Annotated in this window: 48 protein-coding genes, 1 tRNA gene, 2 pseudogenes and 1 riboswitch (1 of these 52 only partly in view); of the genes and pseudogenes, 17 read left to right on the top strand and 34 right to left on the bottom strand. The window is 59.3% G+C overall.

Annotated elements, in window-relative coordinates:
* A protein-coding gene (locus HMPREF0326_RS07230) for a sigma 54-interacting transcriptional regulator (protein WP_020990380.1) crosses the window boundary here: on the bottom strand, positions 1–2,952 show its 5' portion. 168 nt of this gene lie to the left of the window's left edge; the window shows 2,952 of its 3,120 coding nt (coding positions 1–2,952); the start codon lies at positions 2,950–2,952; its stop codon lies off the left edge, out of view.
* Positions 2,953–3,451: 499 nt separating this feature from the next.
* Between HMPREF0326_RS07230 and HMPREF0326_RS07225 the strand changes: the two genes are divergently transcribed.
* The 3 genes from HMPREF0326_RS07225 (at position 3,452) to HMPREF0326_RS16725 (ending at position 7,503) form a co-directional block, all read left to right on the top strand.
* Positions 3,452–5,062 (top strand): amidohydrolase, encoded by a 1,611-nt coding sequence (locus HMPREF0326_RS07225; protein WP_008685445.1) that lies wholly within the window; start codon positions 3,452–3,454, stop codon positions 5,060–5,062.
* 64 nt (positions 5,063–5,126) lie between these two features.
* Positions 5,127–6,554: a sodium:solute symporter family protein gene (locus tag HMPREF0326_RS07220; protein ID WP_008685444.1), complete on the top strand. Its 1,428-nt coding sequence runs from the start codon at positions 5,127–5,129 to the stop codon at positions 6,552–6,554.
* A 191-nt stretch (positions 6,555–6,745) separates the two neighbouring features.
* Positions 6,746–7,503, top strand: a protein-coding gene (locus tag HMPREF0326_RS16725) for an IS5 family transposase (RefSeq protein WP_147568388.1) whose coding sequence is annotated in 2 segments (ribosomal slippage) — positions 6,746–7,070 and positions 7,070–7,503 — 759 coding nt in all. Because the reading frame shifts where the segments join, the coding sequence is not laid out codon by codon here.
* 12 nt (positions 7,504–7,515) lie between these two features.
* Here HMPREF0326_RS16725 and HMPREF0326_RS07210 read toward each other — a convergent pair.
* On the bottom strand, positions 7,516–8,175 hold the full coding sequence (locus HMPREF0326_RS07210; RefSeq protein WP_008685441.1) for a potassium channel family protein: 660 nt from the start codon (positions 8,173–8,175) through the stop codon (positions 7,516–7,518).
* A gap of 148 nt (positions 8,176–8,323) precedes the next feature.
* A complete protein-coding gene (locus HMPREF0326_RS07205; protein WP_232221614.1) occupies positions 8,324–9,673 on the bottom strand; it encodes a TrkH family potassium uptake protein in 1,350 nt (449 codons plus the stop codon).
* 297 nt (positions 9,674–9,970) lie between these two features.
* On the opposite strand from HMPREF0326_RS07205, the gene HMPREF0326_RS07200 reads away from it, so the two are divergent.
* Entirely contained in the window at positions 9,971–13,498 is a 3,528-nt protein-coding gene (locus tag HMPREF0326_RS07200; RefSeq protein ID WP_020990378.1) for a response regulator, read from the top strand.
* A 131-nt stretch (positions 13,499–13,629) separates the two neighbouring features.
* A riboswitch (TPP riboswitch) is annotated at positions 13,630–13,764 on the top strand.
* Positions 13,765–13,822: 58 nt separating this feature from the next.
* On the top strand, positions 13,823–15,103 hold the full coding sequence (gene thiC / locus HMPREF0326_RS07195; RefSeq protein ID WP_008685438.1) for a phosphomethylpyrimidine synthase ThiC: 1,281 nt from the start codon (positions 13,823–13,825) through the stop codon (positions 15,101–15,103).
* Positions 15,104–15,846: 743 nt separating this feature from the next.
* On the opposite strand, the gene ahpC is transcribed toward thiC, so the two are convergent.
* Positions 15,847–16,413: an alkyl hydroperoxide reductase subunit C gene (gene ahpC / locus HMPREF0326_RS07190; RefSeq protein ID WP_008685437.1), complete on the bottom strand. Its 567-nt coding sequence runs from the start codon at positions 16,411–16,413 to the stop codon at positions 15,847–15,849.
* 287 nt (positions 16,414–16,700) lie between these two features.
* Positions 16,701–17,612, bottom strand: a complete 912-nt coding sequence (locus HMPREF0326_RS07185) for an EamA family transporter (protein WP_008685436.1) — start codon at positions 17,610–17,612, stop codon at positions 16,701–16,703.
* A 414-nt stretch (positions 17,613–18,026) separates the two neighbouring features.
* Here HMPREF0326_RS07185 and HMPREF0326_RS07180 point away from each other — a divergent pair, with 414 nt between their 5' ends.
* Positions 18,027–18,482, top strand: a complete 456-nt coding sequence (locus tag HMPREF0326_RS07180) for a Fur family transcriptional regulator (RefSeq protein ID WP_009303613.1) — start codon at positions 18,027–18,029, stop codon at positions 18,480–18,482.
* 250 nt (positions 18,483–18,732) lie between these two features.
* Complete coding sequence (locus HMPREF0326_RS17185) at positions 18,733–18,900, top strand: hypothetical protein (RefSeq protein ID WP_020990377.1); 168 nt, start codon at positions 18,733–18,735, stop codon at positions 18,898–18,900.
* Between the two features lie 260 nt (positions 18,901–19,160).
* Here the strand turns inward: HMPREF0326_RS17185 and HMPREF0326_RS07175 are convergent, their stop codons facing one another.
* The 5 genes from HMPREF0326_RS07175 to HMPREF0326_RS07155 form a co-directional block, all read right to left on the bottom strand.
* Positions 19,161–19,463 (bottom strand): Dabb family protein, encoded by a 303-nt coding sequence (locus HMPREF0326_RS07175; RefSeq protein WP_008685433.1) that lies wholly within the window; start codon positions 19,461–19,463, stop codon positions 19,161–19,163.
* 64 nt (positions 19,464–19,527) lie between these two features.
* Positions 19,528–22,482, bottom strand: coding sequence for an excinuclease ABC subunit UvrA (uvrA, locus tag HMPREF0326_RS07170; RefSeq protein WP_008685432.1), 2,955 nt, complete (start codon positions 22,480–22,482; stop codon positions 19,528–19,530).
* 10 nt (positions 22,483–22,492) lie between these two features.
* Positions 22,493–24,580: a methyl-accepting chemotaxis protein gene (locus HMPREF0326_RS07165; protein WP_008685431.1), complete on the bottom strand. Its 2,088-nt coding sequence runs from the start codon at positions 24,578–24,580 to the stop codon at positions 22,493–22,495.
* A 9-nt stretch (positions 24,581–24,589) separates the two neighbouring features.
* The gene (locus HMPREF0326_RS07160) at positions 24,590–25,060 is read right to left on the bottom strand and encodes a cytochrome c family protein (protein ID WP_008685430.1); all 471 of its coding nucleotides are present in this window, start codon (positions 25,058–25,060) and stop codon (positions 24,590–24,592) included.
* A gap of 270 nt (positions 25,061–25,330) precedes the next feature.
* On the bottom strand, positions 25,331–27,445 hold the full coding sequence (locus HMPREF0326_RS07155; protein WP_020990375.1) for a methyl-accepting chemotaxis protein: 2,115 nt from the start codon (positions 27,443–27,445) through the stop codon (positions 25,331–25,333).
* A 473-nt stretch (positions 27,446–27,918) separates the two neighbouring features.
* Here HMPREF0326_RS07155 and HMPREF0326_RS07150 point away from each other — a divergent pair, with 473 nt between their 5' ends.
* Positions 27,919–28,551: a hypothetical protein gene (locus tag HMPREF0326_RS07150; RefSeq protein WP_008685428.1), complete on the top strand. Its 633-nt coding sequence runs from the start codon at positions 27,919–27,921 to the stop codon at positions 28,549–28,551.
* Between the two features lie 127 nt (positions 28,552–28,678).
* On the opposite strand, the gene HMPREF0326_RS07145 is transcribed toward HMPREF0326_RS07150, so the two are convergent.
* Positions 28,679–29,269 (bottom strand): TrmH family RNA methyltransferase, encoded by a 591-nt coding sequence (locus tag HMPREF0326_RS07145; RefSeq protein WP_020990374.1) that lies wholly within the window; start codon positions 29,267–29,269, stop codon positions 28,679–28,681.
* A gap of 267 nt (positions 29,270–29,536) precedes the next feature.
* Here HMPREF0326_RS07145 and HMPREF0326_RS07140 point away from each other — a divergent pair, with 267 nt between their 5' ends.
* The 7 genes from HMPREF0326_RS07140 to HMPREF0326_RS17600 all read left to right on the top strand — a co-directional run bounded on the left by HMPREF0326_RS07140 (position 29,537) and on the right by HMPREF0326_RS17600 (position 35,792).
* Positions 29,537–30,979 carry a sodium:proton antiporter gene (locus HMPREF0326_RS07140; protein WP_020990373.1) on the top strand — a complete coding sequence of 481 codons (1,443 nt, stop codon included), beginning with the start codon at positions 29,537–29,539 and terminating at the stop codon, positions 30,977–30,979.
* Between the two features lie 96 nt (positions 30,980–31,075).
* A complete protein-coding gene (locus tag HMPREF0326_RS17490) occupies positions 31,076–31,708 on the top strand; it encodes a sugar O-acetyltransferase (protein WP_009303607.1) in 633 nt (210 codons plus the stop codon).
* Positions 31,709–32,090: 382 nt separating this feature from the next.
* Complete coding sequence (locus HMPREF0326_RS07130) at positions 32,091–32,918, top strand: phosphate ABC transporter substrate-binding protein (protein WP_008685418.1); 828 nt, start codon at positions 32,091–32,093, stop codon at positions 32,916–32,918.
* On the top strand, positions 32,905–33,861 hold the full coding sequence (locus HMPREF0326_RS07125) for a PstC family ABC transporter permease (RefSeq protein ID WP_008685416.1): 957 nt from the start codon (positions 32,905–32,907) through the stop codon (positions 33,859–33,861). Before HMPREF0326_RS07130 ends, HMPREF0326_RS07125 begins: the two co-directional genes overlap by 14 nt.
* Entirely contained in the window at positions 33,855–34,757 is a 903-nt protein-coding gene (locus tag HMPREF0326_RS07120) for a PstA family ABC transporter permease (RefSeq protein ID WP_008685414.1), read from the top strand. Before HMPREF0326_RS07125 ends, HMPREF0326_RS07120 begins: the two co-directional genes overlap by 7 nt.
* On the top strand, positions 34,754–35,527 hold the full coding sequence (locus HMPREF0326_RS07115) for a phosphate ABC transporter ATP-binding protein (RefSeq protein WP_008685412.1): 774 nt from the start codon (positions 34,754–34,756) through the stop codon (positions 35,525–35,527). Before HMPREF0326_RS07120 ends, HMPREF0326_RS07115 begins: the two co-directional genes overlap by 4 nt.
* Positions 35,469–35,792 carry an AraC family transcriptional regulator gene (locus HMPREF0326_RS17600; RefSeq protein WP_084493620.1) on the top strand — a complete coding sequence of 108 codons (324 nt, stop codon included), beginning with the start codon at positions 35,469–35,471 and terminating at the stop codon, positions 35,790–35,792. Before HMPREF0326_RS07115 ends, HMPREF0326_RS17600 begins: the two co-directional genes overlap by 59 nt.
* On the opposite strand, the gene HMPREF0326_RS07110 is transcribed toward HMPREF0326_RS17600, so the two are convergent.
* Positions 35,781–36,980, bottom strand: a complete 1,200-nt coding sequence (locus tag HMPREF0326_RS07110; protein WP_008685411.1) for an MFS transporter — start codon at positions 36,978–36,980, stop codon at positions 35,781–35,783. The genes HMPREF0326_RS17600 and HMPREF0326_RS07110 overlap by 12 nt on opposite strands.
* A gap of 166 nt (positions 36,981–37,146) precedes the next feature.
* Between HMPREF0326_RS07110 and HMPREF0326_RS07105 the strand changes: the two genes are divergently transcribed.
* On the top strand, positions 37,147–37,494 hold the full coding sequence (locus HMPREF0326_RS07105; protein ID WP_008685409.1) for a winged helix-turn-helix transcriptional regulator: 348 nt from the start codon (positions 37,147–37,149) through the stop codon (positions 37,492–37,494).
* Between the two features lie 457 nt (positions 37,495–37,951).
* On the opposite strand, the gene HMPREF0326_RS07100 is transcribed toward HMPREF0326_RS07105, so the two are convergent.
* From HMPREF0326_RS07100 to HMPREF0326_RS07085, 4 genes are all read right to left on the bottom strand, one after another.
* Positions 37,952–38,926: a hypothetical protein gene (locus HMPREF0326_RS07100; protein WP_020990372.1), complete on the bottom strand. Its 975-nt coding sequence runs from the start codon at positions 38,924–38,926 to the stop codon at positions 37,952–37,954.
* Between the two features lie 494 nt (positions 38,927–39,420).
* Positions 39,421–39,681, bottom strand: coding sequence for a Txe/YoeB family addiction module toxin (locus tag HMPREF0326_RS07095; RefSeq protein WP_008685403.1), 261 nt, complete (start codon positions 39,679–39,681; stop codon positions 39,421–39,423).
* Positions 39,662–39,934 carry a type II toxin-antitoxin system RelB/DinJ family antitoxin gene (locus tag HMPREF0326_RS07090; protein WP_009303602.1) on the bottom strand — a complete coding sequence of 91 codons (273 nt, stop codon included), beginning with the start codon at positions 39,932–39,934 and terminating at the stop codon, positions 39,662–39,664. The genes HMPREF0326_RS07095 and HMPREF0326_RS07090 overlap by 20 nt, the downstream gene beginning before the upstream one ends.
* Positions 39,935–40,174: 240 nt before the next feature.
* Positions 40,175–40,969, bottom strand: a complete 795-nt coding sequence (locus HMPREF0326_RS07085; protein WP_008685399.1) for a DUF3560 domain-containing protein — start codon at positions 40,967–40,969, stop codon at positions 40,175–40,177.
* 449 nt (positions 40,970–41,418) lie between these two features.
* On the opposite strand from HMPREF0326_RS07085, the gene HMPREF0326_RS07080 reads away from it, so the two are divergent.
* The gene (locus tag HMPREF0326_RS07080; protein WP_008685396.1) at positions 41,419–41,973 is read left to right on the top strand and encodes a hypothetical protein; all 555 of its coding nucleotides are present in this window, start codon (positions 41,419–41,421) and stop codon (positions 41,971–41,973) included.
* Here HMPREF0326_RS07080 and HMPREF0326_RS15955 read toward each other — a convergent pair.
* From HMPREF0326_RS15955 to HMPREF0326_RS07000, 18 genes and pseudogenes are all read right to left on the bottom strand, one after another.
* Positions 41,940–42,611, bottom strand: coding sequence for a GNAT family N-acetyltransferase (locus HMPREF0326_RS15955; RefSeq protein ID WP_008685394.1), 672 nt, complete (start codon positions 42,609–42,611; stop codon positions 41,940–41,942). The two genes, HMPREF0326_RS07080 and HMPREF0326_RS15955, sit on opposite strands and share 34 nt — an antisense overlap.
* Positions 42,612–42,777: 166 nt before the next feature.
* Positions 42,778–44,412 (bottom strand): annotated as a pseudogene (gene traI, locus HMPREF0326_RS07070) (TraI/MobA(P) family conjugative relaxase).
* 6 nt (positions 44,413–44,418) lie between these two features.
* Entirely contained in the window at positions 44,419–44,733 is a 315-nt protein-coding gene (locus HMPREF0326_RS07065) for a plasmid mobilization protein (protein ID WP_051149925.1), read from the bottom strand.
* On the bottom strand, positions 44,666–45,229 hold the full coding sequence (locus HMPREF0326_RS15525; protein WP_008685385.1) for a lytic transglycosylase domain-containing protein: 564 nt from the start codon (positions 45,227–45,229) through the stop codon (positions 44,666–44,668). Before HMPREF0326_RS15525 ends, HMPREF0326_RS07065 begins: the two co-directional genes overlap by 68 nt.
* 565 nt (positions 45,230–45,794) lie before the next feature.
* Positions 45,795–46,070: a hypothetical protein gene (locus tag HMPREF0326_RS16720; protein WP_147568386.1), complete on the bottom strand. Its 276-nt coding sequence runs from the start codon at positions 46,068–46,070 to the stop codon at positions 45,795–45,797.
* Between the two features lie 31 nt (positions 46,071–46,101).
* Positions 46,102–48,021, bottom strand: a complete 1,920-nt coding sequence (locus tag HMPREF0326_RS07055) for an ATP-dependent helicase (protein ID WP_198012616.1) — start codon at positions 48,019–48,021, stop codon at positions 46,102–46,104.
* A 29-nt stretch (positions 48,022–48,050) separates the two neighbouring features.
* Positions 48,051–48,911, bottom strand: a complete 861-nt coding sequence (locus tag HMPREF0326_RS17560) for an ATP-dependent endonuclease (RefSeq protein ID WP_332248636.1) — start codon at positions 48,909–48,911, stop codon at positions 48,051–48,053.
* Positions 48,912–48,974: 63 nt separating this feature from the next.
* Positions 48,975–50,180 (bottom strand): annotated as a pseudogene (locus HMPREF0326_RS17555) (ATP-binding protein); the annotation flags it as partial.
* A gap of 307 nt (positions 50,181–50,487) precedes the next feature.
* A complete protein-coding gene (locus HMPREF0326_RS07045; protein ID WP_008685379.1) occupies positions 50,488–51,276 on the bottom strand; it encodes a hypothetical protein in 789 nt (262 codons plus the stop codon).
* A gap of 355 nt (positions 51,277–51,631) precedes the next feature.
* Positions 51,632–51,707, bottom strand: a tRNA-Thr gene (locus tag HMPREF0326_RS07040).
* A 215-nt stretch (positions 51,708–51,922) separates the two neighbouring features.
* Positions 51,923–52,294, bottom strand: a complete 372-nt coding sequence (locus tag HMPREF0326_RS07035) for a hypothetical protein (protein WP_009303586.1) — start codon at positions 52,292–52,294, stop codon at positions 51,923–51,925.
* Positions 52,295–52,457: 163 nt separating this feature from the next.
* Positions 52,458–53,468, bottom strand: coding sequence for a tRNA glutamyl-Q(34) synthetase GluQRS (gene gluQRS / locus HMPREF0326_RS07030; protein WP_008685376.1), 1,011 nt, complete (start codon positions 53,466–53,468; stop codon positions 52,458–52,460).
* 4 nt (positions 53,469–53,472) lie between these two features.
* Entirely contained in the window at positions 53,473–53,985 is a 513-nt protein-coding gene (locus HMPREF0326_RS07025; protein ID WP_008685375.1) for a rhodanese family protein, read from the bottom strand.
* Positions 53,986–53,993: 8 nt separating this feature from the next.
* On the bottom strand, positions 53,994–54,869 hold the full coding sequence (locus HMPREF0326_RS07020) for a C40 family peptidase (protein WP_020990369.1): 876 nt from the start codon (positions 54,867–54,869) through the stop codon (positions 53,994–53,996).
* A 223-nt stretch (positions 54,870–55,092) separates the two neighbouring features.
* Entirely contained in the window at positions 55,093–55,494 is a 402-nt protein-coding gene (locus HMPREF0326_RS07015) for a flagellar basal body rod protein FlgC (protein WP_008685373.1), read from the bottom strand.
* An 84-nt stretch (positions 55,495–55,578) separates the two neighbouring features.
* Complete coding sequence (gene folE2 / locus HMPREF0326_RS07010; protein ID WP_008685372.1) at positions 55,579–56,382, bottom strand: GTP cyclohydrolase FolE2; 804 nt, start codon at positions 56,380–56,382, stop codon at positions 55,579–55,581.
* Positions 56,382–56,801: a nickel-responsive transcriptional regulator NikR gene (gene nikR / locus HMPREF0326_RS07005; protein WP_008685371.1), complete on the bottom strand. Its 420-nt coding sequence runs from the start codon at positions 56,799–56,801 to the stop codon at positions 56,382–56,384. The genes folE2 and nikR overlap by 1 nt, the downstream gene beginning before the upstream one ends.
* A 45-nt stretch (positions 56,802–56,846) precedes the next feature.
* A complete protein-coding gene (locus HMPREF0326_RS07000) occupies positions 56,847–57,581 on the bottom strand; it encodes a class I SAM-dependent methyltransferase (RefSeq protein ID WP_008685370.1) in 735 nt (244 codons plus the stop codon).
* Positions 57,582–57,671 lie beyond the last annotated feature (90 nt).

The following is a 57,671-nucleotide window of genomic DNA, read 5'->3' as shown; positions in this document are numbered from 1 at the left end:
TTCCGGCGCAACCGGGCCCTCCGGGAGAGGCGGCTCCGCCTGTCCGCCTTCCTTGCCCCCGGCGGCTGTCGCCGGGCCGCCGTGCAGACCGAACAGCAAGGGCAATCCGCCGCCCCGGTGCAGGATCACGGCCCTTTCCACAAGACTGCGCAGTTCCCGGATGTTGCCGGGCCAGGCATACGCCAGCAGTTCCCCGGCCTGCGTCTCGCTGAGCGGGGGAACGGTTTTGCCGTAGCGGCGGGCGAAGTGGCGGATGAAGGCGTTGGTCAGCGGCAGGATGTCCTGCTTGCGCCTGCGCAGGGGCGGCAGGGTCAGCGGGAACACGGCAATGCGGTAGAGGAGGTCCTGCCGGAAACGCCGCTCGCGCACCTCCTGCCAGAGATCGCGGTTGGTGGCCGCGATGAGCCGGAAGCGCGAATGCAGCTCCCTGGTGCCGCCCACGCGCATGAAGCGCCGCTCCTGCAGAACGCGCAACAGTTTGGTCTGCACCAGGGGCGACATTTCGCCGATCTCGTCAATGAACAGCGTGCCCTGATCAGCCATTTCAAACAGGCCGATCTTCTGCTTGAGCGCACCGGTGAACGCGCCCCGCTCATGCCCGAAAAATTCGCTCTCAAAAAGATTCTCGACCATGCCCGCCGGATGCACGGGGATGAACGGCCCCGGCCGCCCGCTGGCCGTGTGGATGTGCCGGGCCATGAGTTCCTTGCCCGTGCCCGTCTCGCCGCAGATCAGGATGGGCACGTCCGTGACGGCCCCGCTGGCGGCCTGAAGCAGAAGGTCGTGCAGGCCTTCGCGCAGCACCAGGCAGTCGTCGCGGTCTTCCCGCAGAAAAATCGTGCGCAATTTGTCGTGCTGCTGGGCGATTTCCCGCTCCCTGAATGCTTCCAGGCGCAGGATGGCGCGCAGTTCCGCAGCCAGCAGGCGGCCTCCCCGCAAGAGCTCCTCCGCCGGAGCGGTGTCCGAGGGCGGCCCCGCATAAAGGCTGCTCATCCACAACAGCCAGGGACGGCCGCCGCTCTCGGCCAGGCGCAGCACTAGGCCGTGGCGTTCGTGCCGCAGCAAGGGGCGGCGGCTGCGCCGCGCGGCCTCGGCCAGCCAGTCCAGGCAGGGGCGCATGGCCGGGGAGCGCAGTTCCAAGGCGGACACGTTGGCGATATGCGCAAAGCGCGGCTCTCCTCCCTCGCCGGGACGAAAAAGCCCGCCGCGCTCCTGGCGGAAGGCGTCCATGGCCGCCCGCACGAAGTGCTGCAGAGCCTCCTCGCAGGAATCAGGCAGGTCAAGCCCGCTGAAAATGGCGTGACAGCGTTCGGACACGCTCTTGCCCACCAGGCCCGCTTCGGAGAAGGCCGCCCCGAAAAGCTCGAAAGCCGCCGGGCATACCTCCAGGCAGGCCCGGCAGGCCTCGTGGTATTCCACGCCGCGCAGATCCCGCCCCGTGGCCTCGCGCACCATATCGTGCAGCAACCGGGCTTCCCCGGCGTCTCCGTCGCGCTCCTGGGCCCGGGCCAGAGCGTGGACCGTAAGAGTCAGGGAGTGCGGATCGCCCAGCGTGCGGAATATGTCCAGGCTTTGCCGCAGCAGGGCCACGGCGTCGCACGGCGTCGCTGCCGCATCCAGCAGTTGCAGGGCTCGGATGCGCATGGCCGTGCCCTTCAGATGCCGGTTGGCCCCCTGTAGAAAGCTCCGCAACAGGGCGTCGGCTTCATAGCCGGGAATGGCCGGCCAGCCGTTGCGTGAAAAGACATACAGCATATCCAGCACCAGGGGATCCTTGAACGTCACGGGCTTGTCGCCCCGCGCCAGAAGACGCCGGGTCCGGACATCCAGCAGCGTGTGTGCGCCGCGCGCGTCGCCCTCCATGAAAAGCAGCAGGGCGTGCGCCCTGGTGACGTGGGAATGCACAATGGAGTGTTCCGCATAGAGCGGCGAGGCCTCCAGAGCGCGCAGCACGGCGCGCATGCGCTGCCTGTCGCCCTTGCGCAGGAGCAGAAAGCAGGAATTGCTCCGGAACATGGCCGCTGTGAGTTCGTCCCCGGCCAGCATGGCCTTGCGCTGAAAGTGCTCCACGCTGCCGAGCGCGAAATGGAACTGGTGCAGATAGCCCGCGCTGAACAGGGCGCAGACCCCCAAGGTGTCGTAAAAGCGGCGGTGGCACCAGGCCATGTCTTCGGAACAGCGGTTGAAACAGGCAATGATTTTTTTGAGATCCCCGCGCATATAGGCCAGTTGCCCCTCGAACAGGGGCAGAAGGTTGTCATCTTCCGGCCCAAGGAGCGCCTTGACCGTATTCAGGGCCGCTTCCAGCCTGTCGGCCAGGCGGCTGGAATTGTTGCCCACAAAAACGTGCAGATAGAGACGGGAAAGCAGCAGCATGGCCATGAAACGCTCATTGCCGCTGTTGCGGGCCATGCGGTAGGCGCGCGCCGTCAGGCGCAGAATTTTACGCAGCAGAGAGAGGGAACTCAGTGGGAAGCCCTGCAGGGCGAAGAGCAGATTCAGAAAACCGCCGTCCAGAGCCGCCGGGTCGGCGGCGCGGCGCGCGCACCAGCGCATCAGAAAAGCCACCAGCACTTCCAGCAGGGGCACCAGTTCCACGTCCGCACGACCGCCAGCCCAGGCGCCGCGCAGGATGTCCGTGCACCGGCGCGGTCCGGCCCCCTCGTCGAGCAGACTCAGAAGGGCTCCAGCCCGATGTTCCGGCGGCCAGAGGCCCGCGAAGAGCCGGGCGCGGACAAAGGCACCGGCCGCAGGGCCCGCCCTCCAGCGTGGCGTGCCGCCGGGCACGCGCTCCGCCATGCGCAGGCGCTCCAGCGCGGCCAGGCCCTGTTTTCGGGCCGCATCGTCGGGCCGCGCGGCCTCGCCCGTAAGCCAGCGGAGCTCATCGGCGCTCAGGGGACGTGGGGCAAGATGCAGGGCCAGAACATGGGCCGCTTGGTCGGGCGACAGCATGGCGGGACTCCTTCAGCGCGTATCCGCGCCTCAGACTGATGACAAACCCCGCTTACGCGGTGTTTGCGCCGCCGTCGGCTCGTTTTCAGAAAAACTTGCCGGGCGGAAAGGCACAAAAATCAGTCGCTGCGCTACGGTCCGTTTCCCTAAGCCGCGTTACAGCCAAGAGAAATGCCCGGCGCCGGGCACCCTTCGGACAGCTAACGGCACGGCAACGCCGTGACCTGCTTCTGATTTTTGGCCGCGTTGGCGTTGCCAACGCTCAGAGGCGCGTATCCGCGCCTCCACGGCTTTGTATACAAAGTTATATTTATTCAAAATCAAAGACAAGTTTTGAATAAATTTTCATACAGAGCAGCGTCGCCCTCTCTTCAATTCATAATAATTATCTGTTTTTCAAGAGTATTTTTCAGAACAACTTCTGGCACCTCCCTTGCTCCATACGGAGTACGGGCCGCCCTCCGCGCGGTCCGAAATTCCGCTCCACACGAGGTGCCGTATGCAATGTTGCGAAAAGACCCTGTACCACAATGGCCGCATCGTCATGCTGGACGCCGGGGAACGCACCGCTGAAGCCGTTCTGGTGGCTGGCGGCCGCATTGAAGCCGTGGGCGGGGCGGCGGAGCTGCGCCGCCTGGGCGGCCCGCGCCTGAAAGAAACGGATCTGGACGGGCTGATCGTCTATCCCGGCTTCATCGACACCCACAGCCACCCGGACATGCTTGCCGCCTGGGCTCCCTATGCCTACTGCGGCGGCACGGCCGACCTGGCCTCGGCCTTGGACGTTCTGCACCGGCACGGCCGGGAGCAGGATCAGCCCGTTCCCATGGGTTACGGTTTCGACGACACGGCCGTTGCCGAACAGCGCGGCCCGAACCTGGCCGAAATGGACGCCCTTTTTCCAGACAGGCCCGCGCTGCTGCTGCACATCTCCATCCACGCGGCCTACGTCAACAGCCGCATGTACGGCCTGCTGGGCATTCCCCTGGACCGGCCTTCGGACAATCCAGACGTGGTCTGCGAAAGCGGCCGCCCCAACGGCCTGATCACCGAAACTCTGGCCCTGGAAGCCTTGGGCAAGCTGCCGCCCGTGACAACCACAGCCCTGAAACAGGGTCTGCTCCGCGCCGTGGAAAGCTACAACGCCCAGGGCTTCACGGCCTGCATCGGCGGCGGCGCGGGCCTGGGCGGGCTCACGCCCTGGATGGTTTACGAGGCTCTGGCCGGGCTGGAGATTGAGGGCCGCCTGCACCTCCATGTGCACATGCCCGTGTTCGCGGACTGGTTTGAGCGGGTGCTGGAAACGGGCCTGCTGGCCGGAACAGGTTCGCCCCTGCTGCGCTTCCACGGCATCAAGCTGCTCGTGGACGGCTCCATCCAGGCCTACACCGCTGCCGTGCCCGAGGGCTATCACAGCCGCCCCGAAACGCGTCCCGCCCCCATCATTCCCCAGGAAGAACTGGAGAACGCCGTCTTCAAAGCTCACAGCGCGGGCCAGCAGGCCGTCATCCACGGCAACGGCAACGGCGCTGTCGAAGCCGCCGTCCGCGCCGTGGAAAAAGCCCAGGCCCGCTGTCCCCGCAGGGACCCCCGCCACCTGCTCATCCACTGCCAGATGGCGTCGGACGAACAACTGGCGCGCATGAAGGCCGTGGGCTTGTGGCCCTCCTTTTTCGGCCTGCACGTCTGGAACTGGGGCGACCGCCACCACGACATCTTTCTCGGGCCGAAGCGCGCCGCGCGCATTGACCCCTGCGGCGGCGCGGCGCGCCTGGGCCTGCCCTTCTCCCTGCACGCCGACACCCCGGTGCTGCCGCAGATGACCATGCAATCCATCCACACCGCCGTGAACCGGCGCACGCGCGCGGGCCGCCTGCTGGGCCCGGACCAGCGCGTGCGCGTTTTGGACGCCCTGCGCGCCTACACCACCCATGCGGCGGCCATGTGCTTCGAGGAAGACCGGCGAGGCAGCATCGAACCCGGCAAGCTGGCCGACTTCACCCTTCTGGATGCCGACCCGCGCGCCGTTGCGCCGGAAGACATCAACAAAGTCAACATCGTCTCCGTGATCAGCATGGGCCGCCCGGTTTGGGGCACTCTGAAGGACTGACGGTTTCCACTCCCCACATGAAAAGCCGCCCGGACGGGCGGCGCCACAGCACGAGGAGGATTCCATGGGCTGGTATCTCGGCTACATCATCGTCTATTTCCTGATCATGTTCGGCATCGGCTTTTACTATTTCCTGAAGGTCAAGAACGCCGACGACTATCTTATCGGCGGCTGGAGCATGGGCTTCTGGCCCATTGTGGGCACGGTCATCAGCACCTGGTGCGGGGCTTCGGTCTTTATCGGCACCGTGGGCCTGGGCTTCCAGGTGGGGGCTTCGGGCTATATCCGTTTCAGCCTTGCCAGCGTCATCTTCACCCTGATTCTGATCCTGGCCTTCGGCCGCGCCCTGCGCCGCCAGCGCCTCTACACCCTGGCCGACCTTTTCGGGCAGCGTTTCGGCGTGCGCGCGGGCATCATTCCCTCCCTGCTCTCGGCCGTGGTCTACGCCATTCCCACCACGGCCATGCAGTATCTTGCCATGTCCACCATCTGGTCGGCCTGCTTCGGCATGGACGTGGGCAACGCGCTGGTTCTCTCGGCCGTGCTGGTGCTGGCCTTCACCGTGCTGGGCGGCCTGCCCGGCACCATCGTCACCGACGCCCTCCAGGCCGTGCTGATCATCACGGGCATCGTCATTCTGGCCGTGGCCTCCGTGAGCCTGGCCGGGGGCATGGGGCCCATGCTGGCCGCCACCCCGCCGGAATTTCTCTCGCCCGCGGGACCATACGGAGCCAAGGAGGTCGCCCTGTTCTTCATCTCCGTGGGGCCTTTTTATCTGGTCTGGCAATCCTCCTGGCAGCGCATCTTCGCCGCCAAGTCCGAAAAGGTCTCGCTCAACGCCAATACCCTGGGCGTGCTGATCTGCTGTGGGGTTTTTGTCTGCCCCATTCTCATCGGCCTGGCCGCCCGACAGTTCCTGCCCCCGGACATCAACCCGGATCTGATCTTTTCCACAGTGACGCGCGATCTGCTGCCCCCCTATGTGGGCGGCCTGATCTACTGCGCCCTGCTGGCCGCGCTGGTGACCGGGGCCGACTCCTTCATCCTGCAGGGCTCGTCCAACCTGACCCATGATTTCTACCGCCAGCTCATCAATCCCAAGGCCGACAACCGGCGGCTCATGCTGGCTTCGCGCCTCACCGTGGCCCTAGTGGCCCTGGCAGCGCTGTGGGTGGCCTTCAACTTCACGGGCATCATTGCCATCTACCAGTGGGCTCTGCGCCTGACGGCCACCACCATCGTGCTGCCCTTCCTCGCCACCATGCTCTGGCGCGGCCTGACCCGCGCCGGGGTTATGGCGGGCATGCTGGGCGGCCTGGTCTCCACCGTGGCCTGGCCCTATCTGGGCCTGGACTTCGACCAGACCCTGTTCGGCTTTCTTTTCAGCGCGCTGGGCGTGTTCGGCGTGAGCCTGGTCACCCGGCACCATCCCGAGGAGCATGTGGCCGCCGTACTGTGGGACGATCTGCCCACCGCCACCATGCGGCGCTGAAGAAGACGTATTCCGGACGCATCCTCCGGTCCCAAAGGGAGGCCGCCGCCTCCCCCAACGACAGGGTCCCGCGAATTTTCGCGGGACCCTGTTTTATCAACCTTAGAGCAGTTCACGCATGCAATGCGTGAACTGCTCTAAGTCCTGTTAACACTATTTGACAAAGAGCGAGTATTCCGTAAGAATGTCTTATGCAAATTACTCGCGAACAATATGAGAGAATCGCTGACTGCTTCCCGCGCCAAAGAGGTAATGTCCATTTTGACAATCTCCAGGTGTTGAATGCGATTCTGTACGTTGCAGAGCATGGGTGTAAATGGCGTGGACTGCCGAAAAATTTTGGCTGTTGGCACAGCATCTACACGCGCATGAACCGCTGGAGCAAGAACGGAGTTCTTGACCGTATATTTGAACGCCTTCAACAAGAGCAGATACTCCGCCTTAAAATAGAAGCAGTTTCTCTCGACAGTACTATTGTTAAGGTTCATCCCGATGGAACAGGGGCCTTAAAAAAACAGGTCCGCAGTCCATCGGAAAGTCCAGAGGCGGCTGGACGACCAAGCTTCATATGGTTGCCGCGAATGCTGAATGCGCGTTGAATTTCAGCCTCACTCCCGGCAACGCCGGCGATGCCCCCGAGGGGCGCAGGCTGCTTGTCCAGTTGGGGCCGATGCCAGCGCCGTGCAGCTTGCTTATGGATGGCGCATATGAGGGTAATGAAACGACTCGCTTGGGACGTGAGTTGGGCTTCACTCCGGTGGTGCCGCCCAAACCCAACCGACTGAAACCGTGGGAGTATGACAAAGAGCTATACAAAAGACGTAATGAGGTAGAACGGCTTTTCAGGAGGCTCAAAGGCTTCCGCCGTGTTTTTACTCGGTTCGATAAGCTCGATGTCATGTTCCTGGCCTTTGTCGTCTTTGCGTTAATTGTTATAGCTCTGAAATAGTGTTAACAGGCCCTAAGGTTGCAGATCGCCCATGGAATCCGCGCGCCCGGCCACCACCAGGGTGTCGCCGCGATGCAGCACCGTGCGCGCCGGGGGCACGAAAATGAAAGAACGCTCGCCCACCGGGCGAATGCCCATGACCATCACATTGAAACGCTGCATGAGGTTGAGGTCCACCAGGGTTTTGCCGTCCCAGTGGTCCACGCGCAATTCCTGGATGGCGATGCCCCCGTATTTGGGGATCAGGTCCAGCATGCCCGGATAGGTGAGCTGATGGGCTGCCATGACCGCCGCGTCGGTTTCCGGCACCAGGGCGCGGTCCACGCCCAGGCGCTGGAGAATCTTGCGGTGTTCCTCGTTGGAGGCCTTGACCAGGATTTTAGGGCCGCCCAGTTCCTGCACGTTGAGCGTGACGTTCAGGGACTGCTCCACGCTCTGCCCCACGCTGATCACCACCCAGTCCAGATCCTGGATGTGCAGGGAACGCAGCACGCTGATATTGGTGGCGTCGGCCCGGTAGACCGAGTTCAGGGTCTCTTCGGCCAGTTGCACGCGGGTTTCGGACATGTCGATGCCCACCACGGTATGCCCCAGGGAAACCAGGGTGGTAGCCATGCGCAGGCCGAACTTGCCGAGGCCGATGATCCCGATCTCCAGTTTTTTTTCAGGCATGTGATTTCCTTTCTTCCACATTTGAAACAGGTGGATTTTTCGTCGCTGACAAGGAAGGCAAGTTTTTTATGAAGGGCGTGAACTCTTCGGTTCACAACCGGAATAAAAAACGAGGCCTGACGCGGTCAGCGGCGAAAAGGCCGCCTGTTTAGCCGATGGGGAGCTGGGCTTCGGCTACGGTATACGCCTTCTTCGGCTGCAAACTCTGCACGGCCATGAGCAGGCTGAGCAGGCCCACGCGTCCGGCGAACATATTGAAGATGATAATCATTTTGCCTTCCGCGCTCAAATCCGGGGTCAGGTTCACGGAAAGGCCCACGGTGCCCAGCGCGGACACGGTTTCGAAAAGCAGGCGCAGCATGGAGACTCCCTCGCGCCCGGTGCGGTGCAGAATGCCGTTTTCCGTAATGCTCAGCAGAAAAGTCGAAACCGCGATGAGCATGGAATAGAGAAAAAAGAGGGTCAGGGCGCGGGTGACGTTGCCCCTGGTCACGCCGCGTCCTTCCAGCACGATCTGCCGGTCGCCGCGGAACTGGGCGGCCACGTAGCCAGTCAGCACCCGGAAGGTGACCACCTTGATGCCGCCCGCGCAGGAGCCGGGCCCGGCGCCGATGAACATCAGGGCCATGAGCACCATGAGGCTCGCCTCGCTCAGGGCGGCCATGTCCACGCTGTTGAAACCGGCGGTGCGGGCGATCACGGACTGGAAAAAAGAGGTGATCGCCAGGTCGAAGCCGTCGCCCACGCTCTGCTCGTTGCCCGCCCGGAAAAATTCGATGCAGAAAATCAGCACGGTGCCCGCCACGATCAGAAACAGGCTGGTCTTGACCACCAGGCGGCTGAAACGGCTCAAGCGATGCACAGGGGCGCCGAACCTGCCGCCGCTGAGCAGGCCCAGGAATTCCCGCAGCACGCCGAAGCCGATGCCGCCCAGAATGACACTGCCCGCGATCACCAGGTTGACCACCGGATCATCGCGGAAGGGCATCAGATTGTCGGGGCTCAGGGCAAAACCCGCGTTGCAGAAGGAGGAAACAGCGTGAAAAACCGCGCTGAAGGGGTGAAAAAAGCGGGGATCATGCAGATAGAGCAGCATGGCGGCAATGGCTTCGATACTGAAAACCAGGGCCAGCACCTGGCGCACAAAAGCCGCCAGATTGAAATCGCCGCCCAGCAGGGCCTGGCTGACCGCCTCGCGGTTGGTAAAAGGCACGTTGTTGCGCCAGAGCAGAAAGATGATGCTCGTATAGGTCATGACGCCCAGGCCGCCCAACTGGATCAGGAAGAGCAGCACGCCCTGGCCGAAGGGGCTGAGCACCGAACTGATGTCCACGGGCGTGAGCCCGGTGACGCAGACCGCCGAGGTCGCCAGAAAGCAGGCGTCCAGGGTCTGCAGTTCCCGGCCCGGATGCCAGCTCGGCGGCAGGCAGAGCAGCACGGTGCCCAGGGCGATGGCTCCCAGAAAGGAGAAGACCGGCCAGGTAAGAGGGCTGAACAAACGCTTGCACTGCATTGCAGTGGTGTATTCCAGGCGTGGGGGGATTGCAAGGCGCGCCGCCCACGCCGAAGCGGGTCCAGCCCTTCGGGCCCGGAGGCTTTACGCATGCAGGCCCCTGGGGCGAATCCGTCCAGGAGGCTCCGCAGCGGCCCGAGCCGGTATATTTTTTAGCCCCGCGCGCGGCGGCCTTGCCTGACGCTGCACCAGGGGCTAAAGTAATCGAGCTGTCCTCTCTCATACTTATTCAATTCCACAACGGATGCGCCCCGTTTGGAATCCCCTGTCGATGAGGATGCCATGGCCGTTATTTCCTCGGGCAAGACATGTATGCAGATGGAACGCCGTCGTGTCCTGCTGGGCGCGAGCCTTCTCTGTCTGGGCATTCTGGCCCTGTCCGCCTTTTCCTGTTGGAGTTTTTCCAGCCTGCTGGCAAATCAGACCAGCGATCACGCGGTCAAGCTCGCCCGTTTGTCCATCAGCAAGGACCTGGCCCTGCGCGCCTGGGTGGCCGATCTCGGCGGGCTTTACGCGCCGGTGACCCCGGGCACGCCCCCCAATCCCTGGCTGGCCCCTGAAAACCGCGATTTCACCCTGAGCAACGGCATGGCCGTCACCCGCATCAACCCGGCCTATGCCTTCCGCCTGGTGCAGGAACGCTGGATGAAGGCCTCCACCGGCCAGGGACGGCTGGTGAGTCTCAGGCCCATCCGGCCCGCGAATCAGGCCGACCCGTGGGAGGCCGCCGCGCTGGAGGAACTGATCCGCAACGACGGCGAGGAAATGCTCGGCCCGGACGATGCGGGCGGGCAACAGCGCGTCCGCCTGATCCATATCCTGCGGGCCGAAAAGAGCTGCCTGACCTGCCACGCGGTCCAGGGATACAGGGAAGGCGAGGTCATCGGCGGGCTCAGCGTCAGTCCGCCGCTGGCGGAAATGGCCCATATGCAGGAGGTGCTGAGCGGCAAAATCACCCTGCTGCACGTTCTCTTCGCCCTGTTCTGCATTCTGGGCGTGGCCTGGTTCAGCATGCGGCTGCTGCGGCGCGTTGACCAGCGCAACGCCGCGCGCGACGCGCTCCAGCATCTGGCCGACAGCCTGGAACGACGCGTGGAGGAACGCACCCGCCAGTTGAGAGCCTCCCAGGCGCACAGCCTGCGCCTGCTCAACGCCACCAGCGACGGCATCATCGGCACGGGCAGGGACGGCGCCATCAGTTTTGCCAACAGCGCCGCCCAGGCCATGCTGGGCTATGCGGAAAACGAGCTGATCGGCAGAAACCTGCATGAAACCCTGCATCCCGTCCTCCCTGACGGCTCGCGCAATCCCAAGGAGAGCTGCACGCTCTGCCGGGCGCGGCTGGGGTCGGAAAACATGCGTTTCAGCCTGAAATCCTTTCTGCACAAAAACGGCTCCATCGTGCTGGTGGACGGCAGCATCGCCCCCATTCTGGAAGACGGCGCGGCCACAGGCTCCATTTTGGCTTTTCACGACGTGGGCGCCGCCTACAAAACCGAACTCTGGCAGCGCCTCATTTTCGACAGCGCCGGGGAGACGTTCTTCATCTGGGATGAAAACCACAAACTCCGGGATTGCAACGCGGCCGCGGTCAAGTGGCTGGGCGTGGGCTCCAAAGAGGAGGCGCTGGCGCGCATCAAGGAACTGCAGCCGCCCCTGCAGGAGGACGGCACGCCCACCGCCCGGGCCCTGGCGCGTGTTTTCTCTCTCTGCGATCGAAAAGGCATGGTGCACGCATGCTGGATATTCCGCCACGCCGACGGCAGCCCGCTGCCCTGCGAAGGGGTGATGGTGCGGCTGACCTCTTCCCTGGGCAGGGGCTACTTCGCCTCGGTGCATGACCTGCGGGAGATCCGCGCCTATGAGGCGACGCTGCAAAACGAGCGCCGCCTCTTGAGCGACGTGGTGGAGGCCGCGCCCTCGGCCATGCTGATCTGTACCGGCGAGAGCAACGCGCGCATGTTCAACCCTTCGGCCGCGCTCCTGACAGGCTTGGCCGCGGGGGAAAACTGCTCGGGCATCTGGGCGGATTATCAGGGCTATCTCGATCTCTGCGCCGGAGCAGAGCAAGGCCTCCCGGCGGTCAACGTTCCCATGGCCGTCCGGCGGCTGGACGCTCCGGACGGCCCGTGCCGGGAAACCCTCGCCAGCATCAGCACCATCAATTACCGGGGCAATCCGGCTCAGCTGATCTGGCTTCAGGATATCACCGAGCTCAGGGCCGCGCGCCTGGCGGCGGAGGCCTCCACCCGCGCCAAAAGCGACTTTCTGGCGCGCATGAGCCACGAAATCCGCACGCCCATGAACGCCATTCTGGGCATGACCCATCTGCTGCTCCAGACCCGCGTGGACGAACGCCAACGCCACTATCTGGAAAGTACCCGGCAAGCCGCGCGCAATCTGCTGGGCCTGCTCAACGACATTCTCGACTTCTCCAAAATCGAAGCCGGGCGCATGACCATGGAAAACGCGCCTTTTCTCCTTTCGGAAGTGTTGGAAAATCTTGCGGACCTGCTCGTTTTCAGCGCCGCTGAAAAGGGCCTTGAGCTGCTCTTCTACGTGGGGCCGGACGTGCCCTACGCTCTGGTGGGCGACAGGCTGCGCTTTTCGCAGGTGCTGACCAATCTCGCCAACAACGCCCTCAAATTCACCCATCAGGGCTCCGTGACCCTCAGCGTGCACCTGGAGTCCAAAGACGCGCATCAGGCGCGCCTGCGGGTGGAGGTGCGCGACACGGGCATCGGCCTGACCAGGGAACAGGCCGGCACGCTGTTCCAAGCCTTTCAGCAGGTGGACACCTCCACCACCCGGCGCTACGGCGGCACCGGCCTGGGGCTCGCCATCTGCGAGCGTCTGGTGGGCATGATGGACGGCCGGATCCGGGTGGAGAGCGAGCCGGGCAAGGGCAGCGTCTTTGCCTTTACCGCCGTTCTGGGCCTCGGCGACGGCGCGCCCGTGGACGCCGCCCCGAGGGAATTTCGCGGCAGGCGCGTGCTGCTGGCCGCAGGTTCCCCCGCATGCCGCGACGTGCTGGCGCGCCTGCTGGACGACATGCGCATGACGGTGCGCACCGTGGATTCCGGCACGGCGGCCCTGGAGGCGGCGCGCGCGGCCCTGGCGGAGGGCGCGCCCTTCGACCTGGCCCTGGTGGACCATCATCTGCCGGGAGAGGGCGGCCTGGACTGCGCGGCGGCTCTGGGGCGGCTCAGCAACGGCCTTCTGCCCAGGCTGCTGCTCGTTCCGGCTTCCTATATGGATCAGTACCACGACGCACCCGGCCTGGACGCCGGAACGCGCATCCTGCCCAAGCCCGTCTGGCGGGCCTCGTTGCGCAATGCCGTCGTGGCGGCCCTGGGCCTTGACCTGCCCCCCATCCCCCTGCGCGGGAGCATGGAGCGGGACGAACCCGACGATACGCGCGCCATGGCGGGCGCGCGCGTCCTTCTGGCCGAGGACAATGAAATCAACCAGGAAGTGGCCCTCAATCTCCTGGAAGGCCTGGGCATGCGGGTCGTCCTCGCCAAGGACGGGGCCGAGGCCGTGGAGCTCTGCCGAGGACAGTCCTTTGACCTGATATTCATGGACATTCAGATGCCCATCATGGACGGACTGACCGCCACCCGCAAAATCCGCGCGCTGCCGGGAATAGGACCGTCCGAGCCGCCGATTATCGCCATGACGGCCCATGCCATGAGCGGCGACCGCGAAAAAAGCCTGGAAGCGGGCATGAACGACCATATCACCAAGCCCATTGATCCCCGGACTCTCAGGCGGAAACTGTGTGCCTGGCTGGCGCGCACGGCAGCGTAGGCCTTTCGCCGCGGGGAGGCGGGGCGCGCAAGTCCCCCTGCGGGCAACGATCCTCGGCCAACGGCAGGCGGCGCGGCCCGTTGAGCACGCGCACAAAGTCCTTTACAGCGCCACGGGGCCAAGCTATAGATGACGGGAGCTAGGGGAGCCGCGCGGGATGTGTTTTGCGAAAACACGTCCAGGGCGGCTGAGAGTGGGGAATCAGCCCCAGACCCTGTGAACCTGACGCAGTTCGCACTGCCGGAGGGAAGCTGCAGCCGCACCCGCTTTCCCCGCAGGTTGTGGCTTTTTTTTGCGCCCTGCGTCGCAACCCGCGAGGCACTCATGTCATCTTCGCTCTGCTCGAAAAACGCCGCCCTGCGCGGCCTGCTCGACCGGCATCTGGCCGCCCTGGCCCAGGAGGAGGGCCTGGCCCCCGAAGCCATCACCAGCGCCCTGGAAGAGGGCAGCATGGTGCTTCTGGGCAACCCGGCCCATGAGGGGCTCAGGCCCATCCTGGTGGGACAGCCCTCCCGGATCAAGGTCAACGCCAACCTCGGCACGTCGCCGCTCTGCAACTGCCCGGAAACCGAAAACCGCAAGATCAAGGCCGCCCTGGACGCCGGGGCCGACACGGTCATGGACCTGTCCATCGCCGGAGACCTGGACGCCATCCGCGAGGGCATGCTCAAGGCCTGCCCCCTGCCCCTGGGCACGGTGCCCATGTATGCCGTGGGCCAGCAGATCCTGGACGCCGAGCGCGACATCAGCAGCATGAAGCCGGACGACCTGTTCGCTGAAATCGAAAAACAGGCCCGCCAGGGCGTGGATTTCGTCACCGTGCACTGCGGACTTTCCCGGCGCGGCGCGGAACTGGCCGTCAAGGACAACCGCGTGCTGGGCATTGTTTCGCGCGGCGGCTCCATGCTGGCCCGCTGGATGCTGGAAAACAACCGTGAAAATCCGCTGCTGGAATATTTCGACCGCCTGCTGGACATCTGCCTGCCCTACAACGTCACCCTGTCCCTGGGCGACGGCCTGCGCCCCGGCGCGGGCGTGGACGCCGGCGACGCCGCCCAGTGGGAAGAAGTGATCAACCTGGGGCAGCTCGCCAAATACGCCCTGGAAAAGGGCGTGCAGTGCATGATCGAAGGTCCGGGCCATGTGCCCTTGAACCAGGTGCGCACCCAGATCCAGGGCATCAAGCGCCTGACCAACAACGCGCCCCTCTATGTGCTGGGGCCGCTGTGCTGCGACAGCGCGCCCGGCTATGACCACATCGCCGGGGCCATCGGCGGCGCTCTGGGCGTGGAAGCCGGTGTGGACTTTCTCTGCTATCTGACCCCGGCCGAGCATTTGACGCTGCCGGACGTGGACGACGTGCGCGCCGGGGTGATGGCCTCGCGCGTGGCCGCCCATGTGGGCGAAGTGGCCCTGGGCCGTCCCAGGGCCGTCGAACGCGAAGCCGCCATGAACGCGGCCCGCAAGGCTCTGGACTGGGAAGGCATGTCCAAAGCCGCCCTGGACCCGGCCCAGCTCGCCAAACGCCGCGAGGCCCACAAGAGCGAGGAAGTCTGCGCCATGTGCGGGAAGTTCTGCTCGGTGAAGATGCTGCGCGGCCATTAGGAGCTATTTCTAAATTGTCCTTTCGCCCTCTGACTGCGTTAGGCTCGCCCCGTGCGAAGGTCGAATATATTTGAATATACTCCCTTCGCCCAGGACTCGCCTTCCTTGGCAGAGAACGAAAATACTTATTTAGAAACAGCTCCTAGAGCGGATTCACGTTAAGAATGTACATTCTTAACGTTTAAAGACTCTCACTTCGGCGCTTAACAGCGCAAATAAATTGCATTTACGCCTTCGTGGCGGGCAATTTTAAAGTGAAATTGCTCCAGGGCCTGTTGCCACTACTGGGATTTTGTTTGCCGGCAAGGAGAACAAGCCTTTTATGAAAGGAGTGTACTCTTCTGGTACTCGCTTCAGCCGTTGCGACGAAGGAAGCTACGGATGAGGACAGCAATGAGTTACACAAAACTCCTCTCATCGAAATCACTGTCGCTATCCGTAACACAGCAGAGCTGTGAACGGCTAGCGCGACTGGAATAAAAGGCGAAGTTCGACAAAGCCAGCGGGCAAAAGAATGTAGTGTCAACATGCCCTAAGCTGAGCAAAATGATTAATGAGTAACGAAAAAGCCCGGCGTGATCTCTCACGCCGGGCTTTTTCGTTACACCATGCATCCGGCAGGCGTGATTTTTTGCTCGCCGTCAAGGCAAACAAGCGGCCCGGCGCGGGAACGCAGCTTACTACGTGACCAAACCGGGCCGCGCTGTTTAACGCCGCCAGCGACAAAAAGGCGCGTCTGCCGCCTACAGTTTGCCCACCAGATCCAGACCGGGCTTCAAGGTCGCCGCGCCGGGCTTCCACTTGGCCGGGCAGACCTGGTCGCCGTGCTCGGCGACGAATTGCGCGGCTTCCAGCTTGCGCACCAGTTCGTCGGCATTGCGGCCGATGCCCAGGTCATGCACCTCATAGGCTTTGATTTCGCCCTGGGGGTTGATGATGAAAGTGCCGCGCAGGGCCTGGCCCGTCTCTTCAATGTACACCCCGAAAAAGCGGGAAAGCCAGGTGGCGCTGTCCGAAAGCATGAGATAGCGGATCTTGGCGATGCTTTTGGAGGCGTCGGCCCAGGCTTTGTGCACATAGGCGCTGTCCGTGGACACGGAGTAAATTTCGCAATTCAGTTTCCGGAACTGGTCGTAATGGTCGGAAAGGTCTTCCAGTTCCGTGGGGCAGACAAAAGTGAAGTCCGCCGGATAGAAGAAAATGACCGACCAATGCCCCTGCAGATCCGTATCGCTGACATCCTTCAACTCGCCGTTGTGAAAGGCCTGGACGGTGAAGGGTTCCACTTTCTTATTAATCAGACTTTCCATGATACTTTCCTTTATCCTTATAGTGAAGAAGCGCGGCTCGCTTCCGTTGTTGAGGACTTCTGAACTCGGCCCCTTGACTTAATGAAAATGATATTCATTTCTTATTAGTTTTGTCAAGCCTTCATGCCGGGTCAGACCTGAAAGAATTGTACACCGGACGCTTTCCACCGGCAAGACGCGAAATACTCGGGGAAATCCCGCGAAAAAATGCGGTTTCCACGGGGCCGGGAGCAGCCGCCCTCTCTCGCGGTCGCGGGGCAGTTGCCCATTTTCAATCTGAACATATTCTATTTATTGTGCTTGTGCCAAAGCACGAAAAAAACCGAGCCCACTGTCAGGCAACAGGCCAGGATCATACGGCCTGAAATAGTTTCTCCGCCCAGCCACCAGCCGAGAAAAATGCCGATGACCGGCACCACATACTCATAGGAGACGGCAGTGGCGATGGAAACATGGGTCAGCAGCCAGAAATAGCTGGAATAGGCGATGATGGAGCCGCCGATGGTCATCCAGGCGAAGGCCAGCACAACTTCGGGCCGCAGGTTTTCCCAACGGGTCATGGCCGCCTCGCCGCAGGCAAAGCCCAGCAGCAGGCTTTCCAGGCCGCCGATAAGCAGCAGCAGGCCGCAGGCCTGCAAGGCCGAAAGCCGGGTGGACAGGGGAAAACGCCGTGTCAGCAGAGAACCGGTCACCCAGCCCAAGGTAGCCCCGAAAACCCAAAAAATGCCGCCCAGGCTGCTCTGCTCCGCGCCGGAACCGGCCTGGCTGAAGCCCAGCAGAGCCAGGCCGCACAGGCCACCGGCCAGTCCCAGCCACTGCATGGCCGAAGGGCGCTGCTCGCCGCCGAACAGCCAGGCTCCCACCAGCATGGAAATAGGCGTGGAACCGGTAACCACGGCGGCCACGCCGGAAGAAATGTACTCCTGCCCCTTGCCCAGAAAGCCGCTGGCCATCAAGACCATGAACACGGCAAGCCAGCAGGCGTGCCGCCAGTCGGCGCGCGAGGGGCGTTGCCAGCGGCCCGTGCAGGCGATGGCCGCGCAGAGCAGCAGCCCGGCCAGAAACATGCGCGAACCGCAGGCCAGAAAAGGTCCCAGCACTTCCAGGGTGAATTCAAAGCCGATATAGGTGGAACCCCAGGAAATATAAACCAGAAAGAGGTTGAGCAGAATTTTCAGACTCAGAGGGGAAAGGCGCACGGCGGAACTCCTTGACGCTCGGGCATTCCCGCATTCCGCACGGGAAAGCGCGGGGGACGCCGTGCGCCGCCGGTTTTCAGAGGGGCGGCGCGGGCTGGACAACCTTCGCCCCCGGCGCGGGGGCCGTCGGGAAGAGGCATTCCCAGGCGCTGCTGCCTTTATGTTCAATACGTTGCGCGGTAACTGCCGCCGTGCATCGACGCGGGCTTCGATCGGCGGGGAAGGACCGGCTTTCGCCGCTTCCCCGGCGCACATCCACACGGGCCCGGCGGCGGTTCGCTTTTTCCAAGTTGAAGTGCTCTATCCAGGCGGATATCTTCTGTCAAGCCGCCGGAGCAAAGGCGGCCCGATCCGGCCGCGCGGGCCACTTGGCAGAAAGGCACACCCCGTGCTAAAAGATTATGGGGGTTGGTTATGTCCAAACAAAACAACGCGTCCCTGGCGGACTTCCTGGACTTCATGAGCCGCAAGGGGCTGAACACCACATCCCAGCGACGCGTCATTGCCGAAGCGTTTTTTGAACTCCCCGGCCACCATTCGCTGGAAGAGTTCTATCAATATATTCTGGGACGCGATCCGGGCATCGGACAGACCACGGTCTACCGTACGCTCAAGTTGCTCTGCGACGCCGGGCTGGCCACGGAAATCCATTTCAGCGACGGCATCACCCGCTATGAAGTGGCCCGGCCCGACAGCCACCACGACCACATTGTCTGCCTCTCCTGCGGCAAAATCGTGGAAATCTGCGATCAGCGCATTGAAAAACTGCAGCGCGAACTGGCGGAAAAGCACGGGTTCAGCCTGAACGGCCATGTGCATAATCTCTATGGCCTGTGCGCGGACTGCCGCGCCGCTGAAAGCAAGGACTGAATACGGCCCGGCCTGATCCACCGTGTGAACGGCTCAGGCCGCTTCGGGTGGTGGACAGCCCTGCCGGTTACGGGTCTTTTTTATAGGGTCGCAACGAACTTGACATTCATTTTCATAATAGCCATACTTCAGTCGTGACGGAAAGGCGGCGTCCCACACATCCGCGCTCCTGCCCGTCTGTTCCCACCCGACTCCGCAGGCTCCGCATCCCGGCACGCCTGCACGGGCAAGTCAAGCAAAGGTGAAACTCATGGATATGCAATTGCTGCTGATCATTATCTGCGTGGCTGCCGCGCTTTTTTTCATCGGCCGCCGTTTCTACCGCTGCCTGCGTAAAGGACAGTGCTCCTGCGGCTGCGAAAACGACGGCAAAAAAAACGGCTGCCAGGGCGGCTGCTCCAGCCATAAATTGCCCTGACCCCTATCCAGCGGTACCTCCTCCACTCCCACAGGACAGCAAAGCCTCCCGCTTTTACAGGCGGGAGGCTTTCGGCATTAGAGCGTTTTGCTATTGAAAATATCCCAACGCTCTGTGCGGATTTTCCGTGAAAATCCGTACCGCGAAAGTATCGCAAGGCGAATTTACTTCGCCGTTACACAATAATTTTAAGCGCAAAAAGCTCTACAGTGCCCGCCATGCTAGGGAAAGGCGGGATGGAATGATCTGTCCGAAAAGGCTTACACGGCGTAATCCAGCGCCTGGCGCGAGGCGCTGACGGCCTTGACCAGCCTGCCGAACTCCAGATGGACGGGATGCTCGGCATAGGCCTTCAGCCCGGCCATGTCGTCATGCAGAGATTGCAGCACCACCTGCACGGGCACTGTGCTCGTGGGCTGAATTTCATAGGAAACCTCCACGGAACGCACCGAGGGGATGCCGCTGAGCGGGGCCGAGGCCTCTTTGATGCGCCGGGCGTTTTCCGCCGCCGTATGCCCGTCCGCCTCGTCCTGAAGCGTCCACCAGACGATATGCCGGATCATGCTTTTCTCCTTGGTTGGATGCCGCGCCGCAGTCTTGCGGCCCTGCCTTTCAGAAATCAGCGCCTCAATTCTTGCGGCGCTTGAGCCGGTCCGTGCGCTCCTGCATCAGGAAGCGCCCGGTCACGGACTCGGGATCGGCCACAATGGCCTCGGGCGTGCCCGCCGAAACAATCAGCCCGCCGTTTTCGCCGCCGCCGGGGCCCATGTCCAGCACGTGGTCCGAGGCCAGGATCATGTCCGTATTGTGCTCAATGACCACCACGCTGGCCCCCTTGTCCACCAGGGCGTGCAGCACCTTGATCAGCTTGCCCACCTCATGCATGTGCAGGCCGGTGGTGGGTTCGTCCAGAATGTACATGGTGCCGGGCAGGGAGCGCTTGCCCAGCTCGCGCGAGATCTTGATGCGCTGGGCCTCGCCGCCGGACAGCGTGGTGGCGGGCTGGCCCAGGCGCAGATATTCCAGTCCCACTTCCTCCAGCACGGCCAGCCGTCGCTCCAGGCCGGGATAGTTCTCAAAAAGCTGCCGGGCCTGGCGCACGGTAAGGTCCAGCACTTCCGCGATGTTCAGCCCCTTGTAGCGCACTTCCAGGGTTTCATGATTGTAACGTTTGCCCTTGCAGACGTCGCAGGTCACATAGACGTCGGGCAGAAAGTGCATTTCCACCCGGATCTGGCCGTCGCCGCCGCAGGCCTCGCAACGGCCGCCGCGCACGTTGAAGCTGAAGCGTCCCGGCTTGTAGCCGCGCTTGCGCGCGTCCTGGGTCATGGAAAAGATGTTGCGGATCTCGTCGAAGATCTTGGTGTAGGTGGCCGGATTGGAGCGCGGCGTGCGGCCGATAGGCGTCTGGTCAATGGCCACGATGCGCTCCACGGGCGCTCCGTCGCCCTCATAGCTCAAGCCCCCGATGGCGCCGGGCTGGTCCACGCGCAGGCCCAGGTTCAGGGCCAGATGCTTGTAGAGCGTGTCCACCACCAGCGAACTCTTGCCCGAGCCGGACACGCCGGTCACGCAGGTCAGCACGCCCAAGGGGATGCGGCAGTCAATGCCGCGCAGATTGTTGGTGGTCACGTTATGCAGCACGATTTCGCCCTGGGGCTCGCGCCGGGCGTCGGGCAGGGGAATGGATTCGTCCCCGCGCAGATAGCGGGCCGTCAACGTGTCGGCCTTGCCCAGCAGATCGTCCACCGGGCCCTGGAACATCAGCTCCCCGCCCTGCGAGCCGGAGCCGGGCCCCAGTTCGATGACCGTGTCCGCCGCGCAGATGGTGGCCTCGTCGTGCTCCACCACCAGCACGGTATTGCCGCGCGCCTGGAGGGAACGCAGGGTGCCCAGCAGGCGTTCGTTGTCGCGCGGGTGCAGGCCGATGGAGGGCTCGTCCAGCACATAGGTCACGCCCACCAGGCCCGAGCCCAGTTGCGAGGCCAGACGAATGCGCTGGGCTTCGCCGCCGGACAGCGTGCTCATGGAGCGGCCCAGAGAGATATATTCCAGGCCCACGTTGCGCATGAAGGAGAGACGGAAGGTCAGTTCCTTGAGCAGGGGTTCGGCAATCAGGGCATGGCGGCCTGTGAAGCTCCGCTTTTCCAGCCATTCCAGGCCCCGCTCCACGGAAAGCGCGCAGAACTGGGCGATGTTCAGATCGTCCACGCGCACTGACAAGGCCTCGGCATTGAGGCGCGCGCCCTTGCAGTCCGGGCAGTCCATGGACTGGCGGAAGCGGGCCAGCACTTCCCGCCAGGCTTCGCCGTACTGCATGCCCTTTTCCAGCAGGGGAATGACGCCGGGCCAGCGCTTGTCGCTCACGGCCAACGCGCTCTGGGCTTGCTGGGCCTCCGCGAAATGCTCGCTCTGGTAATCGCCCGCCGCGCCCAGGGCCACATTGCCGCCCATCCAGTTGCGGCGCAGGCCCAGGGAGCCGGCGGCGGGCTTGCCGTGCTCGTCCTCGCCGTAGAACAGGGCGGCCAGAGCCGCGTCCGAAAACAGATCCAAAGGCGTGGATAATGTGAACTTGAAACGTTTGCCCAGAGCCTTGAGCGCCGTTTCGTAGCGGCTGAACATCTTGTCCGTGGCCCAGGGCAGCAGCGCGCCGGTATTCAGCGAAAGGCCCCGGTTGGGCGCGATGAGGCGCGGCTCGAAATAGTCCACGCTGCCCAGGCCCACGCAACGCGGGCAGGCCCCCTGCGGGCCGTTGAAGGAAAAAAGCTGCGGGCTGGGCGCGGGCAGGGAAATATGACAGTGCGGGCAGACCGAGGTAGTGGAATGGACGGTGTCGCGTTCGGCCTCGGGCCTGTCCGGTTCGTGCAACACGAGACGACCTTCGCCGTAGCGCAGGGCCAGTTCCACAGAGTCGGCCAGCCGACCCCGGATGCCCTCCTTGTTCACCAGGCGGTCCACCACCAGATCGATGCTGTGCTTCTTGTTCTTGTCCAGGGCGGGCACGTCGTCCAGGGTGCAAAACGCGCCGTCCACGCGCACCCTGGCAAAGCCTTCGGCCTTGAGCTTCTTGAACTTGTCCAGGTGGGTGCCCTTCTGCAATTCCACCAGCGGGGCCAGGACCATGAATTTGGTCCCCTGCGGCAGGGCCAGAATGTCGCCGATGATCTCGTCGGCGGCGCGGGCCTCGATGGGGCGGCCGCACTGCGGGCAGTACATGCGGCCCAGGCGCGCGAAAAAGACGCGTAAAAAGTCGTGAATCTCCGTCACCGTGCCCACAGTGGAACGGGGATTGCGCGAAACGCTCTGCTGCTCCAGGGAAATGGCCGGGGAAAGGCCCTCGATCTTCTCCACGTCCGGCTTGTCCATCTGGGGCAGGAACTGCCGGGCGTAGGCCGAAAGGGATTCCACATAGCGGCGCTGGCCCTCGGCGTAGACGATGTCGAAGGCCAGGGTGGATTTGCCCGAGCCGGACGGCCCGCAGACCACCACCAGTTCGTCGCGGGGGATGTCCAGGCTGATGTTTTTGAGATTGTGCTGGCGGGCCTTTTCAATATGGATGCGGGGCTTGTTGTCCGTTTTCATGGAGTGTTATCTAAGCAGCTCCGGAGCTCTTGGCAAGGCGTGATTTTTCGGAGCCCGCCGCGCCCTCTTCCCCGGCATCGCGCATGCCTTCGATGATGGCGTCCAGTTCCCGAGCCAGGCGGCTCAATTCGGCCACGGCCTCAGCCGAGGCGCTCATGTTGCGCGCGGTTTCGTCCGAGAGCGCGTTGATTCTGTCCACCGTCTCGGAAACCTCGCGGCTGGTTTCACACTGGCCGTCGGCGGCCGAGGCAATGGCCCGCATGCCTTCGGCCGTGCGCGCGGCCATCTGCCGGATGCGCTCCAGCGCCTCCCCGGACTGCCCGGCCCGGCGGCTGGACTCGCTCATGACATTCACCATTTGCTCCGTGGTCTTGCCGTTTCCGCTGACGCTCCGCTGGATTTCCTCCACGGCCCGGGTGACCTGCCCGGTGGCCTGCATGGTCTTTTCGGCCAGTTTGCGCACCTCGTCGGCCACCACGGCGAAACCGCGCCCGGCCTCGCCCGCGCGCGCCGCCTCAATGGCCGCGTTGAGCGCCAGCAGGTTGGTCTGGTCCGCCACTTCCTCGATAAGCGTGATGACCTGCGAAATGCTTTCGGCCTTTTGGCCCAGCTCGCGCATGTTTTCAGCCAGGACCGAAGTTTCTTGCGCGGCCCGGTTGATGCCGCCGGTAACGCCCTCCACAATGCGCACGCCCTCATCAGCCTCCTGCCGGGTGCTCTCGGCGGTGCGGGCCGTATCCCCGGCCGAAGCCGAGACACGCCCGGCCTCCTCGGCCACGGCGCGCATGGCCCCGGCGGAACGAGCGGAGGCCGCGTCCTGCTCCTGGGCCATCCGGCTGGTGGCGTCGATCTGCTCGGAAATCCGGGCGGCCGCGCCGGCCAGCCTGCCGGAAACCACGCTCGCGGCCTGGGCAACCTGCGCAATGCGTTCGTTCTGCACGCGGATGATCTCACGCTGCCGCACGGACTCGGTGACGTCGGTCATCAGGGTGAAGGCGCCCAGCAGCTTGCCGTCCACATCCAGCAGGCGTGCGGCGTTGACCAGCACATGGCGCGTCCGGCCGCCCACCGTGAAGGTATAAGGCTCGTCCTCAATGTCGGCATTGTTCAGAAGCACCTTTTTGGTATTGGTCATTCTGTCGGGATCATTGAAAAAGGCCTCGCCGCGCAGCCGTCCCTTGTAGTCCTCGGGCCGCCCCTTGAGGTTGTAGATGTCCACAGCCCGCTGATTCATGAAGGAGATGCGGTCATCGGTATCCGTAATCACGCAGGGCAGGCCCATGCCCCGAAGGAGCCCCTGGGAAAAGCCCAGTTCGGTTTTGAGGTGGGCGATCATGGCGGCCAGGCTGTCTCGCAGGCTGCGCAGCTCAAGACAGTTGGGCACGGGGAAGGGCGCGTCGAAATCGCCTCCGGCCACCTTGCCGGAAGCCGCGGCCAGTTCCGCCACGGGCCGGACCACGGTGCGGCGCAGAAAAAGCAGCAACGCGGCGATGAGCAGACACATGCCCGCCAGAGACAAGGCAATGTTGCTGAGCGTGCGCGATTTCAGGTCGTTGATGGTCGGGGTGACATCCTTGGACACCACCAGAGTGCCCAGAATGGCTTTGGACGCGCCGTGGCAGTGATGACAATCCTTGCCGTTGGGAATGCTGGAAACGATCAGGAAGCGACTGAAGCCGTCCGCTTCCACCAGACGGCCGACCTTGAGGGGCGCGCGCAGGGAGTCGGCGGCCAGTTGCCGCGCTTCCGGCGTCCGCAGGCGTTCCCGCAACGGCGCGCGCACGGCCGAGGCATCCGTGGCATAGGTGATCTCGCCGTTGAAGCCCGCCAGATAGACGGACACGTTCTTGTAATTATCCGCCAGAAGGCGCACGACCTCGCGAGTTTCCGCGTCATTGCCCCGCTTCATGGGGGCTTCCACAAGCCTTGCCAGCAGCTCGGCGTCCAGACGGGTGGAGGATTCCAGACTGCTCAGAGTGGCGTTGCGGTTCTGGATACTGTTGAAGACGATCAGGCAGCCGAAGACGACTACGGCCGTGATCACGACCAGCAAAGCGCATTTGCGGACCAACGGCATATTCCGGGTGGAGAAAAGCATGCTGTTCTCCTAATGTGCTCCGCTATGGATCAGCGGCTTGAAGTTGAAGGCTTTGACGCGGCTTTCATTGTGACAGGCGAGGCAATCCTCGTGACGCGGCGTGCGCCGGATGACGGCGGGGTCACCACTTTCGGCATGCGCCGCTCCCGGACCGTGGCAGGTTTCACAGCCCACATCCGCAAGATGCGGCGTGGACTGATAGTCCACAAAGCCGCCCTTGCCGTAGCCTGTGCTGTGGCAGGCGTAGCAGCCCCGCAGCTCTTCCGCCGTCAGCTTGGGAGCCATGGCGCTGATGTGTTTCCAGGTGCCGGCCTTCTTGGAATATTTCCGGAACGTCTCATACTCCTCAGCATGGCACTCGGCGCATTTCCGGGAACCCACATAAGGACCGGCGGCGTTGATGGCTCCCGCGCTGGCCGGAACAGACGTCAGCATGCAGACGGCGACAGCGAGACACAGTAGGCAAAGGCGCATATGCATTCCCCCCATGCATAGAGGATAACGGCGCGGAGCTGTGAAATCCCCGTCGACCGGGACGGCGGTGAAGAGCGCCGGAGCCGGAGCCCGGCACGCGAAGGCGGACTTCAGAAGCAGCTTACCGTTTTCAAAACAGAATGGTGTCGCGTCAAGCGGCACATGCCGCAAACCCGTCAGGAGTTGCGCGCCGCCCCGGGCGGCTAGCCACAGCGGAAACCACGCTTTTTTCGAAGTCGTTTTCGAAGTCGTTGCGGAAGCGGGAGCGTCGCGGGATCAGCGATGCTCTTCGTCCTGGAGATCCCGCACCAGGCTCCCCAGCAGGCGTGTCTGTTCCAGCAGATCCCTGACGGCTTTGGCGGAATGGTCCATGCCCGCCGTATTTTCCACAGCAATGCGGTTGACTCCGGTCACACTTCTGCTGATGTTTTCACTGCTCGCGGCCTGCTGCTCGGAGGCGGCGGCAATGGAACGGATCTGTTCGCTGGTCTTGTCCGACAGGGCCACGATCTCGCGCAGGGCTTCGTCGGACTGATGGGTCAAATCCGTAGTCCGGCTCATGCCTTCCACGGTCTGATCCACAGTGGCGATATTATGGGCCGCGTCCCGCTGAATGCCGGAGAGCACCTCGGCCACTTCCCTGGTGGCGGCCATGGTCTTTTCGGCCAGCTTGCGCACCTCGTCGGCCACCACGGCAAAGCCGCGCCCGGCCTCGCCCGCGCGGGCAGCCTCAATGGCGGCGTTGAGCGCCAGCAGATTGGTCTGGTCCGCGATATCCGTAATCACGTTGAGCACCTTGTCGATGTCCCGTACGCGCAGGCCCAGGCGGGTCATGGATTCCTTGAGTTCTTCGGTGTGGCGCAGCACCCTGGTGATATTTTCGGCCACTTCCGCCACGCTGGCCGAGCCCTGTTGGGCCTGCTTTCCGGCAACTTCAGCGGTTTCGGCGGCGGCCGAGCTGTTTTGGGCCACCCCGTGCACCGTGGCGCTCATTTCCTCCATGGCAACGGCTACCTCGCCCAGTCGCGCGGACTGTTCCTTGGCTCCCTTGTCGGACTGCTCGATCTGGCTGGAGATGCTCTGGGTGGCGGCGGACATGGCCGCCACGGCCGAGGCGATGCGTTCCGCCGCCAGAGCCATGCCGTCCTGGCGGCGCTCTGCCAGGGCACGGGCCTCCTCGGCCGCGGTCGTCGAGGCCTGGGCCCGTTCGGCCTCGCGCTGCGCGGATTCCGCCGCCGCGTCGGCTTTTGCCAACGTTTCCCGGATGGAGACGACCATGGTCTGCAACGCCCTGCCGAGCACGCCGAATTCGTCCTTGCGGACCATCTGCAATTCGGCGTCCAACTCTCCGGCGGCCACTTTCTGGGCAAAAGTCACGGAGCGGCGCAGCGGTCTGGTGACGTTGCCGACCAGGCTGCGGGCCAGCAGCAGCGTGCACAGGATCACCGCCAGGGTCACGCCCAGCGAAATATACAGACTTTGCCGGGTCGCATCGCTCAGCGCGTCCGCCGTCCGCTCCAGATCGCGCGCGGCGGCGGCCTCCACCTCGTAAAGGGCGTCGATATAGGCTGTGGAGGCCGCGAACCAGGCCTTGGCGTCGCCGCTGAGCCGAGGTTCGTCCTGGCTCTCGTAGGCTTCCCGGCGGAAGGTTTCCACCTTCTCCAGCAGAGGCGGCACCTTTTGCGCATAGACCCGCGCCAGTGCTTCGTCCCGCTCCAGAAAATCCTGAAGATAGGCCCGCTGCAAGGCGACATGTTCGATCCAGTCGCGGTACAGAAGTTTATTGAAACGCCGGGACGACAGCGCCACATTCAGCGTGGCCCGCTCCTGCCCGGCGAATTCCTTGGCATAGATGAGATTAAGGAAATTCACCGCCCGCGCGTAGAGCCCGACATCCAGATACCGGTCCAGCACGCCCCGGAGAATATCCTCCATATGGAGGATGAGGCCAGAGTACACGGCGATGGCCTCGGACGGGGCGATATTATAATCGTCGATGCGCGAGCGCAGATCTTTCAGGGATGCAAGTTTTTCCGTCAGCGGGGCGAATTGGGCATTGACCGCGGCCGTGGGATTGGCCGCGCTGAAAACAGCCATTTTTTCGGCCATGGCCTGCCGGGCTGCCTCGGTCTGTTTGCGCTGACCCGGCAATTCCTCGGCATAGGCTCCCCGCCGGGCCACAAAACCGGCGGACAAACCGCGTTCTTTCTGGAGCTCATGGATCAGGGCGCTGCCCGCCGAGGAAAGGTCCACCACGCTTACCGCCATGGCCATGGCGCGCACGGTTTGGTATTTTTCCAGAGCATTTCCGGCGGCCAGGGCGATCAGCGCGGCCACGGGCAGAATAAGCAGGACAAAAAGCTTGGCGCGGACACTGATGTTTTTCAACATGACTTCCCCACCAGAAAGAAATAAAATGTTTATGTATTTTCAGTCTTACATAGGACCATTAAAAAAATCAAGCACAAGCCGCATATTCATCCAGACATGCAACATATTGCAATAACTATTAATGTATTTATTCTTATACCGGACAGATTTTATCAATTTTCATTCAGCAAACACCATGGCGTTGCACACAACAGCGACCATACACATCAAATCAAAATATTCCCGCTCCGCAACAAATCCCCAGCCGTTCACTACGCTCCGCCGCCACGCCGGAATTATCGGATGCCGTTATGCCGTAACCCTTCCCTTTTCTTTACGGACGTTTTGCCGAAGAGTTTATCTATACATGTGCGTGGATATAAGATACGGCCCAAATCCGCAGGGGCACATGGACAAGCGGACGTAAAATCGGTAAAAAAAATTTTACGGGCCTGAAACAGGTCCGCCCGGCCCCGGCCGGAAGGGGGATAGCTATGCACCAGTATATACGGATATACGCGCTGCTGGCCCTGCTTGCCGTGACACTGCCCGCCACGGCCCAGGCGGAGGACAACGGCATGACGGCCAGGGGCATTTTCACCCTGCTGCCCGCCAGCATTTTTGAGAATACGGCTGAAGGCCTTTCCGACGCGGAAAAGCAGCAACTGCTGGCCGAAGGCCATACGGAATTCTGGGAAGTCGCCGGAGAGACCGAAGACGTGATTGTTTTCGCGGCCCTGCCCTTCCGGGACAGCGCCGTAGCCCTGCGACTCTTCCGTAATACGGCGGACGGCTCGGTGGAGGCGGCCATCGGCACCTTGGGCGGTCCCATCTGCACCATGGAATTATGGCGGGTGGACGCTTCGGGCCGTATGGTGCCCATCGACACCCCGCCGGAACCGGACATCAGGGATTTTCTGGACCAGGGGCAGAAGTTGCCGCCGGACATCAATCCCACGGTGCTGATCTGCCTGGGCCTGGGCGGGCTCAAGGCCGAACCCGTCTTCTGGAACAGCTCGGGCATGGCCCATGTGCCCCTGGCCAACGAGGTCAGCTTTCAATGGAACGGCAAGGCCTTTGAGAAGCAGGTGACTCCGCGCAAGGAACAGAGCGGGGAACGCCCCTGATCCGGGACCAGAGCATTTCAAAGGCGATCTGTTCCGGTTTGATGAGCCGCGCCGCATGCGGCGCGGCTTTCAGTTCGTCCGCAAAGAACAGGCCGCCGCAAATCCCCGCCAATCATGCGGCAAAGCGCTACTTCTTCAACCATTCCTCCAGCTTGGCCTCCAGCTCGGCCTCGCTCAGCCGAGAGGAATCGTACATTCCGGCGCCCTCGCGCTGGCGCGCGGCTTCGGCCAGAATGATGGCCGCGGCCACGGAGACGTTGAAGCTCTGGATCATGCCGTACATGGGGATGTAAAGCTGGCCGTCGGCCAGGGAAAGCAGCTCCTCCTCAACGCCGCTGTGCTCATTGCCCATGATCACCGCCGTGGGACGGATGAAATCCCAGTCCCGCAAAGGCCGGGCCGTTTCCGAGCAGGAGGTCGCCAGCACCTGAAAACCCTGGCCGCGCAGAGTGCGCATCAGATCCGCGCTGTTCTTGTGACGCTCGCTTTCCACCCACTTGCGGGCCGAAGCCGAGGTTTTGCGGCCCAGCGTCGGAAACGGGGTGTTCGTATAATAGAGATGCACTTTGGACAGGCCGAAGGCGTCGCAGGAGCGGTAAATGGCCGAAACGTTGTGCGGATCGTGGATGTTGGCCAGCACCAGGGTCAGATCGTTCTGGCGGTGACGCAGCACTTCAAGCAGGCGCGCCCTGCGCCTGGGAGTGGGTTCCTTGGGCATGCTGATGACTTCCTTACTCATGTGTACTTCTGCAACAGGCCTGCGCGCAGCGAAAAAATACGGCTCTTGCTTTACCGCCGCAGGCGGCGTGCCCCGCACGCTGCGAATGACATGGCGGCAGCGATGCAAATGCTTGTGAAAGGTGTGTCAGAAAAAACTTTTTCAGGCAAGCGCATTGCCAAGGGTGTGGATTTAGCCTAAAAAAACGGAAAATATCTGTTTTTTTCGCGGCCCGGGGCCGCGACATTTTCCATTCAGGAGTGCCCAATGTCAAAACTCTGGTCTTTGTCTCTGACCCTGGTTACGGCCCTGTTCTCGGCCCTGGTTCTGCCCGGCGCGGCCCTGGCCGCCGCGGGACATCCCACCATCCCCGGATCCGAGCTCTCGGCCGTCTGGGTCATTCCCTTCGCCTGCATGCTGCTTTCCATCGCCATCATGCCGCTGGCCCTGCCGCACTTCTGGGAACACCATTTCGGTAAAATCGCCGTCTTCTGGGGTCTGGCCTTTCTGGTGCCCTGTCTCCTCGTTTACGGCTTCAATGTGGCTTTGTACGAATTTCTGCATATCATTCTGCTGGACTACATCCCCTTCATCGTCCTGTTGTTCGCGCTGTTCACCGTGGCCGGCGGCGTGCGTCTCAAAGGCTCGCTGGTGGGCACGCCCGTGGTGAACACTCTCCTGCTGGCCGTGGGCACCGTCCTGGCAAGCTGGATGGGCACCACCGGCGCGGCCATGCTGCTGATCCGCCCCCTGCTGCGCGCCAACGCCCACCGCAAATACCGCGTGCATTCCGTGGTCTTTTTCATCTTCCTGGTAGCCAATATCGGCGGCTCCCTGACCCCGCTGGGCGACCCGCCGCTCTTCCTGGGCTTCCTCAAGGGCGTCAGCTTCTTCTGGACCACCACCCATCTTTTCCTGAAGACTCTCTGCCTCTCCGTGGCCCTGCTGGCGATCTTCTTTGTGCTGGACACGGTGCTTTTCAACAAGGAAGGCCGCCCCACCCCGCCGCATGATCCCGATGCCGCGGAAGAGAAACTCGGCCTGGACGGCAAGATCAACCTGCTCTTCCTGCTGGGCGTGGTGCTGGCGGTGCTGGCCTCGGGCATGCTGCCGCTGGGCACCTGGATCGAAATCTTCGGCGTGCCCGTGGAAGGCCAGAACCTGCTGCGCGACATCGTGCTGCTCTGCGTGGCCGGTCTTTCCTGGAAGTTCACCAGCCGCCGCTGCCGCGAGCTCAACGGCTTTTCCTGGGCGCCCATTGAGGAAGTGGCCAAGCTCTTCTTCGGCATCTTCCTGAGCATGATCCCGGCCATCGCCATTCTGCGCGCCGGTACGGACGGCGCCTTGTCCTCCCTGATCCAGATGGTTTCCACCCCGGACGGCCAGCCGGTCAACGCCATGTATTTCTGGCTCACCGGCGCGCTGTCGAGCTTCCTGGACAATGCGCCCACCTACCTGGTCTTCTTCAACACCGCCGGCGGCGACGCCGTTCACCTGATGAACGACATGTCCAACACCCTGATCGCCATTTCGGCGGGCGCGGTGTTCATGGGCGCCAATACCTACATCGGCAACGCGCCCAACTTCATGGTCCGTTCCATCGCGGAAAACCAGGGCGTGCGCATGCCCAGCTTCTTCGGCTACATGGCCTGGTCCGTGGGCATTCTGATCCCGCTGTTCGCCCTGCTGACCTGGGTTTTCTTCATCTAAGCCGGATAAGCTTTTCACCAGTTCAAAAAAACGGCAGGCCGCAAGCCTGCCGTTTTTTTGAGGCACGCTCCCCGCGCGGACAAAGGAGAACTGGTCATGAACCACAAGGAACGCATGCTGGCGGGCCTGCCCTACAAGGCCTGGCTGGACGGGCTGAGCGAAGAACGCCGGGCCTGCCGAGAAAAAATTTTTCGCTATAATCATCTGCCGCCCGACCGGGAAGGCGAACGGGACGCGCTGCTCCGCGAGATTCTCGGCGCATGCGGCAGGCATGTGCGCATCGAAGGGCCGTTTTACTGCGATTACGGCTATAATATCGTCGTGGGCGAAAACTTTTTCGCCAATTACAATTTCACGGTGCTGGACGTGGCCAGGGTCAGCATCGGCCGCTACGCCATGATTGCGCCCAATGTGGCTATTTATACGGCCGGGCACCCCCTGCATCCCGCATCCCGGAATTCGGGCTATGAATACGGCAGGCCCGTCACCATCGGCGACAATGTCTGGATCGGGGGCAATACGGTGGTCAATCCCGGCGTGCGCGTGGGCGACAATGTGGTGATCGGCTCCGGCAGCGTGGTGACCAGGGACATTCCGGACAATGCCCTGGCCGTCGGCAATCCCTGCCGCGTGCTGCGGTTTGTCACCGAGGCCGACCGCTGCTGTTATTTCAAGGATTGCCGCTTTGACGTGGACGACTATGAACACCCCTTTAACGCGGAGGAATGACCCGCGGCAGCGTCGGAAGCTACAATGTCCGCGTTCCCGCATGCCTTGACTCCCGGTTCAGGTCTGCGTACAGAGATTCAATGCTTGCATGCCGGAAATATTCACGCGAAATCTCGCTGAAATGCCAGCGTCTCAGGATTCTGAAGGACGCGGAGGGCATGCGTGCGCGTACCGGCGCCACCTGACCGGCCGTTGGGTGGGGCTGGATGTCTCCCTTCATCCCTTAGCGGCCGAGCTTTCTTTCTCTTTCATGGCCGCATCAGGCATGACGCGGCTCCTTCTCCCTCCTGCAACGGCTCAGTGACGCCGCACTTGCGGCAATGGCCTGGTTCGGACACAGCTCCGGATCGTGTCGCTCACACGGCAAAACAGGAGAACTCTCATGCATCGTTGTCTTATGGCGCTGGCCTGCCTGGCTTTCAGCGCTTCCACGGTTCTGGCCGCCGGTCCTCTGGACGCTTTCAACGGCCTGAAAGGCAACCTCGACATCGCGGGAGGCACCGCCCATATCCCGGTGATGAAGGGCGCGGCCAAACAGATCATGGCGGCCAATCCGGACATCCGCATCACTGTGGCCGGGGGCGGCTCAGGCGTAGGCGTGCAGAAAGCGGGCGAGGGCCTAGCCCAGATCGGCAACACGGGCCGGGCGCTCAAGGAGTCCGAAATCAAGAAATACGGGCTGGTCAGCTTTCCCTTTGCCATCGATGGCGTGGCGGTGGCCGTCAATCCAAAAAATCCGGTCTCCGGACTGAGCAAAGCCCAACTCAAAGATATCTTTGCCGGTAAGATCACCAACTGGAAAGCCGTGGGTGGGGCTGACGCGCCCATTTCGCTTTACGTGCGCGAGGACGGCAGCGGAACCCGCGAAACCTTCGAGGAACGCGCTCTGGACAAGGGAAGTTCCTCTGCCGGGGCCAACGTGGTCAATTCCAACGGGGCCATGAAAACCGCCATTGCCCAGGATCCCAACGCCGTGGGCTATGTGGGCATCGGACATCTGGACCCGAGCATCAAAGGCCTGGACGTGGACGGCATGAAGCCTTCCCAGGAAAACGCCGCCAAGGGTACCTACACCGTGACCCGGCTGCTGTATATGAACACCAAGGGCGAGCCCGAGGGGCTGACCAAAGCCTTTGTGGACTATATCTACTCGCCCGCGGGCAAAGAGATCGTGTCCGGGGCCGGTTATATTCCCTATGAGAAAAAATAAGGACGCTGACGGCCCGGCGGCAGGAGAAGATCTGATCTTCACGGCCGCCGGGCCGACCGCACATCAGAGCGAACCGGGCGACCGGGCGGGCCTGGGCACACGGCTGGCCGCGATCCTGGCCGTCGGCGCGGTGTCCTTGCTCTTCGTCATGATTCTGGCGGCCGCCCTGCCCGCATTGATTCAGCCGGGACCGGGAAGCCCCCTGGACTGGGTCTGGCAGCCCTACCAGGGGCATTTCGGCATTTTGCCCATGTGCCTGGGATCTCTGGCCCTGGCGGGCTCTGCCCTGATCATCGGCTGGCCCTTGGCGCTGGGCTTGTGCTGCTGGCTGCTCACCGAAGAGGCCCGCGCCGCGCGCCCCCTGGTGAAGCTGACAGGAACACTGATCCGCTTTATGACCACCATTCCCACCGTGGTCTATGGCTTTGCGGCCGTGTTCCTGCTGACGCCCTTGGTGCGCACGGCTTTGGGCGGTACGGGCATGTGCCTGCTCTCCGCCGGAATCATGCTCACCCTTCTGATTCTTCCCACCATGGTTCTGGTGCTGGAAGCCGGGCTCGGCCCCCGCCTGGAACGGCTTTGCCCCTGGGGGCAGGCGCTGGGCTTTTCCCGCCTGGACCTACTGCGCTTTTTTGTGCTTCCGAAAGCCCGGCGTAACCTGACGGCCGCGGCTGTTCTGGGTTTCGGCCGCGCCGTGGGCGACACTCTTATCCCGCTTATGCTGGCAGGCAATGCCACGCAAGTTCCCGGCGGCCTGACCGAAAGCCTGCGTACGCTTACCGCGCACATGGCGTTGGTCACGGCCAACGAAGTGGGCGGCGCGGCGTATAATTCCCTCTTTGTGGCCGGTCTGATTCTCCTGCTGGTCAACGGCGGGGTAAGCCTGGCCTTGCGCCGCCTGGAGACGGACGCGCGCCGCGGCAAGGAAATGCGGTCATGCTGATCCGCCGGGCGCCCTCCCTTGCTCCGTCCGGCGCTTTTTTCCGCTGGGCATTGCGCACATGCGCCCTGCTTCTGATCCTGGGAACAGGCACTTTGCTGGCCTTTCTGCTTTTCAAAGGGCTGCCCACATTGGGCGCGCGGCTTTTTTTCGGGGATGTCCCGGCCCTGGACGCGCTGCTGGGGCGCCAAGCCGTCTGGGACGGGCTCTGGCCCGCCTGCGCGGGTACGGCCTGCCTGGTGGGCCTTACCGTACTGCTGGCTGTTTTCCCCGGCGTGGGCTGCGGCCTGTATCTGGCCGAATTCGCGCCGAAACGTCAGGCCGCCCGCATCCGCCTGGCTATGGATGTACTGGCCGGAACGCCTTCCATCGTCATGGGGCTGTTCGGCTTTACGCTGATTCTCTTTCTGCGCAAGACCTTCCAGACGGAAGCGAACACGTCGTTGTTTCTGGCCGCCGCCTGCCTGGCATTGCTGGTGCTGCCCGTACTGGTGACCACCACGTGCGAAGCCCTGGAGGCCGTTCCCAAAAGCCTGAGAACTACCGCCACAGCTCTGGGCTTCACCAGGCGGCAGGCCGCGCGCCACATTCTGCTTCCCGCCGTTGTTCCGGGCATCCGGGGCGGCGTGATTCTCGCCCTGGGCCGGGCCGCCGAGGACACGGCCGTCATCATGCTTACAGGCGTCGTAGCCAATGCGGGCCTGCCCGCGGGCTTATGGGGCAAGTTTGAAGCCCTGCCTTTTTCCATCTTTTACACGGCGGCCCAATACCAAAGTCAGGAAGAGCTGCTCCGGGGCTTTGGCGCGGCCCTGGTTCTGCTTATGCTGGCCTCGGGCCTGCTGTTCTGCGCCCGTCTGCTGGAAAACCGCTTTCACCGACGCTGGCGGGGGGAATCATGAAAATTGCCGCGCGCATTCATGCGCTGTGCGTTTCCTTCAACAAACGGCAAATCTTGCACAATGTGGCTTTTTGCGCCCCGGCCGCCGGGATTACGGTACTGGCCGGGCGTTCCGGCTCGGGCAAGACGACCCTGCTGCGGGCCTTGAACCGCCTTAATGAAACGTTTCCCCACAGCCAAACCACCGGCCGGGTGGAACTGGACCTGGGAAACGGCCTGGAGGCCATCTATGAGGCGTCCGGCCAAGACGGGGAACGGGCGTGTCCTCGCCCCTTGAGCGAACTCCGCCGCCGGGTGGGCATGGTTTTTCAGACGCCCAATGTCCTGCCGGTCAGCGTGGCCCGGAACCTTGCCCTTCCCCTGCAGGTGGTGGCGGGCGTTCCGGCTCCGGAAATACAGAGACGTATGCAGCGGGCTCTCGTTGACGTGCGCCTGTGGGATGAGGTGGCCGACCGGCTGGATATTCCGGCGGAACGTTTGTCCGGCGGCCAGCAGCAGCGCCTTTGCCTGGCCAGGGCTCTGGCGCTGGAGCCCGCCGTGCTTTTGCTGGACGAGCCTACGGCCTCGCTCGACGTACACGCCGCCACCGGTATTGAGGATCTTTTGCTGCGGCTGGCAAAGCGCTATCCGCTGATTGTGGTTTCGCACAGTCCGGAGCAGGCGGTGCGACTGGCCACACGCCTGGTGGTGCTGCATCAGGGCCAGGTACTGCATGTGCTGGAAAAGGGGGAGATCCAGGCCCGAGAGCTGGCCGGTCTGCTGGCGAAGTGAGGACGGAAGGGGTGCAAACTCGCCGGAATGCAAAAGACCCCCCCCGCTATGGTCTGACCCCTGTCAAGTAGACAGGGGTCAGACCATAGCGGGGGGGGGTCTACATACAAATAAATCGCTTGTTCTTTTGAACAATACGACCTTATCCATAAATGAGATTGCTTTAATGCTGGGTTATTCCAATAGTAGTAATTTTCATAAGGATTTTAAAGAATACTACCAGCTATCTCCCAGAGAATATGTGAAGAACAGATTACAAGTGTAAGCCTTCACCACGCATGCGTTTGAGTATCGCTGCCAGGGCCACAATGCACACGCCTATGAGCGCAAGCGGGGACAAGGCCCAGCGAAGGTTCAGGCTTTCCGACAACACCCCAATCATTGGTGGGGCAATGAGCAAGCCGAAGTAGCTGATAGACGCCACAAATGAAATGGATACTTGGGCCGAAAATTTGTCCGATTTACCCGCAAGGCTGAAACAGAGCGGCACGATGGACGCCATGCCGAAACCCACCAGAGCGAAACCGAAGGTGGCAGATGCCAGAGACGGAAAGAGCAAGGCCAGCGAGAGTCCAAGCGCGACGCACAGACCGCTCATTTGCAATACAAAAACCACGTTGAAACGATTCACCAGTGAATCCGCCGTCAAGCGACCGATGACCATAGCTGTCAGGCACGCCACATATCCCACGCGAACCAGCTCTTCTTGTACATTCAAAATCTGCGCGAAGTAAACCGCAGTCCAGTCATACATAGCGCCTTCGATGGCGAAGCTGCCGAATGCAATGATTCCCAACAAAGCAAGATACATGTCTGGATGTATTTTTGACGGATTATGGTTTTCCTTTCGGTTTCCTTTGCCCACTTTCCTCGGCATAATAGAGCGCAACATGATCGCCAGAGTCAAAAGCGCGTAGCAGTATATCACCATAAAGTGCGCCAACGGCGATACCCCCAAGGGAGCGATGATCGCTCCGACAATGCCGCCGATTACGCCTCCGACGCTCCACATTCCATGAAAGGTGCCCATGATGCTTCTGCCGTAGAGAGCCTCCACGCCAGCAGCCTGCGCGTTGAGAGATATATTGAGAATATTGTTGGCAAATCCAAAAAAGGCCAGAGCGGCGAACAGCCATAAACGGCTGGGAGCAAGGCTTAGTGTAACCAAGGCCAGCGGCATGATGCACATGCCCCCTATGATGGCATGGCGACTGCCGAAGCGACCGATGAGCCATGCTGCGGGAGTTATGGCAAGAAGCTGCCCCAGCGGCGCGCCGAAGAGTATGCCGCCAAGTTCCGCGTCCGAAAGAGCCAACGAATTTTTTATGTCAGGAATGCGTATGGCCCATGAGGAAAAAAGTATCCCCATAACAAAGAAAAAATTCATAAGCGCCAGCCGATAGAAGGATTTTGGTCTGGAGGGCAAGAGCACGGAAGGTATGAGCATGTTCATGACATCTGAGCCTGATAGTTAGGCTTTTCAATTGACAATAGTTCTCATGGCTTGTCAGTGGAGGGGGGCGTGTAAGGCGCGGGGCTTGATGCCAGATGTAATTTTGAATATGCATTATGTAAAGTATGCACATTTACTTCATGTACTTACCTTTTGGAGAGTGTCTATGAGCATGGAAGAATATGTCCCCACAGGAACCCCTGTAGCTGAAACCAATTTCGGCTACACGCTTTCTCTCATCGGTGGGAAGTACAAGATGATAATTTTGTTCTGGCTGGCGGATAAAGGCGTCATGCGCCATAATCAGATCAAAAAGGTCATAGGCACCATTTCATTCAAGACGCTGAGTCTTATGCTCAAGGAATTGGAAAAGGACGAATTGATTATCAGAAAAGAATACCCGCAAGTTCCACCCAAGGTTGAATACAGTCTCACCGAGCGAGGCGAGTCCATTATTCCGCTGCTCAATGCCATGTGTTCATGGGGCGAGCAACACAGGCCACCCCGTGGATAGGCTGATGTATTTGGCTTGGGCAGCTCTTGGGAACAGGTGTATTTTGAAATCTTGTAATAGCCTTATATCTTATTCCCCATACATTCATCTCTCCCACGCGGGCGGGAGGGCGGGAACCAGGCACGGCGGTTTCCCGCCGGGCCTTTTGCCTCCTGTGTTTTTTGTGTTTCTGGGCGAACAGCCGGGGTGTGAGGGCGGCTGTTCGCATTGTGTTTGGCATTACTGCGCAGTGCAGAACGTGCGGCCTCTGCTCCCGGCATGGCCGGGAAATTCCAGCCATGCCGTTGTTGCTGGAATGGGATAACTCACGCCGTCACAAGGGCCTTTTCCGGCTTGGCCGCAAGGATGGGTTCAAGCTGGCGCTCCGGCAGATGCAAGAACACGCCGCCGATTTCTTCAAGCTCAATGGCGCGGTCATAACTGGCGGCATCCTAGGCGCTGCGGGTGATGGCGTTGGTCAGGCCGTAGTGCGAAAGGTCGCCGTCCGTAATAAGGTGGCGCAAAATATTGTCCTGTTCGTCCTGGGTGAGACTGTAGGACTTGCCCAGCGCCTTGACGCTCTGTTCCACATGCCCGGTGATGGGGCGGGCATTGGCGGCCTGATCCGGTTGACCAGCTCTTGCAAGTTGTCACGGCTCACCATCTGGCGCACGGCGTCACGGGTCGCCAAGGCAAAGGCGCGGGCGTCCGCCTGCTGCGCTTCCTGCGAAAGGGCGAACAATGAGCCGTTGCCCTGCCTGCCGCCCACATGGCGGGTTGTGAAGGAACCAAGGGAGCGCGGCAAAATCATGCCGTTGGTGCAAGCCAGGGTGTAGGCAAGAAAGTTGATTTCCCGGCATCCATAGCCCACTTCGGAGTTTTTGAGCACAAGTCCTGCCTTGACTACTTCGCCCACTTGCCGCCCCTGACGGTTGACGGGAAATTCGGCCTCCAGCCCTTCAAAGGTAAGCTGTACATACATGCGGCGCTCGGTGATTTCCGAACTCTTCACGTCAACGGTCATGCCGTCGCGCTTTCCGGCTTCCAGCAGCACGGGAAACACCGTCATCAAAAATTCGTGGTTATCAAGGCGCTTGTATTTATCGGAAAGCACGGCGCGGGCCTTGCCGTCCAGGGTACGCACCATGCGGGATACATTTTGTTCGCTCTCCTGCCGCAACCATTCGTTGACGTTGTAAGACAAGAGCGCCGGGGCTTCGCTGCGCATCCGCTCATAGTAGCGGGTGGGGATGCTGAGGCGGCTTGCAAGGGTGTCGTGGCCGGTTTCGGTCATGGGGAAAAGATCGCTCTCGGCCTTGATCGCCAGGGCGGGCGCAAGCTCGTTGTGCGCTCTCATTTCCATCTGGCCGGAGGGTACAATAAGATCGTGCTGCGCGTTGCTCTGCCGTTCCACTTCCAGGGCCAATTCTTGAAGGGTCTTACCGTGAATCATTGTCTTTCTCCTTGGCATTTGTGCCTTCCCGTCCCCGGAAAACCTTTCCCCGGCGGCGGGAGGGGGCATTTGCCCATAGGTGCTGCCCCCTCCCACTCCAGGGAAAGGTCATCTATCAGTTGCGCAGCCTACCGCACGGCTTTTCACGCGCTTGCCGCGCCCTCGTAGAGCGGGCAGCCCGCGCCGCCTGTAGGGGGGAATGGAGTGTGACAAACGCAAGGAGAGAGGCCGCAGGGCGCGGAAGGGAGGAGCCTGCGACGAACCTGCACAAGCCCGGAGGCCGAACGCATGAGGCTTGGCGCACTCCATGCGCGGTGACGCGCACCCCCGGAAGGTGGAAGGGGTGACAATGGTTCTGGCCTGCTGCCTTCGGGTTGCAATCGCCAAAGCGCGAACAGCCGTATGCCCGCAGATCGTATAATCTGCGGGCATACGGCTGTTCGCGGTGCTTTGTTGTGAATCAGGTAAGGCTGCGGCTTATGAACATGCCGCAATCACACTTCATAATGGCCTTTGCATTGAATAATCTGGCAGGTGTCATCAACAATGCGGTACACAAGGCGATGTTCAGCGTCAATGCGCCTGCTCCACCAGCCTTGCAGGTTGCCCTTTAGCGGTTCAGGCTTGCCGATGCCAGTATACCCGTTTCGCTGAATATCCTTGATGAGCATGTGGATACGCTTGAGTATCTGCCTGTCGGTGCTGTGCCAATACAGATAGTCGTTCCAGGCAGTATCATGCCAGAGGAGCTTCATGGGCATCCTCGATCAGTTCGTGAGCCGTGCAGTTTTTCTGTGCGTCCATCTCATGCGCCAGCCGGGCAAGATGCGCCTGATTATGGGGATGATAAAAAGGGTCAAGGCTGGGGGTGAAAGGCAAAGCCTTTTCCCGCACCATCTGGGTAAGAAACATTCGTACCGCTGTTGCCACATCCATGCCCATATCGGCGGTGATGCTCTGGGCCTGGGCCTTGAGGTTTTCATCAATGCGGATTTGCAGATTCGCCATGACGGCCTCCTTGTAATGCATTTCATTACACATGTAATGTCAACTGTAGTTCATGTCAAGATGCCTTGAGGCTCTTGGGATTTTCCCTGATATGTTCAAGTTCTTTCGATTTTGGACTTCACGGCGGCCCTGCCGCCGATGCGGCTTGCGCTCGGCGTGATGTGAGCGCCGGGCGCAAGCCGCGAAAATTTTTAGGGCCGCCCGGTGTGTGCCGGACTGCCCTGGTTTTGATAGAGTCTATCAGGCGGAAAGTTCCGCCAGTCCTTGCCTGACGCATCTTGCCGCAAACAAGGCATTGCCTGTTATCTGGCGAACCCATGCGCCACGGGTGGGCGACCACTTGAAGCCGTGGGACTTCAAAAGCTGGCGGACATTCTCGGCGGGCTTGCCGTCAAAAATGAACATGACGCGGTTTTCCTCCGGGTCTTCCCGGTAGGTGTAGCCCTCGGCTTGCTCTTCCTTATGCTGGCGGGTGGCGGCGTGTTCCAGTTCGGCAATGCGCTCTTTCACGCGGCGCATGTTGGCGTTGTGGTTGGAAAGGGTGAATGGGGCATAGCCCACACGGCCTATATAATCCGGCTTGATTAAATCCAGTGCCTGGGCTTCGGTGAAGCCAAGGGGCACAAGGGCGGCAATACGGGCCTCGTCGGTCTTATGGCGGCGGATTGTCTGATTCGCCGCCTTCATCAGGGCTTGGCTGTTCTCCATTTCTGCCAACTTGGCACGGAGTTTTTGCAGGGCGTCCGGGTCGTCGCTGGAAATGCCGCCGTGACCAACGCTTGCGGCTTTGTCTTTGTAGTGCTCGGCCTTTTCCAGGGCGGCAAAAGCCCTGCCGAAAGTATCGTGTATGCGGCCCCGATAATTGCGGTCGCGCTTTTCGCTGTGATGCCCCACAAGGATGGGCTGCCCGAAAGGGATAGCTTCCGCCATTTTGTGGGCGCGTTCGTGGGTGTCCTCAAATTCCTGGCGGGCCTGATCGGCGCGGTCAAGGTAACGCTGGCGGCGGGCTTCCTGCTTGGCTTCGTTGCTGTTCATCTTCCTTGCTCCTTGGCATTTGTGCCTTCCCGTCCCCGAAAACCTTTCCCCGGCGGCGGGAGGGGGCATTTGCCAATAGGTGCTGCCCCCTCCCACGCCAGGGAAAGGTCATTTGTCAGTCGCGTAGCTTACCGCACGACTGTTCACGCGCTTGCCGCGTCTGGCAGCCCGCGCCGCCTGTAGGGGGGAATGGAGTGTGACAAACGCAAGGAGAGAGGCCGCAGGGCGCGGAAGGGAGGGAGCGTAGCGGACGAACCTGCACAAGCCCGTAGGCCGAACGCATGAGGCTTGGCGCACTCCATGCGCGTTGACGCGCACCCCCGGAGGGTGGAAAGGATGCCAATAACTGCCCTGGTGTTGCGACGGCCTTTGTGTGCAGACAAGGGATGCGTTATGAAGAAGGAGACGATGGGCCTGAAAGCAGCATACATGTCGCCAGGGAGGAGTGCATGATTATTCTGATTGGCGGGGAAAGCCACACGGGAAAAACGTGGCTGGCGCAGCGGCTACTTGAAAAATACCATTATCCGTATATGAGCCTGGATCACCTGAAAATGGGCCTGATCCGCAGCAATTTTCCTTGCAACTTCACTGCGCTTGACGACAATACGTATATTGCCGAGCAGCTAAGGGGAATCATCAAGGGGATTGTGGATACATGCCTTGAAAATCGCCAGAACCTCATCATTGAAGGTTGTTATCTGCCTCCCCACAAGGTGCGTGAGCTGCTGCATCCTGAAATCATAGAGCTGTATCTTATATTTTCAGAAGTGTATATTCGTAACAACTTTGAATTAGTGTTGAATAATGAAAACCTGACTGAACAACGAAAGCACTCCGAAGAGTTAACAGAAGATTTTTTAGTTACAGAGAATGCCATGCTCAAAATGGCGTGTATTGCCGCCAAAACAAAATATTTTGAAATTCAAACTGACTACATAACTGAGATAAAAAGCGTTTTTGACTATATTCATGAGCGAAAAAGCAATGATATTGCACAATAGAATTTAATTTTATATTCATGACAAACTATACATTGATTATTTTTAACGCTACAAGTTTTTTCAATAAAGTGATCATGGTACATGTCCCAATATTTATTGTATACGAATGTACTTCTATTATCAAAGTTGAGCTGATACATTCTGAATGTTACCAGTATATTTTTAGGTTGCCACTGCTCTTTATATGAATATTTGTAAAGCATGCCAATATTTTTCATAACTGCGCCACTTCTCGCATTATTAACGTCATGGGTGGCAGTGATATAGGGAATGTCTGATTTTTCCACCTGCTCAACAACAGCTTTGCAGGCTTCCGTGATAATTCCTTTGTGCCAAAACTCTAGCTTCAGTGCGTATCCCAAGTCATGGCTGTCATTATCTGCAATATTTACATATCCTATTGGAATATTGTCTGATTTTAAGCAAACCGCATATCGAAACCCTATTGGGCTTGCGTAGTGCTGGAAATAATTTTCCTGCAAAAAATATCGAGCCTCCTCTATTGTTTGCAGTGGGAAAAAAGGGAGATAGGTGTTGACATCTTTGTCATTCATGATTGCAAAGAAGGCTTGTACATCTTTTTCGGTGAATCTGCGCAAAATCAAGCGTGGCGTCTTGATTTCTATCGTGTTCTGCATTTTTTCTTCCAGATGTTTTGAGGGAGGCGTATTGCATGTTACACTGCGCACCGCATAGCAATGCTTTCTTCCTGATCGGTTAGCACCCAGGAGGGGCAGTAGTCAATTTCTGTAGCCACTTGATTGACATCATATTCCATTGCCGCATCAGAAAGCAGGGTCTGCCTCAGCGTGACAGGCACTTGCGTGGGCGTTCCTGAATCTTTTCAGCTTCGACATCAAAAACAATGCTGCCCTTGTCCATCCGCACACGCTGTCCCCATTTTTTGCGGGCATAGAACTGCGCCACCTTGACGGCCAGCTCGTCCGAACCTGAAAACAGCACTTCCTTGCCGGTGTCGCGCACCTTGCCGCCGCCGGGCAGGGTGAAGACCACCGCGCCCTTGGCGTCCACGCTACGGGTCATGTCTTCCGGGCGAACAGCCAGGCCGCGCAAGGCTTCCTCCTTGAGCACTTCTTCCATGCGTAAGTAAGCCAGCAGGGTTTTCTTGCCTTTGCGGCTCTGGTCGGTGTCGGCCAAGACTTCCACCTGCTTTTCCGCGTATTCCGCCTTGATGCTGTCCAGCGCGGGTGGCCTGAGGGCGGGGGAATCTTCCACCTCTACAGACTGTTTTCGGGAGCGCAGTACGGCCAAGGCGGCTTCATCGCCCTGGTCGGCATGACGGCGCAAGAAATCGTTCCATGATTCATAGGGTGGCGCGGCTTGTTCCTGCCGCAAGCGGGCCTTTGCTTCGGCCAGTTCTGCCGCTTCTTTTTTGCGGGCGTACTGGATCAGGTTGCGCCGGTTCTGCTTGAGCATGGTGGATTTTTCGACCTCTGCCCGGTGCTGTCGCCATTTTTCGTGTATGGCGGTCAGAGTCTCGACCTGTCGGGCTTTCACCGCGTCGGCCTGCTGCTTGCGCTCGGCGGCTTCGGCCTGATAGCGGGCGTACAGGGCTTCTCCTGCCGGACTGCGCTGTACCGGCCTGCTGCGGTAGCGGGATTCTTCTTTCGTCAGGGTGGGCATGGGGAACTGATAAGCCCCCAGAGCTTTTTCCAAGCGGCTTTTGGACAAGCGCCTGTCCACGTCACTGGCTTTCAGCGCCTGTTTGCCGTGACGATTCTTGATGATAAGGCCGTTGCCCTTTGGGCGGATTTCCAGTCCGTGCCGGTGAAGCTCCTTGTGTAAATCCTGCCAGTTCCGGGCGGCATCCAGTACCGCCAGAATGGGCGCTGTGCGCTCCCGCACATAGCTATCAAAGGATTGCACCCCCTGCTGTGCCTCCAAGGCTATAGCCCGTTCATTGCGCTGGCCGCGCTCCTGCTCCATGCCGTTGTCCACGGTCAGGCCATACTCGCGCTCAATCTCCCGGCACAGGGCATCGCGCTTGTTGTAGTCCCACGGGTGATCGTTGCGGTTCAGCGTAACCGGATGGATAAGATTGTAGGCGATCTGCATGTGGATATTCTGCGTGTCCGTGTGGATGGCGCAATGCCACTGATGCTCAGACAGGCCCAGCGCCTAGGTGAAGCGACGTTCAATGTCACGCAGAATGTCCGGCGTGAGCTTAGCCTCATCCTCCGGGCGAAAGCTGACCACAAGGTGGTAGCTTTTGTTGGACGCAACACGGGTGTTCAGAGCCTGCACGTCCTGCACCTCGGCAATGCCCTCGGCGTAATCATCCCCGCCCACGCACCCGGCGCACCACACCAGCGAGGGCTTTTCCTTGTCCTCGGCATACTCGCCGATACGGGCGATATATCGGGCCAGCCGCCCGTAATTGTCGTTTTCCGGCTCAATGGGGATATGTCGGCTTATCATACTGCCTCAAAGGCGGGCGATCAGATTCTGGATGGCCCGAAGGCAGTTATCCAGGGTGCGCAATATCGGGTAGGTATGCGACTTGTCACCGCTCTGGGCCAGGGCCTGCTTGAGCAGGCCGCCGATGCTGCCCATTTCCCCCTTCATGCGGCGAAGCTCCATGCGTTCGCGCTGGTGCTCAAGGCTTTTGACCGGCTGGCCCTGACTGGTCAGGGCCAGGAAGCGCGAAAGTGACAATCCGGCCCGGCTGGCGCTAGCCTGCACGGCGCTGAACTCCTTTTCCGTCAGATAGGTTGTCACGGCTTTTTTCTTGGTGGGCATGGGTATTCCTCACAGTGGGGGCTTTTGCGGGTATGGCGGGCTGGGGGGCTTTTTGCGCGGCGGTGAACACGCGCCATGCGTATTGCCGCCCGCGCTCTTCATCCGGCGAGTGGTATTTCCCCACGGCCCGCCAGTTAAGGCCGTGCCGGGCGATTTCCTGTTCCAATATCCAGACGCCCCAAGCGCGGTTAACCTCCGGGTCGAGCAAGGAAGCGGGCGGGATATTGTGCCGTTCTATCCACCAGCGGTTGATCTGCATCAATCCCACATCAAAGCTCTTGCCGCTGGCCTGGGCGGCGGCAATGATGGCTTCGGCCTCCTGCCGGGTGGCGGGGTAGTAATCTTTGCCAGCCACGTTGACGGCAAGGGGGTTCAGGCTGGATTCCTGCCGGGCAATGGCTTCTATGAGCCAGGCCGGGGGCCGGGTTTCCTCTGCCGCCGCCGATACCGCCAGCGGCAACACAAGCGCAAGCGCCGCAAGTATTGTCTTGAGCATTTTTTGCCTTTTGGGTTTGAGCGTTGAACACGAAGTGTGAATAAGCCCGCCCTCCCGCGCAGGGAGCCGGTCGGGAAGTCAGGCCGAAGGTACTGTACTTCCCATGTCCGGCCCTCTGAAATGCCGATACTGTAGCATCTGTATAAGCATTTTGAACTGCACAACTAGCTATTATGACAACTTATTCTTAAATATTTTTGTGTACTATTAGCTGCGCTTGCCTATGCTAAAAAATGGATACGCCTCATCTGCACATGCCTAAATATACTTCCGTATTCCTCAGACGCTTGCAGGGCGGCCATGCAGACTTTGCTAATGTGCAAGGATTGGCGGATGAAACGTGATGGAGTGGGAAGCGCAGTCTCACAATTTTGCAGCAGGCTGCTGCAAAATCAGGAAGGTGCAGGTATGGTTGGGGGAAGGGGATGTGTCGGCGTAACCTTGTGGCTTTATCCAACAGCCATTACCCTACTTTCAGGGCAAGTAGGGATTTCATCCGCGCGGAGGTGAGGCTTTATGCAACCCGTCCTCGTCGATAGCGCCAAGGTAATGGCGAAAGGGCAAATCACGCTGCCCAAAGACATACGGGTGTAATATCCACAAAATTATTTTTTGATTGCAAGTCTTCAAGGGAAGAAAGCCTACTTTCGATGTCGCGTAGCCCTTGCCCGACTTCTGCCAGCCAGTCATATTTCCGTTTTTCCAGCGATGGAGTGATCAGGGCCGCAAGCAGTTCGTTTAGAGCCGCACCAGCAACAGGAATGGAGCTAACCCCTGCTTTTGCAGCGGCCAAGGCGTAATCTTTTTTATCTAGGCTTTTCGGCGGAACATATTTCTCCATATACTTCCCCTTGGCATGGTCCTTTGTGCCACTACTGAGCAGCGTCAAGATTAAAAATCCTATCGCTCATAAATAGCTTTTGCGCCCCAGCTAAGACGCTCTGTGAGGGCGAATTGAAAAAAATCGCTAAGTTTTCCCTGCTTCTGGTACAGCAGACATAAAATATCTTCCGCGTCCGCTCCAGAATTCCAGCATCATTCGTTGGGGAGCTCCCTGGGTTGCCAAGCTCGCTAAATAACTTGTCAAAATTATACTGAGACCATTTGCCATTATCCATAACAACCAAGACGTTGTCGAACTCATCACCCTTTGTTTTGTGCTGAGTGGAAAATGGTGTTTGCCCTTCAAGGTAGCGATACAGACTTAGAAATTCTGCATAAGGAACTTGTGATACTCTATCATAAATATACCTGTTTTTCTCAACAAAGCGTCGCAAGGCATCACCTTTTAGACAAAGCCGAAGGGTATGGGCTAAATCAATGACCTCTCCAATGGTTTTCCCAGATTCAGTGTTCAATATTTTTTGTATATGATCATGTAACACCTTTTTGTCTGAAGCTTTTGCTATCTTAAAGTCTGTTATTTTTAAGAATTGACTAAAGTTTCGACTTTCATACAAACTAATAATATTTTGAATTTTGAATAAATGCTTGATCAGGGCATCACGGCTAGAGCCTTTTTTTGCTTCTACTTCTGGCGTCTGTTTTTTGTCGTCGATTAGGTGGTCTTTATCAATATAAATTTTGAAAAACTCTAGAAAATCGTAGCTTTTTGCCGCCTCAAACAGATCTGAATGCTCGTTAATATACTCCTGCATCCCTGCTGTTGGGAGAAGCTTTTTGTTTTTAGGAAACTTTGTTTGCAAGTCATCCAAAACTTCTCCAAAGGTTTTCCCTGCATAAATATCGCGCTCAATGCCATTATCACGCAAAAAATCTTTAACCCTCTTACGATAATCGAGAATTTTATCTTTGTCGTATATTTCCATCAAAGTTGGAAAGTTTGCTTTATCTGCGATCAGATTATGGGTCAGGTTGAGTTCTTTTGTTTTGAGGGCATCGGAAAAATCCCATCTCAGAAAATTACGTACTAAATCTAAGCTTGAAGAGCTTGAGTACAAAAACGTAGCCGTTCCTGGCTTCACGGCCCCAGTTTTAGTATCCATATTGGGCGCATCAATTTGGTCAGAAGGATGCTGAATAATATTGTCAGTTCTCAACTTATTCGCCAATTCAATCACAGCCTGTGGGTTTCGCCGATTCTGTTCAAGCTTGACTTCATGCACCGTGCCAGCACTTAAATAGTCGTTAAGATCACCTACTCTTTTATCGTAAATAGCCTGCATAGAATCGCCAAAAAATCCAATAATGTTTTTCTTTTTACTTTGGGAAGCGTGGCGCAGAAGAATGTTAATAACTTCAATTTGCGTATCTTGATATTCATCAACAAATATAAAACGATATTTATCTTTAATTATATCACAAAGCTTTGAATATTTTTCAAACATTAAATTTGCTAATAAAATTACTTCATCGTGAGAAATTATCCCCTCTTGCAACCGCAATACTTCTTTATACTGTATTCCATATTTAAGTGGTGAAAACAGGTTGTCTGTGACAACAACATCATCAGGAAGGACAAAATTTTTATCTTCATCATCCCTAATCCGCTCTAAGAGAGTTGACTGCAATTCGTTTTGGAATTGCTGCATGTTATCCCATAAAAAATCGTGGATAGTCGAAACTCTCAAGTTATCGTGAGATATCCGCGCCGTAATCTGGTCAACGGCAGTATTCGTGTATGTTATACACGCAATTCCTATATGCGGGTTTTCCTCAATAACTTTTTCCAATACTTTTACCAAAGCATATGTTTTACCACTCCCAGCACCCCCACTAAGCAAGAAATTATGCCCTGTATGGATGTGTTCCAAAACTTTATCAACAACCAATTCGGTTTCAGTTTTTACAGCTTGCGCAGCTATTCCAGCCCCTCCTCAATGTAGTGTGGAACTGACCAGACATTCTTGGGGTTATCATCAGAGGCGGTGAGAACCTCTGGGTCATGGAGGAGGATATCAAGCGCAAAGGCGGATTTTTTCTTGATACCTTTCTGGGCCAAAGTGAAAGAATCTGCTGTCTGCTTAAAGTCAGTAAACCATTTTGGGCGTAAGGATTCAAAACAGTCACCATGCTCAGCAATAACCTGCTTATTTTCCTCAATAAAAGTGTCTTCGAAGGAGCATCCACCATACGCGCCGTTGGCCCCATATTGATACGCCGTAAAAATATTCCCGCCCGCCATTGGCTGCCATGTCCCGGTCTTGGGATTATACCCAACCGTTTTTCCTGTACTATCTAATCCGCAAAAATATTTGCAGTCATTATTTTTGTCGCGGCAATGGAAAAATCTTAGCGAGTCATTCCAGGTGTAAAGCGCATTTGAGGCAGAAGAGGGGCATGAAATATGATCGGGTTTGCCGTCGTCGCCTGGTTCGTCATAATATGTGTCAATGTCAGTGATTACTAATGATTTTAGCCCGATGAATTCAATGAACTTGGCAAATATCTTTGAGTGCGATCCTGCACCATCAACGATAGAAATATTTTGTGACAACAAGGGCAGCCCTTGAGGGTGCTTCTTGTCCATTTTTAACATCATTGACGGCAGCAAAATTCGTTCTGAGCCTCCTTCGACAAAAATAGCTTTCTCTGTAAAAAATAGCTCACTACAATTAATAGTAAGATATTGTTTAAGGAAACGGTACGCAGCTTTGCCCGCATCACCTTCTTTTTCGTAAAGCGCCTGAAGTTCTTGAATATTTTTCGCCTCAACTGCCAATCCTGAAGGTAAGCGCTTCAAATATTTGATATCATCAAAATCGCAATTTGTGACTATGTGTGCTGAGTGAGTGCTTATAAGGCATTGAAGATTAACACTAATGTTGTCTTCTCTGACCAGTTTTTTGGACATTAATTGCTTTATATTTTTAATAAAAACATATTGCATCTGGGGATGTGTATGAGCTTCTGGCTCTTCAATGAAAAGGATATTTACGTCTGACGGTGTTTCCAACTTGTTACGCCGAATGCGATTGAGAGTAGCATCAAGCTCAAATAATATGCTAAATAAATTCATGTATCCCAGGCTGTTATAGTGTTCTGGAAGATTTTACCCTTCATGTTGGTACACTATTGTGGCATTGTTCTTGAGCAAGTCATCCGGCTTTAAATTCGACATGACCTGGATTTGTGTATCACCAGGAACCATGCCGCCAAACTGCTTAATAACATTAGCTATTTCGCTAAATATAGTAGAATATACCCTACCAATTTCATGGTCTGATTCAACAAGTGTTCCGCGTAAATCTTTAAATGCTTCTTTCATAGTATCATTATATTCGTTTGCATTAAATATATTAACTATCTGCTGAGAAAGTGTACTATTATTATATTTATTTGATACATCGCGGCGTGCGCTTATATAATGAAAAGAAATTATATCTTTTATTTGATTTGTTGATTGTATTGGAATAAACATTTTTTCTATCAATGATGATGTTTTTACATCAAATTGAACGGATTTAATTTCAAGTTTGAAATATTTTTTTATCCCAATATCAAAAAATTTATCTACTGCTATTTCGTCAGACAGAGTGCTCCCTCTCTTTTGTTTTATTTTTAGCAATGAGTCAGAAAATTCGTTTTTCATTTTTACTAAATTTTCATAATCAAGAATATATTCATATGAAAGAACAACGATATTGTTTTCTGGATCAAGGTCAACGAACAAACGACTTATTTTGCTAATATCGTCACTGTCTGAATATGATATATAAACTTTCAAAGAAATTTTTATAGGAGTATATTTTTCTTCTTCAGGAAGTGAGGATAAAAAATAGCTTTTTAAATATTTTTGTGTTGCTACATTTAAATCATTAAAAACAAATCCTTTTGCTTCTTGATAGTTAATAAATTTATCTAACACAGTAAGCAAAGATGTTTTAGCAGTATTATTCTTGCCAATGATCAACGACAAATAATTTTCTGGTATCAGCACAAAATTATTGAGCAATCTAAAGTTATTGACCTCTATTTTGCTTATTTTCATAACGCACAGTGCCTCTTTATGTTTGGCTTGAGATAGATATGGGTTATCGAATTGCTGATACCCTAATGCAAAGCTTTGCATTTATCAACGTAGAACACCTTGCCCTGTTTTCAATTTTTGCCTTTTGGTTTTATGCGCGACAGCTACGGGGCAACCATGCGACACGTATTTTTTTTGCGGGCATAGTCGGGTGGGAAGAGGCCCGTCATGCTGAATCATGGGCGGAAAATTCGGTTTTGGTCGGGTAAGCAAGGCAAGAAAGACTCAAAATCCAGAAAAACCCCATGCGGATAGATGGCAGCGTCCGCTAAGCGCGCCTGCCGGGGCTGTAGCCCACTGGCAATCCGAGTTCAGCGTTAGTTCGACATCGGCACTCGTCGGGGTCGAAACCGGCAATCATATATTTTGCGCAAGCCATGTTCCAGCGCCGTGTTTCTTCCATGCGCTTTTCATCGGTTTGGAAAGAGGGCTGTTGAAAGAGCATTCTGCCTGCCTTCTTGAGTGTGTCCCGCATCCGGCCCATAAAGTCAGAAAGCTTGCGGTTCAGCTTCTGAGCCTTGCGCCGTAGCCTCTCAGACGCCTTTTCCCGTTCACGTTGCAGCATGGGGCCAAGGCCCAGCCACTCGAAGAGCGTATCCGTCACCACGCGGATGGCCCGACAGCCGAAGTAGTCCCCTTCCTCGTTCTGGGTGCGCGGCTGCGTCACCTTCATGAATCCCGCTTCCTTGAACAGGGCAATGGCCCGCTCGATCCGGCGCTGACCTATGCCGGAATCCCGCACGATGGTGCGCATGTCGATGTCGATGAAGCCGCTGGCGGGCGTGGGAACGCCCAGGCACATGGAAGCAAGGTCGAGGTGGCTCAGAATCGTTTCCAGCACGATCTGGCAGGCCTCACGCCGTTCTGAGCGGGTCTGACGGTTCGGGTGTGACAGCAGGGGGCATTTCTTCGGATGGAAGTACCACGCCTTGGCCCGTTCCGCCGCCAGGGACAGGATACGCGGCAGGCCGCCCTTGCCCTTTCTTATAGGATGAGCAGGACTCAGCTTCGGCTGCCGGGGATCATGGCCGCAACGGTTGCCGGAAGGGGCGCTCATCGTGCGCCCCTCATGCCCGTAGGGCGGACAAAAAGGGCGAAATTACTCAGGGTATAAATAGGGTAGAAAAATTCTGCCCGCAAACCCGCATGAACACAGGAAATTCTGTATATAGCGTGCCGCAGGGGCGAGGAAAAGAAAGGAAAAATGCCGGGAGAAAGCGGGAACGTCTTCTGTTCAGAATTGCCTGAAAAACTGCCCTCAAAGGCCAGGGTATAAATAGAGTAAATTAAAAATTTCTGTAATACACTAAAAGAAAAGGATATTTTATGTATTTTTCGCCAAATTTTCCGCTGGAGGCCCAAAACGAAGCAAGGGTTTATGTGCTGCTTTTGCACATAAACCCTTGAAATTATGGAGCCGCCTGTCAGATTTGAACTGACGATCTGCTGATTACGAATCAGCCGCTCTACCAACTGAGCCAAGGCGGCGCGGGAAAATTTGTTTGTCGCGCCAGGGTATAAATAGGGTAGAAAAGTCCGAAAAATGCCCTTGTGATGTTCAGGGTAACTTCTTGATTTTTCTAGCCTTAATTCTTCAAAAAGCTCCGCCGCACTTCTTATTACGAATCAGCTGCTCTACCAACTGAGCTAAGCTGGCGACCGGCTTCTATTGCCAAAAAAGAACCGCTCTGTCAAGAAGGGCGTCAGGGCCGTTCCAGCACCAGCGGGATGGCGTGCAGCTCATGGCTGATTTCTTCCGTGGGTTCCAGGCTCCAGCGGCTGGTTTCGGGCCAGCCCAGGCGCGCCGCCACAGCTTTGGCCACACCGGCCACATTGAGCACCGGATGGCGCTGGAAAACCTGGGGCAGGCCGTAGGTCAAATTACAGACCAAGCATTTGCCCGGCCGCCGGCGCAGTTCAAAGGCCAAAACCGCCCGGTCGGGCGTCACGTTCCGGCAGACCAGCCGTATGTCGTAGGCCCCCTCCTCGGCGCCGCCGAACAGCGCGTCAAAAAAATCATCCGTCCGCTGGGCCGGAAAAGCTGCATCCAGAAAATCCTGATCAAGCGTTGCCACGGTTCTACACACTCCTGCTGAGAGATACGCGCCACTGGGGGCCGCTTCACAATACCATTGCTTCTTAGCGGTAAAAATGCCCGGCCATGTTTCACAAGGCCCGCGAGTTTTCCGCAGGAGGGCTTTGCCCGCCGTCAAGCGGAAATCTCAAGCGTACGATGCGTTATGACGCAAGCCGACGCAAATCCTGATCCGTCACGCGCTGGTCCGCGCCGGGCAGGCGCTCCAGAGCAAAATCCGGCAACAATTCCGCCGGGAGCACGGGCCAACCGCGCGGGTTGAGCCCGGCCAGCCGGGCCAGCAAGCCCACAATGCGCCTGGGGTCCGCGCCCCGCTCGCGCAAAACCCGCAAGGACAAACTCCGGTGGCGCTTGGCCAAACGCTGGCCCTCGCCATCCAGAAGCAGCGGAATGTGCGCATACGAGGGGACAGCATGCCCCAAAAGCCGCAAAAGAGCGATCTGGCGCGGCGTGGAAGACAGGATATCCCGCCCGCGCACCACCTGGTTTACGCCCATAAGCGCGTCGTCCACGGCCACGGCCAGTTGATAGGCCAGCACGCCGTCGGAACGCCGCAAGGCGAAATCCCCGCCGCATTCCGCCAAACAAAAGGATTGGGGCCCCAGCAGCGCGTCCACAAAATCAACGCGCTCCGCCGCGCAACGCAGCCGCACGGCGGCCTTGCGCCCGGCCCGGAGCAGGGCCTCCCGCTGTTCCGCGCTCAACTCCCGGCAAATGCCGGGATAGGGCGCGCCCGCGTCATCCACATGCGGGGCCGCGGCCAGCAGGCGCAGTTCCTTTCGGGTGCAGAAACAGGGATAGGTCAGGCCCGCGGCCTCCAGCCGGGCCAATGCGTCCGCGTATACGGCTGTGCGTCGGCTCTGCTCATACGGCCCGGCGGGTCCCCCCACATCCGGCCCCTGATCCCAGTCCAGACCCAGCCAACGCAGATCTTCCAATAAGGCCGTTGCGAATTCCGGCCTGGAACGCTGGGGGTCGATGTCTTCCAGCCGCAGAATAAGAACGCCCTTGCGCGCCCTCACCGCCAGCCAGGCCAGCAGGAAGGCCCAGGCATTGCCCAGATGGGCGTAGCCCGTGGGACTCGGGGCCAGCCGACCGCAAATGCGGTCCGCAGGCTGTTGCGGCGGGCCGCCCTCATGACCGCGAGGCGGCATGGGCTTATTTTTTGTTCCAGGGCATGGCCGAAAGCAGCAAGCCCAGGCCGCAGAAGCCGGTCACTCCGGCAAAGACCAGACCCGCGCCCACAAAGGCGGACAGCCAGATCATGGGCGGCCAGACGAACACTCCGGCCAGGCCCAGCAGCACCAGCGCGCCCGCGCCGATCTGAATCTGGCGGAACAGAGGCATGCTCTGCCGACCGCGCTCCACCGGCAGGCCTTGCTTGGCCCAGGTGCTGACGCCGCCTTCCATCTGCAAGGCGGGTCCTCCGGCCAGTTCTTCCAGCAGGTCACTCTGCTTGGTGGTGCGGTTGCCGGAATTGCAGGTGAAGACAATAGGCAGGTTCGGGCTGGCCGGGGCCAGATGCGTCCATTTGATGACGGAGAGCGGGGCCACTTCAGCGCCGGGCACGCGCACGGCGTTTACTTCATCGGGCTCCCGGATGTCCACGAGACGGATTTTTCCGTCCCGAAGTTTTTGCAGGGTTTCAGCGGGACTGATAACAGGAAGCATGAATATACCTATGATTGCTTGCGGCTCTTGGTGCCGGAAGATTTTTTACTTTTCTGGTGGGAAGAGGAGGCCACCTTGGGAGAGGCTTTCTTATCGGAGGCACGGGCAGCGGTTTTGCCGCCCTTGGAAGCGCGCTCGGCCTTGCTTTTTCCAACCTTGGCTGCCTTGGCGGGTGCGGCCTTGGCGCTGCGCCGCGTATCGTTGCTGGCGACCTGCACCACTTTGTCGCGGGAGGCGCGGCGTGTTTTCACACTGCGGCGGGATTTGGCCGGGCTTTTTTTCTGCACGGAGAGTTCGCGCACGGCTTTTTCCTCGGCATAGTCGTTGAGACGGCTTTCGGCCTGGGCCACCAGGTTTTCATTGCCTTCAAAATTCACACGGCGCGCGCCCAGAAAAGTGCTGCTGAAATAGGGGTCACTGAGAGAGTTGATCCGCACTTTGGTGCGGCGGCGCGGGCTGTGGATGAATTTGCCGTCCCCCACGTAAATACCCGTGTGATAACCCCGGCGGGGATGGCGGAAGGCCACAATGTCACCGGCGCGCATATCTTCCTGATTCTTAATGCGTTGGCCCACCGCAGACTGCTCCCGCGCGGTGCGCGGCAACTGCACGCCCACGCTTTTGTAGGCCCAGCAGACAAAGCCCGAGCAGTCAAAACCGCCCGGACTGGACCCGCCCCGCACATAGGGGGTCCCGATGGCCGAACGGGCCTTGCGCAACAGCTGCCTGCTGGCCTGGGCCTGGTCTTCGTCCAGAGCCGCCTCATAGGAACGGCGGAAGCGCTCCACACGCATATTCTCATCGGCGGCATTCTGTTTGGCCGCGCACCCGAAAGCCAGGCCGCAGCCCATAATCAGCGCACACAGTTTCAGATATTTACCCATTCGCACTCCATTCCCAGCATGTTGCGCTTGAAATTGCCGCGTACCGAAGAAGTCAATTCACCTTGCGACAATTTCGCGGCGCGGATCTTGTAGAAATCCGCACAGAGCATTCAGACATTTTCAATGCAAGCCATTCCGGCAATGACCGTCCCACCGGCAAGCGGCGGGCAACGGGATAAAAAAACGGGCAGGTCCATCCCGCCCATTCCGGTAATTGCGTCATTCAGGCCTTAAGATCCAGCAGCGTCCCCAGCATGGCGTCGCCGGTACGGACAACCTGGGCGTTGGCCTCATAGGTCCGCTGCGTGGAGATCATCTGCGTCATTTCACGCCCCAGATCCGTGCCGCCGGGATTAACAAAGTCCGACTCCATGGACGCCGGAGCGGTGGATACGGCCGGGTTATTGCGGACCTCGGCGGGAAGCCGTCCGGCAACGCCGGAATCCTGAAGCACGGCATCCAGCCGCACGCCCCGGCCGCCGGGGCCCGTGGCATAGACCGCGTGTTGCGGCGCAAAGCCCGCCGTGTTCACGTTGGCCACATTGTGCGCCGTAACAGCCATACCCCAAGAATGGGCATTCATGGCCGACGCGCCCAGATTCATACTGCCGGTAATGCCGCTCATCATTTACACCTTAGCGGCTCTCATAGCATAAAATCAGCCCACTGCAAAACGCTTTTTCCCGTGCCGGACCGGATCCGCCAAACCCTAAGGCCGAGCGCCTTTCCGGGCTCCGGATGCGGCCAGACTGCGTTCGATGCGGGCAAAGGCGTTATGGTTGTGGATGGACTCCATGCTCTCCACCTCCACGCTGAACCAGTCCACATGCGTGTGCCGGGAAAGGCGCTGCGCCACATTGCGCACCACGTCCTCCACAAAGGCCGGGGCGGCAAAGGCGTGCTCGGTGACGAATTTTTCGTCCTCGCGCTTGAGCAGGGTATAGACCGCCGAGGAACCCGACTCTTCGGCCATCTCGATGAATTCCTCCAGCCAGGAAAAGCCGGTCATGCGCACGCGCATGCGCACGATGGCCCTCTGGCTGTGCGCGCCCTCACGGCTGATGGCCTTGGAGCAGGGGCAGACGGTCATCACCGGCACGTCCAGATCCAGCAGAAAGGACTGCCCGTTTTCACCCAGTTCGCCGGTAAGGCGGCAGGCATAGGCCACGGTGCCGGGGCTGCCCGAGGCCGGGGCCGCCTTGCGGATGAAATAGGGAAAACTGAAGCGCGCCCAGGCCCGCCGCGCGCCCAGGCGTTCCTTGATGTTTTCCAGCAGGCGGCGCACCGACTGGTAGCTGATTTCCTCATTCCACTCCTCCAGGGCTTCCACAAAACGGCTCATGTGGGTTCCCTTGAAGGCCGAAGGCAGGTCCACGCCCAGGTCCACGCTGGCCACGGTCTGCTGGCTGCCCCGGGCGCGATCGCGCACCAGCAGGGGCAGCCTGAGTTCGCGCACACCCACGCGGTCGATATTCAGAGGCACTGTGGGGGCATGGCTTTGTACGTCTTCCATCAGGCCAGATCCTGTCCGGTTGTGGTCACGCTGAACGTGCCGTGTTTGACGCCGCGGCAGGAGATCAGCCGGTCGGCCAGAGCCCGCACGCGCTCGGCCTCGCCCTTGAGCACCAGCACCTCCAGGCAGTTGTAATGATCCAGATGCACATGCAGGGTGGTCACGATGATGTCGTGGTCGTCGTGCTGAATACGCATCAGCCGCCGCGCCAGATCGTTTTTGTGGTGGTCGTAGACCAGGGTCAGCGTGCCCGCGCCCTGCCCCTGGGATGTCCGCCAGTCCTCTTCGACCAGAGCCTTGCGGATCAGGTCCCGGATGGCTTCCGAACGGTTGGAATAGCCCTTGCGCGCGCAGAGCGCGTCAAAAGGCCCCAATAAATCCTCATCCAGCGATACGCCGAAACGCGCCAGTTTGCCCATACATTCCGCCTGCCGTCTGTAGAAATAATTCCAGCCCGTGCGCGCTCAGTCCGCCCGCCGCCGGATTTCCCATACCTGCACGGTCACCGGCACGGGCTGGGCATAAAGGGGCTCCACCCGCGCGGTATGCACACGCCGCCCCTGCCAGCCGCCGCTGTGCAGGGCGTGCAGAAAAGCCTCATACACTGAGCGCCCCGGCTCGGCCACCCAGGCCGCGCCGTCCGGGGCCAGGGCATGCTCCAGAAAGCGCAGCACCGGCGCCACAAAACGCTTCTCATACATGATGTCCCCGCCCCAGATCCGCGCCATGCTCCGTGCACGCACCGCCGGGCGCCGCCAGTCCATGAGCGCCCAGCACGGCGGCGTCACGCCATTGAGAGCCGCGTTGCGCGACGCGAAATGCAGGGCGGCTTCCTCGTAATCCACAGCCGTGACCCGCGCGCCCAGCCATTGGCCCACCAGAGCGGTGAGTCCCAGGCCGCAGCCCAGATCCAGGCAGGCGCGGCCCGCGATCTCCTCTTGCCGGGCCGCCAGCCAGCCGGCCAGAGCCACGCTGGAGGGCCAGAGCTCAGTCCAGTAGGGCAGCCGCTCGTCCTCGAAATTATGAGGATCGGCGGTCATGGCATCCCAGAGTTCCTCCAGATCGGCGGCCCGCGTCAGGCGCCATTGCCGCCCCGCCGCGGCCACGCTGATTTCCGGCGTGTAGGCCTCAAGAGCGGCGCTCTGCCCTCCGGGCCCCTGAGATTCCGCCGGGGCGGATGCTGCGGATACGTATTTCACGCGAAGGAATATAGCCCAACGTCCGGGGGCTGTACAGCGGGCCGCATTGTCTCACAGCGGCGCTTCTGCTATGGTGCGTCGCGGAGGCTG

The organism is Desulfovibrio sp. 3_1_syn3 (assembly GCF_000145315.2).
GTDB classification, from domain to species: Bacteria; Desulfobacterota; Desulfovibrionia; order Desulfovibrionales; family Desulfovibrionaceae; genus Desulfovibrio; species Desulfovibrio fairfieldensis.
This window is presented reverse-complemented; position numbering and strand designations above follow the sequence as displayed.

Coding starts and splice junctions, on each gene's coding strand:
- HMPREF0326_RS07225 (WP_008685445.1), top strand. CDS start 3,452: ATGCAATGTTGCGAAAAGACCCTGTACCACAATGGCCGCATCGTCATG.
- HMPREF0326_RS07220 (WP_008685444.1), top strand. CDS start 5,127: ATGGGCTGGTATCTCGGCTACATCATCGTCTATTTCCTGATCATGTTC.
- HMPREF0326_RS07210 (WP_008685441.1), bottom strand. CDS start 8,175: ATGCCTGAAAAAAAACTGGAGATCGGGATCATCGGCCTCGGCAAGTTC.
- HMPREF0326_RS07200 (WP_020990378.1), top strand. CDS start 9,971: ATGGCCGTTATTTCCTCGGGCAAGACATGTATGCAGATGGAACGCCGT.
- thiC (WP_008685438.1), top strand. CDS start 13,823: ATGTCATCTTCGCTCTGCTCGAAAAACGCCGCCCTGCGCGGCCTGCTC.
- ahpC (WP_008685437.1), bottom strand. CDS start 16,413: ATGGAAAGTCTGATTAATAAGAAAGTGGAACCCTTCACCGTCCAGGCC.
- HMPREF0326_RS07180 (WP_009303613.1), top strand. CDS start 18,027: ATGTCCAAACAAAACAACGCGTCCCTGGCGGACTTCCTGGACTTCATG.
- HMPREF0326_RS17185 (WP_020990377.1), top strand. CDS start 18,733: ATGGATATGCAATTGCTGCTGATCATTATCTGCGTGGCTGCCGCGCTT.
- HMPREF0326_RS07175 (WP_008685433.1), bottom strand. CDS start 19,463: ATGATCCGGCATATCGTCTGGTGGACGCTTCAGGACGAGGCGGACGGG.
- uvrA (WP_008685432.1), bottom strand. CDS start 22,482: ATGAAAACGGACAACAAGCCCCGCATCCATATTGAAAAGGCCCGCCAG.
- HMPREF0326_RS07165 (WP_008685431.1), bottom strand. CDS start 24,580: ATGCTTTTCTCCACCCGGAATATGCCGTTGGTCCGCAAATGCGCTTTG.
- HMPREF0326_RS07160 (WP_008685430.1), bottom strand. CDS start 25,060: ATGCATATGCGCCTTTGCCTACTGTGTCTCGCTGTCGCCGTCTGCATG.
- HMPREF0326_RS07155 (WP_020990375.1), bottom strand. CDS start 27,445: ATGTTGAAAAACATCAGTGTCCGCGCCAAGCTTTTTGTCCTGCTTATT.
- HMPREF0326_RS07150 (WP_008685428.1), top strand. CDS start 27,919: ATGCACCAGTATATACGGATATACGCGCTGCTGGCCCTGCTTGCCGTG.
- HMPREF0326_RS07145 (WP_020990374.1), bottom strand. CDS start 29,269: ATGCCCAAGGAACCCACTCCCAGGCGCAGGGCGCGCCTGCTTGAAGTG.
- HMPREF0326_RS07140 (WP_020990373.1), top strand. CDS start 29,537: ATGTCAAAACTCTGGTCTTTGTCTCTGACCCTGGTTACGGCCCTGTTC.
- HMPREF0326_RS17490 (WP_009303607.1), top strand. CDS start 31,076: ATGAACCACAAGGAACGCATGCTGGCGGGCCTGCCCTACAAGGCCTGG.
- HMPREF0326_RS07130 (WP_008685418.1), top strand. CDS start 32,091: ATGCATCGTTGTCTTATGGCGCTGGCCTGCCTGGCTTTCAGCGCTTCC.
- HMPREF0326_RS07125 (WP_008685416.1), top strand. CDS start 32,905: ATGAGAAAAAATAAGGACGCTGACGGCCCGGCGGCAGGAGAAGATCTG.
- HMPREF0326_RS07120 (WP_008685414.1), top strand. CDS start 33,855: ATGCTGATCCGCCGGGCGCCCTCCCTTGCTCCGTCCGGCGCTTTTTTC.
- HMPREF0326_RS07115 (WP_008685412.1), top strand. CDS start 34,754: ATGAAAATTGCCGCGCGCATTCATGCGCTGTGCGTTTCCTTCAACAAA.
- HMPREF0326_RS17600 (WP_084493620.1), top strand. CDS start 35,469: ATGTGCTGGAAAAGGGGGAGATCCAGGCCCGAGAGCTGGCCGGTCTGC.
- HMPREF0326_RS07110 (WP_008685411.1), bottom strand. CDS start 36,980: ATGAACATGCTCATACCTTCCGTGCTCTTGCCCTCCAGACCAAAATCC.
- HMPREF0326_RS07105 (WP_008685409.1), top strand. CDS start 37,147: ATGAGCATGGAAGAATATGTCCCCACAGGAACCCCTGTAGCTGAAACC.
- HMPREF0326_RS07100 (WP_020990372.1), bottom strand. CDS start 38,926: ATGATTCACGGTAAGACCCTTCAAGAATTGGCCCTGGAAGTGGAACGG.
- HMPREF0326_RS07095 (WP_008685403.1), bottom strand. CDS start 39,681: ATGAAGCTCCTCTGGCATGATACTGCCTGGAACGACTATCTGTATTGG.
- HMPREF0326_RS07090 (WP_009303602.1), bottom strand. CDS start 39,934: ATGGCGAATCTGCAAATCCGCATTGATGAAAACCTCAAGGCCCAGGCC.
- HMPREF0326_RS07085 (WP_008685399.1), bottom strand. CDS start 40,969: ATGAACAGCAACGAAGCCAAGCAGGAAGCCCGCCGCCAGCGTTACCTT.
- HMPREF0326_RS07080 (WP_008685396.1), top strand. CDS start 41,419: ATGATTATTCTGATTGGCGGGGAAAGCCACACGGGAAAAACGTGGCTG.
- HMPREF0326_RS15955 (WP_008685394.1), bottom strand. CDS start 42,611: ATGCAGAACACGATAGAAATCAAGACGCCACGCTTGATTTTGCGCAGA.
- HMPREF0326_RS07065 (WP_051149925.1), bottom strand. CDS start 44,733: ATGCCCACCAAGAAAAAAGCCGTGACAACCTATCTGACGGAAAAGGAG.
- HMPREF0326_RS15525 (WP_008685385.1), bottom strand. CDS start 45,229: ATGCTCAAGACAATACTTGCGGCGCTTGCGCTTGTGTTGCCGCTGGCG.
- HMPREF0326_RS16720 (WP_147568386.1), bottom strand. CDS start 46,070: ATGGAGAAATATGTTCCGCCGAAAAGCCTAGATAAAAAAGATTACGCC.
- HMPREF0326_RS07045 (WP_008685379.1), bottom strand. CDS start 51,276: ATGAGCGCCCCTTCCGGCAACCGTTGCGGCCATGATCCCCGGCAGCCG.
- gluQRS (WP_008685376.1), bottom strand. CDS start 53,468: ATGCCGCCTCGCGGTCATGAGGGCGGCCCGCCGCAACAGCCTGCGGAC.
- HMPREF0326_RS07025 (WP_008685375.1), bottom strand. CDS start 53,985: ATGCTTCCTGTTATCAGTCCCGCTGAAACCCTGCAAAAACTTCGGGAC.
- HMPREF0326_RS07020 (WP_020990369.1), bottom strand. CDS start 54,869: ATGGGTAAATATCTGAAACTGTGTGCGCTGATTATGGGCTGCGGCCTG.
- HMPREF0326_RS07015 (WP_008685373.1), bottom strand. CDS start 55,494: ATGAGCGGCATTACCGGCAGTATGAATCTGGGCGCGTCGGCCATGAAT.
- folE2 (WP_008685372.1), bottom strand. CDS start 56,382: ATGGAAGACGTACAAAGCCATGCCCCCACAGTGCCTCTGAATATCGAC.
- nikR (WP_008685371.1), bottom strand. CDS start 56,801: ATGGGCAAACTGGCGCGTTTCGGCGTATCGCTGGATGAGGATTTATTG.